This window comes from Martelella sp. HB161492 (genome assembly GCF_013184775.1).
Taxonomy (GTDB): Bacteria; Pseudomonadota; Alphaproteobacteria; order Rhizobiales; family Rhizobiaceae; genus Martelella.
In genome coordinates this window covers 377,923-434,646 of the sequence record NZ_JAATVV010000002.1, presented here as the reverse complement: position 1 = coordinate 434,646, position 56,724 = coordinate 377,923, and the positions used below count along the sequence as shown (strand labels likewise).

The 56,724-nt window shown below is 59.4% G+C and carries 53 protein-coding genes (2 of these 53 cut by a window edge); 26 read left to right on the top strand and 27 right to left on the bottom strand.

Annotated elements, in window-relative coordinates; translation table 11 throughout:
• Together HCK86_RS04890 and HCK86_RS04885 are read left to right on the top strand one after the other, a co-directional pair.
• Positions 1-399: the 3' end of an ABC transporter permease gene (locus tag HCK86_RS04890; protein ID WP_176083339.1), read on the top strand. 756 nt of this gene lie to the left of the window's left edge; 399 of the gene's 1,155 nt are visible here — the last part of the coding sequence; its start codon lies off the left edge, out of view; it ends in the stop codon at positions 397-399.
• Positions 396-1,109 carry an ABC transporter ATP-binding protein gene (locus HCK86_RS04885; protein ID WP_176083338.1) on the top strand — a complete coding sequence of 238 codons (714 nt, stop codon included), beginning with the start codon at positions 396-398 and terminating at the stop codon, positions 1,107-1,109. The genes HCK86_RS04890 and HCK86_RS04885 overlap by 4 nt, the downstream gene beginning before the upstream one ends.
• A 168-nt stretch (positions 1,110-1,277) precedes the next feature.
• On the opposite strand, the gene HCK86_RS04880 is transcribed toward HCK86_RS04885, so the two are convergent.
• The 4 genes from HCK86_RS04880 to HCK86_RS04865 all read right to left on the bottom strand — a co-directional run bounded on the left by HCK86_RS04880 (position 1,278) and on the right by HCK86_RS04865 (position 4,578).
• The gene (locus tag HCK86_RS04880) at positions 1,278-2,123 is read right to left on the bottom strand and encodes an SH3 domain-containing protein (protein ID WP_176083337.1); all 846 of its coding nucleotides are present in this window, start codon (positions 2,121-2,123) and stop codon (positions 1,278-1,280) included.
• A gap of 205 nt (positions 2,124-2,328) precedes the next feature.
• The gene (locus tag HCK86_RS04875; RefSeq protein WP_176083336.1) at positions 2,329-3,009 is read right to left on the bottom strand and encodes an SH3 domain-containing protein; all 681 of its coding nucleotides are present in this window, start codon (positions 3,007-3,009) and stop codon (positions 2,329-2,331) included.
• 111 nt (positions 3,010-3,120) lie between these two features.
• Positions 3,121-4,293: an FAD-dependent monooxygenase gene (locus tag HCK86_RS04870; RefSeq protein ID WP_176083335.1), complete on the bottom strand. Its 1,173-nt coding sequence runs from the start codon at positions 4,291-4,293 to the stop codon at positions 3,121-3,123.
• 39 nt (positions 4,294-4,332) lie between these two features.
• Positions 4,333-4,578 (bottom strand): zinc-finger domain-containing protein, encoded by a 246-nt coding sequence (locus HCK86_RS04865; protein WP_141149580.1) that lies wholly within the window; start codon positions 4,576-4,578, stop codon positions 4,333-4,335.
• Between the two features lie 143 nt (positions 4,579-4,721).
• Between HCK86_RS04865 and HCK86_RS04860 the strand changes: the two genes are divergently transcribed.
• From HCK86_RS04860 to HCK86_RS04845, 4 genes are all read left to right on the top strand, one after another.
• A complete protein-coding gene (locus HCK86_RS04860; RefSeq protein ID WP_176083334.1) occupies positions 4,722-5,504 on the top strand; it encodes an alpha/beta hydrolase in 783 nt (260 codons plus the stop codon).
• Positions 5,505-5,610: 106 nt separating this feature from the next.
• Positions 5,611-6,438 carry a serine O-acetyltransferase gene (gene cysE, locus HCK86_RS04855; RefSeq protein WP_246739470.1) on the top strand — a complete coding sequence of 276 codons (828 nt, stop codon included), beginning with the start codon at positions 5,611-5,613 and terminating at the stop codon, positions 6,436-6,438.
• A gap of 204 nt (positions 6,439-6,642) precedes the next feature.
• Positions 6,643-6,852 carry a DUF3126 family protein gene (locus tag HCK86_RS04850; RefSeq protein ID WP_141149578.1) on the top strand — a complete coding sequence of 70 codons (210 nt, stop codon included), beginning with the start codon at positions 6,643-6,645 and terminating at the stop codon, positions 6,850-6,852.
• 379 nt (positions 6,853-7,231) lie between these two features.
• Positions 7,232-8,053 (top strand): sulfite exporter TauE/SafE family protein, encoded by an 822-nt coding sequence (locus HCK86_RS04845; RefSeq protein WP_176083332.1) that lies wholly within the window; start codon positions 7,232-7,234, stop codon positions 8,051-8,053.
• Positions 8,054-8,098: 45 nt separating this feature from the next.
• Here the strand turns inward: HCK86_RS04845 and HCK86_RS04840 are convergent, their stop codons facing one another.
• From HCK86_RS04840 to HCK86_RS04830, 3 genes are all read right to left on the bottom strand, one after another.
• A complete protein-coding gene (locus tag HCK86_RS04840; RefSeq protein ID WP_176083331.1) occupies positions 8,099-8,722 on the bottom strand; it encodes a hypothetical protein in 624 nt (207 codons plus the stop codon).
• A 368-nt stretch (positions 8,723-9,090) separates the two neighbouring features.
• Positions 9,091-9,792, bottom strand: a complete 702-nt coding sequence (locus HCK86_RS04835; protein WP_176083330.1) for a TIGR02281 family clan AA aspartic protease — start codon at positions 9,790-9,792, stop codon at positions 9,091-9,093.
• Positions 9,793-9,836: 44 nt separating this feature from the next.
• Entirely contained in the window at positions 9,837-10,616 is a 780-nt protein-coding gene (locus tag HCK86_RS04830; RefSeq protein WP_176083329.1) for an adenosylcobinamide-GDP ribazoletransferase, read from the bottom strand.
• 125 nt (positions 10,617-10,741) lie between these two features.
• Between HCK86_RS04830 and cobT the strand changes: the two genes are divergently transcribed.
• Positions 10,742-11,758 (top strand): nicotinate-nucleotide--dimethylbenzimidazole phosphoribosyltransferase, encoded by a 1,017-nt coding sequence (cobT, locus tag HCK86_RS04825; RefSeq protein ID WP_176083328.1) that lies wholly within the window; start codon positions 10,742-10,744, stop codon positions 11,756-11,758.
• Positions 11,759-11,805: 47 nt separating this feature from the next.
• Positions 11,806-12,174, top strand: coding sequence for a diacylglycerol kinase (locus HCK86_RS04820; RefSeq protein WP_246739451.1), 369 nt, complete (start codon positions 11,806-11,808; stop codon positions 12,172-12,174).
• Between the two features lie 9 nt (positions 12,175-12,183).
• On the opposite strand, the gene HCK86_RS04815 is transcribed toward HCK86_RS04820, so the two are convergent.
• Complete coding sequence (locus HCK86_RS04815; RefSeq protein ID WP_176083326.1) at positions 12,184-13,911, bottom strand: HAMP domain-containing sensor histidine kinase; 1,728 nt, start codon at positions 13,909-13,911, stop codon at positions 12,184-12,186.
• A gap of 106 nt (positions 13,912-14,017) precedes the next feature.
• Here HCK86_RS04815 and HCK86_RS04810 point away from each other — a divergent pair, with 106 nt between their 5' ends.
• From HCK86_RS04810 to HCK86_RS04800, 3 genes are all read left to right on the top strand, one after another.
• The gene (locus tag HCK86_RS04810; protein WP_176083325.1) at positions 14,018-14,647 is read left to right on the top strand and encodes a uracil-DNA glycosylase family protein; all 630 of its coding nucleotides are present in this window, start codon (positions 14,018-14,020) and stop codon (positions 14,645-14,647) included.
• 66 nt (positions 14,648-14,713) lie between these two features.
• A complete protein-coding gene (locus HCK86_RS04805; RefSeq protein WP_176083324.1) occupies positions 14,714-15,202 on the top strand; it encodes an Lrp/AsnC family transcriptional regulator in 489 nt (162 codons plus the stop codon).
• A 177-nt stretch (positions 15,203-15,379) separates the two neighbouring features.
• A complete protein-coding gene (locus tag HCK86_RS04800; protein WP_176083323.1) occupies positions 15,380-16,054 on the top strand; it encodes an outer membrane protein in 675 nt (224 codons plus the stop codon).
• 455 nt (positions 16,055-16,509) lie between these two features.
• Here the strand turns inward: HCK86_RS04800 and HCK86_RS04795 are convergent, their stop codons facing one another.
• Positions 16,510-17,031 (bottom strand): hypothetical protein, encoded by a 522-nt coding sequence (locus HCK86_RS04795; RefSeq protein ID WP_176083322.1) that lies wholly within the window; start codon positions 17,029-17,031, stop codon positions 16,510-16,512.
• Positions 17,032-17,320: 289 nt separating this feature from the next.
• On the opposite strand from HCK86_RS04795, the gene thrS reads away from it, so the two are divergent.
• Complete coding sequence (gene thrS / locus HCK86_RS04790) at positions 17,321-19,300, top strand: threonine--tRNA ligase (RefSeq protein WP_176083321.1); 1,980 nt, start codon at positions 17,321-17,323, stop codon at positions 19,298-19,300.
• Positions 19,301-19,375: 75 nt separating this feature from the next.
• Here thrS and HCK86_RS04785 read toward each other — a convergent pair whose 3' ends face one another.
• Positions 19,376-20,311, bottom strand: coding sequence for a hypothetical protein (locus HCK86_RS04785; RefSeq protein WP_176083320.1), 936 nt, complete (start codon positions 20,309-20,311; stop codon positions 19,376-19,378).
• A 108-nt stretch (positions 20,312-20,419) separates the two neighbouring features.
• On the opposite strand from HCK86_RS04785, the gene HCK86_RS04780 reads away from it, so the two are divergent.
• On the top strand, positions 20,420-21,004 hold the full coding sequence (locus HCK86_RS04780; protein WP_176083319.1) for a nitroreductase: 585 nt from the start codon (positions 20,420-20,422) through the stop codon (positions 21,002-21,004).
• A 3-nt stretch (positions 21,005-21,007) separates the two neighbouring features.
• The gene (locus HCK86_RS04775; protein WP_176083318.1) at positions 21,008-21,619 is read left to right on the top strand and encodes a flavin reductase family protein; all 612 of its coding nucleotides are present in this window, start codon (positions 21,008-21,010) and stop codon (positions 21,617-21,619) included.
• 6 nt (positions 21,620-21,625) lie between these two features.
• Here the strand turns inward: HCK86_RS04775 and HCK86_RS04770 are convergent, their stop codons facing one another.
• Positions 21,626-22,318, bottom strand: coding sequence for a hypothetical protein (locus HCK86_RS04770; protein ID WP_176083317.1), 693 nt, complete (start codon positions 22,316-22,318; stop codon positions 21,626-21,628).
• Positions 22,319-22,558: 240 nt separating this feature from the next.
• Here HCK86_RS04770 and HCK86_RS04765 point away from each other — a divergent pair, with 240 nt between their 5' ends.
• A complete protein-coding gene (locus HCK86_RS04765) occupies positions 22,559-24,292 on the top strand; it encodes an ABC transporter ATP-binding protein (protein WP_176083316.1) in 1,734 nt (577 codons plus the stop codon).
• Positions 24,293-24,713: 421 nt separating this feature from the next.
• On the opposite strand, the gene HCK86_RS04760 is transcribed toward HCK86_RS04765, so the two are convergent.
• A complete protein-coding gene (locus tag HCK86_RS04760) occupies positions 24,714-25,178 on the bottom strand; it encodes a hypothetical protein (protein ID WP_176083315.1) in 465 nt (154 codons plus the stop codon).
• Positions 25,179-25,267: 89 nt separating this feature from the next.
• Entirely contained in the window at positions 25,268-25,855 is a 588-nt protein-coding gene (locus HCK86_RS04755) for an NAD(P)H-dependent oxidoreductase (RefSeq protein WP_210259812.1), read from the bottom strand.
• A gap of 166 nt (positions 25,856-26,021) precedes the next feature.
• On the opposite strand from HCK86_RS04755, the gene HCK86_RS04750 reads away from it, so the two are divergent.
• On the top strand, positions 26,022-26,396 hold the full coding sequence (locus tag HCK86_RS04750; RefSeq protein ID WP_176083314.1) for a helix-turn-helix domain-containing protein: 375 nt from the start codon (positions 26,022-26,024) through the stop codon (positions 26,394-26,396).
• A 102-nt stretch (positions 26,397-26,498) separates the two neighbouring features.
• Here the strand turns inward: HCK86_RS04750 and HCK86_RS04745 are convergent, their stop codons facing one another.
• The 4 genes from HCK86_RS04745 to parE form a co-directional block, all read right to left on the bottom strand.
• Positions 26,499-27,251 (bottom strand): L,D-transpeptidase, encoded by a 753-nt coding sequence (locus HCK86_RS04745; protein WP_176083313.1) that lies wholly within the window; start codon positions 27,249-27,251, stop codon positions 26,499-26,501.
• Between the two features lie 465 nt (positions 27,252-27,716).
• Positions 27,717-27,947, bottom strand: coding sequence for a 30S ribosomal protein S21 (rpsU, locus tag HCK86_RS04740; protein ID WP_141149540.1), 231 nt, complete (start codon positions 27,945-27,947; stop codon positions 27,717-27,719).
• 262 nt (positions 27,948-28,209) lie between these two features.
• Positions 28,210-28,419, bottom strand: coding sequence for a cold-shock protein (locus tag HCK86_RS04735; protein ID WP_176083312.1), 210 nt, complete (start codon positions 28,417-28,419; stop codon positions 28,210-28,212).
• A gap of 204 nt (positions 28,420-28,623) precedes the next feature.
• The gene (parE, locus tag HCK86_RS04730) at positions 28,624-30,687 is read right to left on the bottom strand and encodes a DNA topoisomerase IV subunit B (protein WP_176083311.1); all 2,064 of its coding nucleotides are present in this window, start codon (positions 30,685-30,687) and stop codon (positions 28,624-28,626) included.
• 448 nt (positions 30,688-31,135) lie between these two features.
• Between parE and tpiA the strand changes: the two genes are divergently transcribed.
• The 4 genes from tpiA to HCK86_RS04710 all read left to right on the top strand — a co-directional run bounded on the left by tpiA (position 31,136) and on the right by HCK86_RS04710 (position 36,379).
• Positions 31,136-31,909, top strand: coding sequence for a triose-phosphate isomerase (gene tpiA / locus HCK86_RS04725; protein ID WP_176083310.1), 774 nt, complete (start codon positions 31,136-31,138; stop codon positions 31,907-31,909).
• 220 nt (positions 31,910-32,129) lie between these two features.
• Complete coding sequence (gene secG, locus HCK86_RS04720) at positions 32,130-32,606, top strand: preprotein translocase subunit SecG (protein WP_176083309.1); 477 nt, start codon at positions 32,130-32,132, stop codon at positions 32,604-32,606.
• Positions 32,607-32,809: 203 nt separating this feature from the next.
• On the top strand, positions 32,810-34,441 hold the full coding sequence (locus HCK86_RS04715) for a CTP synthase (protein WP_176083308.1): 1,632 nt from the start codon (positions 32,810-32,812) through the stop codon (positions 34,439-34,441).
• A 477-nt stretch (positions 34,442-34,918) separates the two neighbouring features.
• Positions 34,919-36,379 (top strand): MFS transporter, encoded by a 1,461-nt coding sequence (locus HCK86_RS04710; RefSeq protein WP_176083307.1) that lies wholly within the window; start codon positions 34,919-34,921, stop codon positions 36,377-36,379.
• Here HCK86_RS04710 and HCK86_RS04705 read toward each other — a convergent pair.
• The 5 genes from HCK86_RS04705 to HCK86_RS04685 all read right to left on the bottom strand — a co-directional run bounded on the left by HCK86_RS04705 (position 36,345) and on the right by HCK86_RS04685 (position 43,105).
• A complete protein-coding gene (locus HCK86_RS04705; RefSeq protein ID WP_176083306.1) occupies positions 36,345-38,921 on the bottom strand; it encodes an EAL domain-containing protein in 2,577 nt (858 codons plus the stop codon). The genes HCK86_RS04710 and HCK86_RS04705 overlap by 35 nt on opposite strands.
• A gap of 248 nt (positions 38,922-39,169) precedes the next feature.
• Positions 39,170-39,724 carry an alpha/beta hydrolase gene (locus tag HCK86_RS04700; protein ID WP_176083305.1) on the bottom strand — a complete coding sequence of 185 codons (555 nt, stop codon included), beginning with the start codon at positions 39,722-39,724 and terminating at the stop codon, positions 39,170-39,172.
• Positions 39,725-39,811: 87 nt separating this feature from the next.
• The gene (purB, locus tag HCK86_RS04695) at positions 39,812-41,119 is read right to left on the bottom strand and encodes an adenylosuccinate lyase (RefSeq protein WP_176083304.1); all 1,308 of its coding nucleotides are present in this window, start codon (positions 41,117-41,119) and stop codon (positions 39,812-39,814) included.
• A 173-nt stretch (positions 41,120-41,292) separates the two neighbouring features.
• On the bottom strand, positions 41,293-41,958 hold the full coding sequence (gene rpe, locus HCK86_RS04690; RefSeq protein ID WP_176083303.1) for a ribulose-phosphate 3-epimerase: 666 nt from the start codon (positions 41,956-41,958) through the stop codon (positions 41,293-41,295).
• Positions 41,959-42,010: 52 nt separating this feature from the next.
• Positions 42,011-43,105, bottom strand: coding sequence for an ABC transporter substrate-binding protein (locus HCK86_RS04685; protein ID WP_176083302.1), 1,095 nt, complete (start codon positions 43,103-43,105; stop codon positions 42,011-42,013).
• Between the two features lie 216 nt (positions 43,106-43,321).
• Here HCK86_RS04685 and HCK86_RS04680 point away from each other — a divergent pair, with 216 nt between their 5' ends.
• On the top strand, positions 43,322-43,777 hold the full coding sequence (locus tag HCK86_RS04680) for a flavin reductase family protein (RefSeq protein ID WP_176083506.1): 456 nt from the start codon (positions 43,322-43,324) through the stop codon (positions 43,775-43,777).
• A 248-nt stretch (positions 43,778-44,025) separates the two neighbouring features.
• Here the strand turns inward: HCK86_RS04680 and HCK86_RS04675 are convergent, their stop codons facing one another.
• Entirely contained in the window at positions 44,026-45,465 is a 1,440-nt protein-coding gene (locus tag HCK86_RS04675; RefSeq protein WP_176083301.1) for a DEAD/DEAH box helicase, read from the bottom strand.
• A gap of 409 nt (positions 45,466-45,874) precedes the next feature.
• Positions 45,875-46,339: a thioredoxin-dependent thiol peroxidase gene (bcp, locus tag HCK86_RS04670; protein ID WP_176083300.1), complete on the bottom strand. Its 465-nt coding sequence runs from the start codon at positions 46,337-46,339 to the stop codon at positions 45,875-45,877.
• A 296-nt stretch (positions 46,340-46,635) separates the two neighbouring features.
• Here bcp and HCK86_RS04665 point away from each other — a divergent pair, with 296 nt between their 5' ends.
• Positions 46,636-50,040 (top strand): DUF3971 domain-containing protein, encoded by a 3,405-nt coding sequence (locus tag HCK86_RS04665; protein ID WP_176083299.1) that lies wholly within the window; start codon positions 46,636-46,638, stop codon positions 50,038-50,040.
• A 123-nt stretch (positions 50,041-50,163) separates the two neighbouring features.
• Here HCK86_RS04665 and tyrS read toward each other — a convergent pair whose 3' ends face one another.
• The 3 genes from tyrS to HCK86_RS04650 form a co-directional block, all read right to left on the bottom strand.
• On the bottom strand, positions 50,164-51,417 hold the full coding sequence (gene tyrS, locus HCK86_RS04660; protein WP_176083298.1) for a tyrosine--tRNA ligase: 1,254 nt from the start codon (positions 51,415-51,417) through the stop codon (positions 50,164-50,166).
• A gap of 105 nt (positions 51,418-51,522) precedes the next feature.
• Complete coding sequence (locus tag HCK86_RS04655) at positions 51,523-51,984, bottom strand: HXXEE domain-containing protein (protein ID WP_176083297.1); 462 nt, start codon at positions 51,982-51,984, stop codon at positions 51,523-51,525.
• A 138-nt stretch (positions 51,985-52,122) separates the two neighbouring features.
• Positions 52,123-52,800, bottom strand: coding sequence for an alpha/beta hydrolase (locus HCK86_RS04650; protein WP_176083296.1), 678 nt, complete (start codon positions 52,798-52,800; stop codon positions 52,123-52,125).
• 202 nt (positions 52,801-53,002) lie between these two features.
• Here HCK86_RS04650 and HCK86_RS04645 point away from each other — a divergent pair, with 202 nt between their 5' ends.
• The 4 genes from HCK86_RS04645 to sufC all read left to right on the top strand — a co-directional run.
• Positions 53,003-54,169, top strand: a complete 1,167-nt coding sequence (locus tag HCK86_RS04645) for a cysteine desulfurase family protein (protein WP_176083295.1) — start codon at positions 53,003-53,005, stop codon at positions 54,167-54,169.
• 243 nt (positions 54,170-54,412) lie between these two features.
• Positions 54,413-55,903, top strand: a complete 1,491-nt coding sequence (sufB, locus tag HCK86_RS04640; protein ID WP_176083294.1) for a Fe-S cluster assembly protein SufB — start codon at positions 54,413-54,415, stop codon at positions 55,901-55,903.
• Positions 55,903-56,385 (top strand): cupin domain-containing protein, encoded by a 483-nt coding sequence (locus HCK86_RS04635; protein ID WP_176083293.1) that lies wholly within the window; start codon positions 55,903-55,905, stop codon positions 56,383-56,385. The genes sufB and HCK86_RS04635 overlap by 1 nt, the downstream gene beginning before the upstream one ends.
• A gap of 13 nt (positions 56,386-56,398) precedes the next feature.
• A protein-coding gene (gene sufC, locus HCK86_RS04630; RefSeq protein WP_176083292.1) for a Fe-S cluster assembly ATPase SufC crosses the window boundary here: on the top strand, positions 56,399-56,724 show its 5' end (the start). Its footprint extends 430 nt past the window's final position; only the first 326 of its 756 coding nucleotides appear in the window; it begins with the start codon at positions 56,399-56,401; its stop codon lies off the right edge, out of view.

The following is a 56,724-nucleotide window of genomic DNA, read 5'->3' as shown; positions in this document are numbered from 1 at the left end:
CGCGACATGATCCTCAACAAGCGGCTCGGCAAGCTGCGCTTCCAGATCCTTGCCTTCACCATTCTCATCCTGGTGATCACCTTTCTGGTGGTGTCGCTGATCATCTACACGATGACACTGGAAAAGCTGCACGAGATCGCCATGCTGAAACTGATCGGCGCACGGAATTCCGTGATTGCCGGCATGATCGGCGGCGAGGCGGCGCTGATCGGTATCGTCGGTTATGGGCTGGCGATCTTCGGATCCTTGATGATCTTCCCGATGTTCCCGCGCCGGATTGTCATCGACGCGGACACGCTTGTTTCGCTCGCCGGGGCGCTGGTTGTCATCTGTGCGGCGGGGAGCTGGATCGGTATTGCCCGGGCGCTGAAAGTCTCGCCACAGGAGGTTCTGTCATGAGCGGAGAAACCGTGCTCAGCGTCGAGAATGCCACGCGGCATTATCGCAGCGGCGATAGCGTGGTGAAGGCGCTGGATGGCGTTTCGCTTTCCGTGCGCCGTGGTGAACTTGTCGGGATCGTCGGGCCGAGCGGTTCTGGCAAGAGCACCTTTCTGATGATCGCCGGACTTCTGGCGACGCCAAGCAGCGGTGCGGTCTGGCTTGCGGGTGAGCGGGTCAATGCGCCTGATGTCGACCTTGGACGTCTGAGGGATTTTCGCCGGCGCCATATTGGCTTCGTGTTTCAGAAAGCCAATCTCATTCCGTTTCTGACCGCAGCCGAAAATATCGCAATCGCGCTGGAGATCGATGATGTTCCGGCGGGGCCTGCGTTGGAATATGCGCATTATCTGCTGGAAGCGCTTGATCTCGGCCACCGGTCCGGAAACAAGCCCAGCCGGCTTTCGGGCGGCGAGCAGCAGCGCGTTGCGATTGCCCGGGCGCTTGCCAATGAGCCGTCGCTGATCCTCGCTGACGAGCCGACCGCTGCCCTTGATGGTACGCGCGGCCGCCAGGCGATGGCTCTTTTTCGCGATATTGCCGTCAAGCGCGACACGGCGGTCGTTGTCGTCACCCATGATCCGCGCGCTTTTGATCTGTTCGACAGGATCTTGACCTTCGAGGATGGCAGGATCGTTTCGGAAAAGCAGCGCGACACGCGCTCGGCCTAGAGCGCCGTGCGTCCTTTTGGACGCAACAGGACGCTCTATCTTATTGAATCTACGCATCGTTCCTTTCGAAAATCGATTCCGATTTTCGAGCCGACGCGCTAGCGCAGGACAAGGAAAAACCGGCGATCAGGAGGATCGCCGGTCTGAACCTGCATAATTGCGCCGTGCCTATCGCCGCTCGATCGGACGGCGGTCTTCCATGCGGTCACCGTCACGCTCGGGCATGCAGCGCCGCGGATCCGGTCCGCAGGCTTCGCCACCGGCGCGCGGCTGGCCATCCTGGCGCATTTGGGGACGCTGGCCGCCCTGTGGCATCGGACGCGGCTGCTGGCGCTGGGCATCGTTTTGCGGCGGCGGTCCGTTGTGACTATCGCGCGGCGGCGGGTTGCCGCCGCCCTGCTGCGGCGGCGGTCCACCGTGATTGCCGTTCTGTGGCGGCGGTCCCCCGTGATTTCCGTTTTGCGGCGGTGGTCCGCCATGGGGATCGTTGCGCGGTGGTTCATTCCAGCCGGGTTGATAGCCGGGCGGGGCATTCCAGCCCGGCGGCTGGTGCCATCCAGGTGGCTGATGCCATCCGGGCGGCGGCGCATAAGGGCGCGGCGGCGGCGGCGGCGGATAGCGGTTCCAGCTGTTGTACCAGGGGTAGCCGCGATAATAGTCGTTCCAGTAGGACATGCTGAAGGCGGTGATTGCAACGCCGGTGGTAAAGGCAATTGCCGGCGTCAGGGTCGACTTCGTGCCCTGATAGGGGACCTGAATATATTGCGCAGCCATCCAGCCGCGATAATTGGCAAAGGAAATGTCGCACCAGCTGTAATCGGCAAGGCAGCCATTGTTGTAGACGCCCGCCCCGGCCGGAACCGTGGTGATGGCGGGGTAGGAGGTCGACGGTCCCGCCCTGAGATTGACATTTGTGGTTGCATAAGCGTTAGCGCCTGCAGCATGCGCTTGAAAGGCGAGCAGGCTGGTGGCAAACGCAATGCCGGTTGGCTTCAGCAAGTTTCTGTATTTCATCGTGATCCGTTCGCTTGGTCAGAACTGGCCATTCCAGATAACGACGAGGAAGATGGCATAAACAAGTTCACAGGTAATTTAAACGCGATCACTTTACGTTACGATCCGCAAGACAGATGACATTCTTGAGCGCAGCGATCTGTGCTTGTGGGCGCAAGCTGAGAACGTCGCTATCCTGCGGATGTGTTTGATCAGGACGGATCTTTCATCGGTGGAAAGACCGCGTGCCACTGCCGCCGTTGGGGCCGGTGCGGGTGACGGTGCAGCCCGGTTCTCCGGCGGTTGTGCAACTGCGCGTGCGTGTTGCCGTGCCGCCATAGGCGCCAGTCGTGCTGCGGGTTGCAGAGCAGCTGCCATCGGCGCAGTTGCGGGTCTGGCTGGTGGAGCCGCCATAGACACCGGTCGTCTGACGGGTGACCGAGCAGCCAGAATCAGTGCAATTGCCGCTTGCCGAATGCGATGTGACGCGGGGCGGCGGTGGCGCATAGGCGCGGGGTGGCGGATAGGCCGCCCAGCGGCCATACCAGGGATAGGCGACGTAGTAGCGATCCCAGTAGGCCCGCGAAAATGTGATCACCGCCACACCGCTCGCAACGGCGATGGCGGGCGTCAGGACCACGCTCTGTCCCTGATAGATGATCCGGATATAGCGGGCGGAGACCCAGCCCCGATAGCTGGCATAGGAAATATCGCACCAGCTGTAATCGGCCAGGCAGCCGTGGCTGACAAGGCCTGCACCGGCAGGCACAACGGTAATCGCCGGGTAGCTGGTGGCTGGCCCGGCCCGCAGGTTGACATGGCTGGTCGCGACCGCCGTGAGCGTTGCGGCCTGGGCCTGAAAGGCGAGGAATACGGCCACCGCCGCAAGGGATAAATGTCGAAACATGGGCACAAATCCTTGGTCGTATGCCAGGCCGCCCGGGCGGGCAGCCAGTGAGGGGATTGTGCCATCGCGCCCGCGTCGCAGAATGACGGGGCGTTTTCACTTTGTGTCGTTTTATTGCAGTTTCTCAAGTCCGTGAGCGTGGTAGCTGTAGATCCAGTCCATATCTGCGGCCAGTGAGGCCGGTGAGCGGAAGGCCAGCACCAGATCGCGGCCAAGACGCACCGGGCCGCTGGCATGATAGGCGAACTTGTTGAACTGGCCGCGCTTTTTCAGCTTGGCAAGCCGTGGACGCCGATGGGCGACAAAGGCTGCAAAAGCCTCGGCCGCGGGCAATTCCGCGAGGAATGTTGCGAGTTCGACGGCATCCTCGATCGCCATGGCTGCTCCCTGCGCCGAAAACGGCATCATCGCATGGGCCGCATCGCCGATGACGATCATGTCCTTGCTATTGTGCCAGCTGCCTTCCCCCACCTCGTAAAGCGGCCAGAAGGTCGGTGTGGCATGGGCAAAGAGTTGCTTCAGCTGCGGATTCCAGCCCGAAAAATGCCTTTCCAGCGCACTTTTCCACGAACTGTCGACTTCCGTGTGCCACGCTTCGCCAGCGCTCGCGCCGGCGGCGATGGCAACCAGATTGAAGCCGCCGACATCACGCAAGGGGTAGGCGATCAGATGTGCCTGGGTTCCCATATAGGCGGTGACCGCTTCACGATCGAGGAAAGACGGGGCATCTTCCGAGGAGAGCACGAAGCGCCAGGCGATATTGCCGGAAAAGCGTGCTTCCGGCGCGCCCTCCACCTGCCGGCGGGAATGTGACCAGACACCATCACAGCAAATGACGACATCGGGCGTTTTTTCGCAGATGGCAGAGACGGCGGCGTGGGACGCCCTGTCAATGCGGGCCCCAAGTTTCAGCATGCAAAGCGGATTGCTCTGCACCGCGCTTTTCAGTTCCGATTGCAGCGTTGCCCGGTGCAGGACCCCGTAGGGCGCACCCCAGCGCTCGCGTGCATTGTTGACCGGAACATAAGCGACCTGGCGCAGACTGGCGCCGGACGCAAGTGCTACCCGGCTTGGCTCACGCCATTGTGCGGTCAGCGGCGCCAGTACGTCCAGTGCATCGAGACAGCGCGCCGCATTGGGCGAGATCTGCAGACCGGCCCCGACTTCGACAAGCACTTCGGCCTGTTCGAAAATCTCAGACGATATCCCCTGACGCGCAAGCGCAAGCGCCGCCGTGAGACCTGCAATCCCGGCGCCGATGATGGCGGCATGTTGAACTGGCATTTCCTGTTATCCTCCCTTGCCCCCGGAGGAACGCCTTTGTCAGGCGGCCTCAATCTCGTAGGCGCAGCCGGGCGGATTGGTTTCCTTGCCGTGAAGCGCCGGTGAGTAACGGTAGAGCGTCGAGCAATAGGAACAGACGGCTTCACTCTCGTCGCCCATATCGATGAAGATATGCGGATGGTCGAAAGGTGCTGACGCACCGACGCACATGAATTCCTTGACACCGATCTCGATGACACGATGACCTTCGTCGTTTTTGAAATGGGCAATCGGATGGCCTGCCATTATCGTCTCCCGTTCCTTGAGCTTTCGGCGCGGACACTATAACTCTTCGAAACAAATGTGTAGTACCCCCGCGCCATCGATGCCAACGCTTTTGATCCGTTGGTCACCGGTTTGTTGCCCTGCGGGAAAAATCGGATCTGGATATGAACCTCAATCTTCCTGAATTCTCCTTCTTTGAACATGATGGTCTGCAATTGGCCTATTTTGACGAGGGGCCGCGCGATGCAACGCCTGTCCTTCTGATTCACGGATTCGCCTCCACAGCTGCCGTCAACTGGGTTCATCCGGGCTGGCTGAGAACGCTCGGCGAGGCGGGGTACCGCGTCATCGCGCTCGACAACCGCGGACATGGGCAGAGCGACAAGCCGCATGATTCGGAATACTATTTTCCGGCGCTGATGGCGGGCGATGCCGCCGCCCTTCTTGATCATCTGGAGATCGGGGCGGCGCATGTGATGGGGTATTCCATGGGCGCGCGCAATTCAGCCTTTCTGGCGCTCGATCATCCGGATCGCGTGCGCTCGCTGGTCTTTGGCGGGCTTGGAATCGGTCTTTGCGATGGCGTGGGCGACTGGGACCCGATCGCCGATGCGCTGCGTGCGCCGTCACTCGACGATGTCAGCGACGAGCGCGGGCGGATGTTCCGGACCTTCGCCGAACAGACCCGCAGCGACCGGATCGCGCTTGCCGCCTGTATCGAGACGTCGCGGCAGAGCGTGCCGCGCAGCGACATTGCCAAAATCACCCAGCCGACCCTCATTGCCGTTGGCACAAAGGATGATCTGGCCGGTTCGCCGCAGACGCTTGCCGCCCAGATGCAGCATGCCATGGCGCTCGACATCCCCAATCGCGATCACATGCTGGCCGTCGGCGACAAGGTGTTCAAGTCAGCCGTGCTCGACTTTCTGAAGTCTGCCGAAGACTGAAGCGGTGGCCGCTGCGTGAGAAAGTCACCACGGCGTCATTGGTATTCGCGCCATCATGGCCTATATTCGCCCGAAATTCTTTTTCGAGGACAGGAAGGAGGCCATGATGGCCGCAAGCCCTGAAAAGAACTCTGATGACCGCAATCTGCAGAGCCTTGATCCGATCTGGGCCAGCCTGAAGGCGGAAGCGCAGCAGGCGCTGGAGCGAGACCCGATCCTGGCGGCCTTTCTCTATTCGACCATTCTGAACCATCGCTCGCTCGAGGATTGCGTGATCTACCGGATCTGCGAACGTCTCGATCATCCCGACGTTCAGGCCATTCTGCTGCGCCAGACCTTTGACGAGATGCGCGCGGACTGGCCGGAATGGGGCGAGATCCTGCGGGTCGATATCCAGGCCGTCTATGATCGCGATCCGGCCTGCACACGCTTCATGGAGCCGGTTCTCTATTTCAAGGGCTTCCATGCCATTCAGACCCACCGTCTGGCGCACTGGCTGTGGAACAATGGCCGCAAGGATTTCGCGCTCTATCTGCAAAGCCGGTCCTCCAGCGTGTTCCAGTGTGACATCAATCCCGCTGCGAAGATGGGCAAGGGGATCTTCCTCGATCACGCCACGGGCGTTGTTGTCGGCATGACGGCGGTGATCGGCGATGATGTCTCGATCCTGCAGGGCGTGACGCTTGGCGGAACCGGCAAGGAAACCGGCGACCGCCATCCCAAGATTGGCCACAGCGTGCTGATCGGGGCAGGGGCCAAGGTGCTTGGCAATATCGAGGTTGGCGATTGCTCGCGCATTGCAGCCGGTTCAGTGGTGCTGAAGCCGGTGCCGCGCTGCTCGACCGTGGCAGGGGTGCCCGCGCGGGTGGTCGGCACGGCGGGCTGTGCCGATCCGGCACGCTCGATGGATCAGCTTCTGGCGTCAGACGACTGAGGCTCCGTTCGTGCGGGCGGATGCTCCAATGCGGTTTTCGTCTGGGTATTGATGCAGCGGGCGCTGTGAAATCAGACTTCGATTTCTGGCCCGGCGCATCGCGTGGAAAGTGGGTGTAAGCGAAACTTTCCGCAGCAAGGGTTTACACATGTGCAGGGCCCGTGTCACAAGCGCGGCCGCGTCCAAGGAAAACGGAGTTTTGTGGTGAAGGCAGACGAAATCAAGCAGCTCGACGCCTATTTCAAGCGTATGTTCGGCCCCCAGTTTTCGGTGAAGGCTCGTCCGCGAAAGGACGATTCCTGCGAGGCCTTCCGCGGAGATGAATTCATCGGCGTCATCTATCTCGATGACGAGGATGGCGACCGGTCCTATAATTTTTCGATGGCGATCCTCGACGTCGATCTGGAAGGCTGATCAGGCCTTTCAGGCGCGCTCGGATCTGACAAAGGACCGCCCCGGAGAGCCGGGGCGGTCCTTTTTGCATGGTGCCCCTTGCAAAAAAAAACCGGCCCGCAAAGGGGCCGGCAACATCAAATTCAGGGATAAAATAGAACTAGGTCATTCGAATAGTTTGTCGAAATTGACGCATTACTGAAACATGGCCTTGCTGAAACAGTCATTTTGAGCCAATCCGAACATTGCTGGCTGACGCCGTTTGATTGCCGCAGCCGCCGATCGCTTGCCCGTGTCATCAGATAGTGTATGAAGATCACGATTTGATGACGTGATAGCTTCAAATTGCGTCAATTGACTGTTTCAACCGTATGTTACTTGTATTTACCGGGGTTTTTCGATGCCACCTGTTTCCGATATTATCGAGTTAGTTGTGCTTTTGCTGGTTGCAGGTGGCGTAGCCGGTCTGCTCGCTGGCCTCTTTGGCATTGGCGGCGGCGCCGTTCTCGTGCCGGTATTCTATCAGGCCTTCGCGATGGCGGGTGTTGATGAGAGCGTGCGCATGCAGCTCTGCGTCGGTACCTCGCTCGCCATCATTATTCCGACCTCGCTGCGCTCGTTTCAGGCGCATTACAAGCGCGGTTCCGTGGATATGTCGCTGTTGAGACGTTGGGTGATTGCGGTGCCCGTCGGGGCGCTGATGTCGACGCTGGTGCTGGCCTACGCGCCGCCTGCCGTCGTCAAATCGGCCTTTGCGGTGATCACGCTGCTGATCGCGGCAAAGATGCTGTTTCGCCGTCTGGCAGAACTCAAGCTCGGTGAAGACCTTCCCAGGCCGCCGGCACTTTATGGCTTCGGCTGGGCGATCGGCATGCTGTCGGGCCTGATCGGCATTGGTGGCGGTACGCTCAACAACACCTTCATGACCTTCTATAACCGGCCGATGCTGCAGGCGGTTGCGACCTCTTCCGGTGTGGGTGTTCTGATTGCCGTGCCAAGCTTCTTCGGCAATGTTTATGGCGGCTGGGGGCGTGAGGGCCTGCCGATCTTCTCCACCGGTTTCGTCAACTGGATCGCGGTGATCCTGATCATCCCGATCACCATGTATGTCGCACCGATCGGGGCGAAGCTGGCCCACAGGCTATCCAAGCGCCAGCTGGAAATCAGCTTTGGCATCTTCCTGCTGATCATTTCGGCCCGCTTCTTCATCACGCTGATCTGACATTTCCGGCCGGTGCGCTGTCCGCGCGCCGGCCAGGTCCGCATGTCAGCCCGCCGGGGCGGGCTGTTCTTCTATGAGCACCCAGTCCATCAACACGAACTCGGCTTCTTGCGGAATGGGCGGCGGTCCAGGCGGCGGCGGCGCTTCTGCGGGATGTGGCGGTTCCATCGGAACCAGATCCGGCTCGTTGGCGGCGAACACATAGCCATTGGCAATGTCGATCATGTTGTCACGGAGCTCTGATCCATCTTCCTGGATGACTTCTTTATAGTGTCTCTGCGGCAGAAGGGTCTGAACATACGGCTGGAAAGACGCTGCTATTGATTTGGTCATCGGACGGTAATGGCCGCAGCGATTTGTCCAGCTGGAGAGCTGGCCGTTCGCGAACAGCACTTCACCGGCAAAAAGGATGTCTTCGCCCTTGGTGATGGAGGTGTGACCGGCAATTTCAAGCCCGGCCTCCGCCTCCCGTCGTGAATCAGGCGTGTTGAGACGTCCGATCAGGACATCGTTCGGGGCCGTGGACTTGATCACGAAGATATAGGCGCCTTCAGCCTGGCGCGTTATCGTCCTGTCTTCTTCCTGGTAATCCAGCAGATATTGCGTCCCATCCTTGCGCAGCTGTGCGATTTGTTCGGGCTTGGCTTCTGCCTGCAGGCTCATGGGCATGCAGTTTTTCGCGCTTGCAATCGTGCGGGCCTGGAGATCGATAAGCCCGCTCAGCGATAATAGGTTGGGCCTGTGACTGTCATTGCCACGGGATGGCTCAGGGCAGCTGATCGAATGTCTTCGGGCTGGTCCGGTCTGTTGCGCCGGTGTCTGCGAGGGCTCGGGTGTCCTGTGGCAATGTGTGGAGACGGACTGTGATCTCATAATGATACCCTTCAAAGAATAACGGTTTTCTTTTTGGGATTTCAATTTACACGTTTGTCAGAATTTAAGAAATATTTTTTGATTTAAAAGATTATTTCAGGTTTTCTATTGTAATTTGATATAATCAATACGTTGATTTTAGGTTTTGTTCGGTGCAGCGACGCTCAATCGGTGAGGTAAAGCTGATCGGCGCGCATGTTGACCGATGAGAGTGTCGACAGAAAGCTCATGCCGAGCAGGCTCTGTGACAGCTTGCCTTTGGCGACGACCATGGCCGGGACATTGCTGCGGCTGATCGGGCCGATACCGATCTGATCGAGTGTGACGGGTGCTGCAAGGGCGGAGCCGTTGGCTGTCTGCACCATCATCGAGAAATTGAGCGTATCGGTGTCGAGGCCGATGCGCCGGGCGTCGGCGTCCGTGAGGGTCACCCGGCTGGCGCCGGTATCGACAAGCATGTCGAGTGGATGATCATTGACGGTAACGCGGGCGGCGAAATGGCCGTCCTGCTGTTTGCCGAGCACGACTTCGTCGCGGCCATCGGCACTGGTGGTTACGATGGCGCGGCCAGGCAGAAAGGCGCTCATCAGCCGGTCGCCGGCATTGCTGAAATCATTGCGGAAAACATAGGCGGCGGCAATCACGACAAGAATGACAGCCCAGATCAGAAGGTTGCGGATCATCGGGCCGATCTTTCGGCCTGAATGCAGAAAACCTGATGCAAACATGGTCAGCAGCGATACAAGGATCACTGTCCGGGCGAAGGCTTCGTTGTCGATGCCGAATGTCGTGCCGCCGCTTCCAACAGTCATCAGTGCCACCATGCCGGCGACAACGATTGCGATCAGAACCCAGAACAGACGCATGCAGTTTTCCTTCCGGCAGCTTTCGGTCTTCTAGATATTGGCCTTCAGGCGAAAAGCGCAAGGCCGGCAAGCAGCGCGATCTCGGCGATCTGCTGGCTGGCGCCGATGGTGTCGCCGGTATGGCCATCGATCTGATGATGACAGCGCAGCGTGAAGCAAAAGACGCCAAGCAGGGCGATGGCGATACCACCGAGCGCTCCCGGCATGGCACCGGCAAAGGCGCAGGTCAGGAGAAAGACTGCAAGGCCGATCAGCAGGCTGGCAACCATCGTGGCAAAGCCCGGCCGGCCCAGGCTTGCTGCGGCACCATTGCGCCGCGCTGCATGAAGGATATGCCAGTGGCAGACCATGGCCGACCGCGAAAGCGCTGCGGTCGCCAGCAGCAGAAGCGCCGCCGCAAGTGCCGAGACGCTTGCCGCAAGACTGGCCAGCGCCGTGGCGCGAAGGGCAACCGAGAGCACAAGCGCCAGCGTGGCGAAGGTGCCGTTGGCGCTGTCCTTCATGATGGCGAGCGTCTTGTCACGCTCCCGCCGGATCATCAGTCCGTCGGCGCTGTCTGCCAGGCCGTCCTCGTGCAGGGCGCCGGTGACGAGGATCGAAAGGCCGATCGCAGCGAAGCCTGCAAGATAGGGATTCGCCCCGAGCGGCAGGATGATGATCAGAAGAAGCGCTGCCGGCAGTGTTGCGATGATGCCTGAAAGTGGGAAGGCCCAGGCGGCTCTCGCGCCCGCTGGCTTGTCAGGGAAGATGCCGGACGGGAGCGGCAGGCGGGTCAGGAAGGCGGTTGCCTCGGCCAGATCTGAGATCAGACGATGTAATTTCATTCTGCGGGGACCCGATTCTCATTGATCGCGGTGTTGTCGCTGGCGTTATTGCCGATTAAGAAGCAGGCATAAAGTGATTTTCGGTGCGCCGCCACGGGCTGCACCATTGCAGCATTCAAGGACAGATGCCCATGACTGGCCAGCCTTTCGACGATTTTCGCGATCTCATTGAGAACCTGCCGGGTGCCGATACGCCCGCGCTGTCGGCGGCGCGCAAGCGCAATGCCCAGCTGACCAAACCCGAGGGCTCGCTCGGCCGTCTTGAAGAGATCGCCATGTGGCTTGCCGCCTGGTCGGGGCGGACCCCGGCGGTCAACCGGCCCATGGTTGCCGTCTTCGCCGGTAATCACGGTGTCGCCGCTCAAGGGGTTTCGCCCTATCCGGCGACGGTGACGAAGCAGATGGTCGACAATTTTGCCGCTGGCGGCGCCGCGATCAACCAGATCTGTGCCACCGTTGATCTGAGCCTGAAGATATTCGATCTGGCGCTCGACTATCCGACCGGTGATATCACCAAAGAGGCCGCCCTTTCCGAGCGCGATTGCGCCGCCACCATGGCCTATGGCATGGAAGCGGTAGCGGGCGGTGTTGATCTGCTCTGCCTTGGTGAGATGGGCATTGCCAATACGACGATTGCCGCAGCCGTCTCGATGGGGCTCTTTGGCGGCAAGGCGGAAGACTGGGTTGGTCCGGGGACCGGCGCTGAAGGCGAGGTGCTGGCGCGCAAGATCCGCGCTGTCGATGAGGCTGTGACGCTTCACAAGGATCACCTCGACGATCCGCTGGAAGTGCTGCGTCGTCTTGGCGGTCGCGAGCTTGCAGCCATGGCGGGCGCCATTCTGGCGGCACGGATGCAGAAAGTGCCGGTTCTGCTGGATGGCTTCGTTGTCACCGCCGCCGCCGCCGTATTGAAGGCCGCCAATCCGCACGCGCTCGATCACTGCCTCATCGGTCATGTCTCCGGCGAGCCTGGTCATCTGCGTCTGATCCAGAAGCTCGGCAAGACGCCGCTTCTGGCGCTCGGCATGCGGCTGGGCGAGGGCACGGGCGCGGCACTGGCCGCTTCTTTGGTCAAGTCAGCGGCTGCCTGTCACACTGGTATGGCAACATTTGCCGAAGCAGGGGTTTCGAACCGCGACTGATGGCCGCACAATCCCTGTCAGCCAAAGCCTTTGACAGGGAGATGCGTATGGCCGGAGGTCCGGTGGCAAAGGAAAAGGGTTTTCGCCATCTCCTGGCGGCAACCCGCTATTCACTGGCGGGCGCGGCCCGGCTCCTGGATGAGGAGGCGTTCCGGCACGAACTGCTCGCCTTCATCGCCGGCCTCATCCTGTTTCTGCTGGTCGGTGCGCAGCTGATGCAGTTTCTGGTCTTTACCGTGCTGATGCTGGTTCTGTTTGCCGTCGAGGCTCTCAATACGGCGATCGAGGAGCTGGTGGACAGGGTTTCACCGGAACATTCGCTGTCCGGCAAGCATGCCAAGGATCTGGGATCCTTTGCGACCTTCTGTCTGCTCGTGGCCAATGGGCTCTACGCGGCCTATGTGGTGTTTTTCTGAGCTGCCCGCTCAGGCCGCGTGGGTTTCGCGGTGGTTCTCCAAGGCGTTAATGATGCCTTCCTCAAGCAGGAGGTCGAGGCCCGTGTCATCTGCCGTTCCGGCAGGTTCGGCGATCTCGGCGGGCTGGCGGGTGGCAAGGCGGGCAAGGGCGGCGTTGAGACGCGCCTTGGCACCTCTGGTGTCGGCATTGGCCGATGCCTCCAGCGCGATGCTGGACGGATCGAAAGGCATATGCAATTCGGATGACAGCGGCACGTCCAGGGTCTGCGTCGCAGCCGCTGACATGGCCAGTTTCAGATGCGCAACGCGTTCCATGGGCAGTTCCAGCACGGCTTCGGTGCCTGCACCGGGGGCTGAGTTCAGCGTGATCGATGCCTGATGGGCTTCAGCAAGCTCGCGGACGATCGACAGGCCGAGACCAAAGCCCTGTGTGCTGGCGGCCACCTTGCCGCGCACGAAGGGTTCGGTGACGCGGGCCAGTTCATCCTCGCTCATGCCGTCGCCCTGATCCTTGACCGAGAGAAACTGGCCGCCATTCTTGCTCCAGCCTGCACGGATGAGGATTTCGCTGCCCTTCGGCGAGAATTTGATGGCGTTGGAAAGCAGGTTCAGCAGGATCTGGCGCAATGCGCGCTCATCGGCATTGACCGGTACGAGCCCCTCTTCGACCTCGGCCCGAATGGAAATGGAACGCTGCGAAGCCTCGATCGCGGCGATCGTCATGGCGATATCGATGATGCCGGAAAGGCGGATGTTGCGTTCTTCAAGCCTGTAGTTGCCAGCCTCAAGCCGGGACATGTCGAGAACGCCATCGATCATCGAGAGAAGATGACGGCCGGACTTGTGGATATCGCTGACATATTCGCGATAGACCGGGTTGCCGACCGGACCCATCACCCCATCCTTCATGATTTCGGAAAACCCGATAATGGCGTTGAGCGGGGTTCTCAGATCATGTGACATGGCGGCCAGAAAAGCGGCCTTGGTGCGGCTCGCCTGCTCGGCATTGGCAAGCGCTTCGGCATTGGCCGTGCGGCTTGTCGCGAGATCCCGCGCCAGTGCTTCGGCTTCGATTCGGCTCTGATCGAGATCGCTGTCGGCCTGATCGAGAATGCCATTGAAATAGGCCATGAACAGCATGACGACGGCGGTGATAACGGCGGTCAGCATGTCAGCCGGCAGCCGCGCGGCGAAGGCGACAAAGGCAAAGGCCAAGACGGCCGGCAGGAAGGTGTGAAACGCTGCCAGCTTCAGCCCCTTGGCCGAGATGGTCAGAACCACAAGCGCAATCAGCAGAACCGTGGCCTTGAGGAAGGGAAAGGTGAGGGGGCCGCATGTCGGGCAGTCAAACCAGGCAAGGAGAGCCCAGGCGCTGCCGGCGAGCCACAGGGCGCCGATGATGCGCGCGTGCCAGACCGTCGCCTGTTCGCCTTTGGCAAGCGCGTCTTTGGCATTGCGCAGCAGGATGAAGGCCGTAAGGCCAAGTGCAAGAGCAAGCCCCGCCCAGAGCGTGATGGAAAGCTCGTGCCCGAGATAGAGGGCTACGCCTGCCAGTGTGGCAATCAGGGTGAGGGCTACGGGGCTCTGGCCAAGAATGCGGCCAACGGCGGCGGCCGTCTTGCCAATATCGGGCGATCTGGCAAAGGGCCTCGATGTTTCGACCGCAGACATGATATCGCCATCATCGATCTGTGCTGTAAGCGCTGCAGGCGCGCGTGATTTGACGTGTTTGAGCATGGTCGACCCCATCATTGCCGATGGTGAGGATAGGAGCGATTTGTTAAGAAAAACTTCACGTAAAGAATTCGTTAGTGCTGTTTCTTAAGGATGGGCGCGGGAAAAGATGACGGCAGAACCGATCAGCCAGCTTTCACAACGGATTGCCGCCTGCAGGATTTGTCGGGATCAGCCATCTTACGGGATGGACAAGGCCTTGCCGCACGAGCCTCGGCCGGTCTGTATTCTCTCGGCAAACGCGAAAATCCTGATCGCCGGGCAGGCGCCCGGGCTGCGCGTGCATGAAACGGGCCTGCCTTTCAATGACGCCTCGGGTGACAGGCTCAGGGACTGGCTCGGCATCGGCCGCGACCTCTTCTATGACCCTGATCGCTTTGCCATCGTGCCGATGGGCTTCTGTTTTCCGGGCTATGACGCCAAGGGTCACGACCTGCCGCCCCGGCGGGAATGTGCGCCGGTCTGGCGCGCCGAGGCCATGGCTGCCATGCCGCAGCTGAAGCTGCTGCTGACCATCGGCCATTATGCGATGAAATGGCATATGGGCGCGATATGCCGCAAGACGATGACAGATACGGTGGCAGCCTGGCGCGACGGCTTCATGGTGAATTCCGAGCCGCGGATCTTGCCATTGCCACATCCCAGCTGGCGCAATTCGGGCTGGCTGAAGCGGAATCCCTGGTTTGAGGCCGAGGTTCTGCCGGTGCTGCGGCAGGCTGTGCGAGACCTCGCCATTTGATAAGAAATTCCTTCCAGTTGCATGAAAATCTGCTATATGCAGAAAAATATTTTACGGAGGACAGAAATGGATCGTCTGGATAGGAAAATTTTGCGCCTTCTTCAGGAGGATACCACGCTGGCGGTTGCGGATATCGGCAAGAAAGTCGGTCTGTCGACGACGCCGTGCTGGCGGCGCATTCAGAAGATGGAAGAAGAAGGCGTGATCAAGCGCCGTGTCGCACTGCTCGATCCTGAAAAGATCAATGCCAATGTGACCGTTTTCGTGTCCATCCGCACCAACAGCCACTCGGTTGAATGGCTGAAGCGCTTTGCAGAGGTTATTTCCGGCTTTCCGGAAGTGCTGGAATTCTACCGCATGAGCGGCGACGTTGATTATCTGCTGCGCGTCGTGGTGCCCGATATTGCGGCCTATGACGCATTCTACAAGCGGCTGATCGCCAAGATCGAGATCCGCGATGTTTCCTCGTCATTCGCCATGGAACAGATCAAGTTCTCGACCGAATTGCCGCTCGACTACATGGTTCTGGAACCCAGCAAGGGATCTGGCGAATAGGCCGAACAGTGGCGGTGTCTTCTTCTGGCTTGCCTATTACCGTTTAGCGGGTAATCATGATGAAATGTGCGCCGGCGCATTCATGTGCTGCGCGCATTTTGTTTTATGATGATTGTTAAGTTCCGGTTCCGGCGGTTAAAATGCTGTGCCTGATCGGTGTAAATGGGGAATGCACTCTTGAAGACGTCACTTACTATTGCCCTTGCCTGCGCAGGCTTGGCGATGCCGGCCTTTGCTGCCGATATCGTTGCCGCGCCTTCTGACGACAGCGCTGCCATTGCGGCACCTGCCACCATGGACTGGACCGGCTTTTATCTCGGTGCCGGCGGTGGCTATTCCTGGCTCAATGCCAAATCGACTTTTTCGGGCGGCGGTTCGGTTTCCGATGATTTCAATGGTGGCATGGCCTCGGCCTTTGCCGGATATGACTATCAGTTCGACAACAGCCTGGTGGTTGGCATCGAAGGCGATGTGACCCGGCAATGGAATGAGAAGAGCTATGCCGTTCCCTATGTCGGAACCGAGAAGATTGGCGCTGAATGGGGTGGCTCGCTGCGCGGACGTCTTGGCTATGCGCTTGGCAATGCACTGCTCTATTCAACCGGCGGACTTGCTGTCCAGAGCGTCCATGATCAGATCGGCACGGATGACGGCACATCGACCGTTTACGGCTATACCTTTGGCGCCGGTGTGGACTATGCCTTCACCAGCAAGCTTTTTGGCCGTGTTGAATATCGCTATACGGGCTTTCCGACGGCGGCGATCAGCGGCGGGCTTCTTTCCGGCTATGGCAAGGCCGATCTCGATGTGCACACCAACACGCTGACAGCGTCGATCGGTCTGCATTTCTGAGCTGCAGCTGCGTCGCGACGGGCTGTCCGCGTGATAGCCGGCAGAATGTGATCCGTGCCGGTCTCGCTCTGAAGTTCGAGATCATTGCGGGGTATGCCGGGCGCACGGGACGTGCATTGGCGCGGTCGTTTCAATCCCCGGCCTCAAAGCGAAAACGCCATCGGTTTCCCGATGGCGTCCAGACTTTTGATAAAGCTTTCAAACCCCGCTGGCGTCATATCTGTGCCTGACACAGATATCCAGCAGCCGTGCGTCTGCGCGGCGAAAGACCCTTTTGGTCCAATGCCATGAAGTGTCTGGATCGCCGTGACAAGCAAGGGGGATGATGACGGAGGGGGCGGCTGTTCGGCCCGAAACAGGCAATATGAACGACTTTGTCATCAGACTGAACGCCATCGGTTTCCCGATGGCGCCGATGATGTGCCATGCCTTCTGGGCCGCTTGGCGGCATCCGCTTATTGGATTGGCGGATTGCCTTTCTGGAAAAGCGCGCAGAAATGGATGTTCGAGTTCCCGTTATAGGCAACCTCGAAATACTTGCCCTGACAGCCGGTCAGGCTTGACGTAAGGTCGTCAATATACGTGCCTTCTCGCCCGTCGCCATATTGCATGCAATAGTGGATATGAGCCTGGGCGTCCCAGCCGAACTGTTCCCAGCCCTTTCCGAACGTGCCCGAACAGGACGCGTCCGTGCCCGCCACGCCGCGAATATTCACGATGACGTATTTGCGCGGATTGGTGTTGAGCTTCGGTTCGAACGGATCTGACGCGACAAGATCGGCCTTGGTCTGGTCCTCCCAGCAAAACACGATATTCGACTTTCCGTCATATGCGAATTTTTGTTGTCCTTTCGGGCATTCGGTTGCCAGGTAGGTATTGAGACCCGTGACGTATTTCTCCCCGTCGTCAATGGCCGCTGCAACCGATGGCAGAATAAGCGCGCAGATGAAGAGCGCGATGATCTGGTGAAATTTCATTGCTTTCGTTCTCCCGTTTGAAAGCCCATGTGATGAATGAAAAGATTTGGTAACACTCCCCCTAGGTAGATATACCGAACTAAATACAATCTATGATGGTCTTGGTGTCAAGGGCTTTCACGTTGTCCCGTTTCTGATTTCAGGATCGCGCCGTTCCAGGTCATCGCCGTTCGGCACTGCTGCTTTACGCAGAGTATTTTTTCCAATAAGAAGCAGCCTCAATGAAATGACTGCGCCAAGCGGTCTTCACCACCCGCATTCGTTGGCGGGACTGGCTTAGGAGAAGACAATGACCGAACAGATTTCCCTTGTTTTTCCAGATGGTTCCAAGCGTGACTACGCCGTCGGCACGACCGGCCGCGATGTTGCGGAATCGATTTCCAAGTCGCTGGCCAAGAAGGCCGTAGCGATTGCCCTTGACGGTGAATTGCGTGATCTTGCCGATCCCGTCACCAACGGCCATGTTGAGATCGTCACCCGCACCGATGATCGCGCGCTGGAGCTGATCCGGCATGATGCAGCCCATGTCATGGCTGAAGCGGTACAGGAGTTGTGGCCCGGCACCCAGGTGACGATCGGTCCGGTCATCGAAAACGGCTTCTATTACGATTTCGCCCGTGAAGTTCCCTTCACGCCGGAAGATCTGCCGCGCATCGAAAAGAAGATGAAGGAGATCATTGCCCGCAATGCGCCCTTCACCAAGGATGTCTGGTCGCGCGACAAGGCCAAGCAGGTCTTTGCCGACAAGGGCGAGGCCTACAAGGTCGAGCTTGTCGATGCCATTCCGGAAGATCAGGACGTCAAGATCTATCATCAGGGCGACTGGTTCGACCTTTGCCGTGGACCGCACATGACCTCGACGGGCCAGATCGGTACCGCGTTCAAGCTGATGAAGGTGGCTGGTGCCTATTGGCGCGGCGACAGCAATAATCCGATGCTGACCCGCATCTATGGCACGGCCTGGGCCGACCAGAAGCAGCTCGATGCCTATCTGACCTTCCTTGAGGAAGCCGAGAAGCGCGACCATCGCCGTCTCGGCCGCGAGATGGATCTGTTCCATTTCCAGGAAGAAGGTCCGGGCGTCGTGTTCTGGCACTCGAAGGGCTGGCGAATGTTCCAGTCGCTGACCGCCTATATGCGTCGCCGGCTTGCTGGCGATTATGAGGAGGTCAATGCGCCGCAGGTGCTCGACACGTCCTTGTGGAAGACGTCCGGCCACTGGGAGTGGTACCGTGAAAACATGTTCGCGGTCGCCTGTGCCGATGAGGAAGCGGAAGACAAGCGTGTCTTCGCGCTGAAGCCGATGAACTGCCCCGGCCACGTTCAGCTGTTCAAGCATGGTCTGAAGTCTTATCGCGAACTGCCCATCCGTTATGCGGAATTTGGTGTTGTCCATCGCTATGAGCCGTCGGGCGCCATGCATGGGCTGATGCGCGTGCGCGGCTTCACCCAGGATGATGCCCACATCTTCTGCACCGAGGAGCAGCTGGCCGAGGAATGCCTGAAGATCAACGATCTGATCCTCTCGGTCTACAAGGATTTCGGTTTCGAGGAAGTCGTGGTCAAGCTGTCGACCCGTCCGGAAAAGCGTGTCGGCTCCGATGATCTGTGGGATCACGCCGAAGAGATCATGACCGGCGTTCTGAAGACGATCGAAGAGCAGTCGGGCGGCCGCATCAAGACCGGCATCCTGCCGGGCGAGGGCGCGTTTTACGGTCCGAAATTCGAATATACGCTGAAGGATGCGATCGGCCGCGAATGGCAGTGCGGCACGACCCAGGTCGATTTCAACCTGCCGGAACGTTTCGGTGCCTTCTACATCGATTCGAGCTCGGAAAAGCGCCAGCCAGTCATGGTTCACCGCGCCATCTGCGGTTCGCTGGAACGTTTCCTCGGGATCCTGATCGAGAACCATGCCGGCCATATGCCGCTGTGGTTCGCGCCGATGCAGGTCGTGGTCGCGACGATCACGTCGGAGGCTGATGATTACGGCCGCAAGGTCGCCGAACGTCTGCGCGCTGCCGGTCTTTCCGTTGCAACCGATTTCCGCAACGAGAAGATCAACTACAAGGTCCGCGAACATTCGGTGGCCAAGGTCCCGGTGATCCTGGTTTGCGGCATGCGCGAAGCGGAAGAAGAGACGGTGAATATCCGCCGGATCGGCTCGCGCGATCAGGCATCGATGACGCTTGCCGATGCGCTGGCCATGCTGGTCGAGGAAGCAACGCCGCCCGATCAGGTCCGGCTGAAGGCATTGCTGGCGTCCTGATCGCGGTCGCCGTGAATGTCAAACGCCGCCCCGGTTACCGGGGCGGCGTTTTGTGTCTGCCCTGCCTGTTTCGCGTCAATCGACGGTTTCACCGGACAGGTCGTCATTGTTGATATCCGCCTTGTCGTCGGTCGTCAGCAATTCGACGATGGCATTCTGACCCGATGAGACGGTGAAATTCTTCTCGAAAACGTCCTGCTTGTTGCGTGCGACGGCGGTATAGCTGCCCTCGGCAAGCACCAGCGAGGGATAGGCGCTGTTGCTTTCCGTCAAGACGTCACCCGACGCGCCGAGCACCGTCCAGGCGGTGTCGGCCAGTGCTTCGCCATTATGGGTGGTTGCAAGCCGCAGGCTGACTTCGGCGGCCTGTTGCTTCAGTGTCGCCTCGGTCAGTTTGCCGGCATCGACATGCAGCTTGGCGCTCGTCTGGGCGTTGAGATCGCCATAATTGGACACGACCTCGTAATCACCTTCCGGCAGTCGGATGATGGTTTCGGGCTTGATCGCGTCGATGATCAGGTTCCGTTTGCCGTTGCTGTTCTGATAGATCTTGAACGACAGCAGGCTGGCCTTGGCTGGCACTGCCTCACCGAGAACAGCATTCAGCACCAGGCCACCGGCATTGAGAACAAGGGTTTGCGTGTCCTTCATGCCGCCGTCGGGGATGACGACCTTGCGGGTGACGGTGGCGTGGCCAAAGGCACAATTGATGTAATATTCACCAGGCGGAATGGACAGCGTCGCCGAGCCGCCGTCTGCGGTCGCAACCAGATCGAGTTTGCCGTTTCTGGCGGCGGTCCGGAAGATCCGCCATGTGATGCCGGTCGTGATCGGCGCGCCGTCATCCGTCAGCCGCGCCTCGAGCTTCAGCGGTTCGGCGCTGACGCCCGGCTGGCTGGAAAACGGGTTCTTGGCTAAGGCCGGGCCTGCAACTGCCAGCGACAGCACGATGAATGAAAGCGCGATGGCGGCCGCACCAAGGGTCTGAATATGTCGAATAAGCCGCTGCATCCTGTCCGCCGGTTGACTCTGTTCCTGTGGAAGTCCACTTGAAAAGCAAGTTCAAGGCCTTTTCAAGAAGTTCTCGTCCGTTTTGCCTAATCCCGTGAGGTATTCCCCTTGTCCGATCGAAATGAAGCCGTCATTGCCTTTCTCGCCGCCCGTCGTTCAACGCCTGTCCTGCAGCTGGCCGCCCCGGGGCCGTCGCGTGAGGAGCTTGATACGATTTTGAAGCTCGCCGCACGCGTCCCCGATCACGGCAAGCTTGCCCCCTGGCGGTTTGTCGTTTTTGCCGGTGCGGCCCGCGAAGAGGTCGGCAATGGGCTTTCAGCACTCGTTCAGGCTGAAGATCCTGCGGCCAGCGAGGAAAGACTGGCGCTGGAGCGCAGCCGCTTCACCCGTGCGCCACTTGTCGTTGGTGTTATCAGCCGCGCGGCGGTTCATCCGAAAATTCCGGTCTGGGAGCAGGTCATGTCCGCCGGTGCCACCTGCTACAACATGGTTCTGGCTGCCAATGCGCTTGGCTATGGCGCAACCTGGCTCAGCGAATGGTATGCCTTTGATGAGCGTGCTTTCCCGCTTCTGGGGGTGGAAGCGGAGGAAAAGGTCGCGGGCTTCATTCATATCGGTACCCGCACCGAGCCGCCGTTCGAGCGCGTTCGTCCCGATATGGACGCAATCGTGACCTGGCGCGGGGAGGTCTAGGCCTTGTTCTATCAGACTGACACGAATGATCATGGCCTGCCGCATGATCCCTTCAAGGCCATTGTCTCGCCGCGCCCGATCGCCTGGGTCGGCACGCGCGATCTTCAGGGGCGGGCCAATCTCGGGCCCTATTCCTTTTTCAATGCCGTGGCTGATCAGCCCAAGCTGGTGATGTTTTCCTCAAGCGGCATGAAGCACTCCCATGACAATATCGCTGCGACAGGCGTCTTCACGCTGAGCCTTGTCGGCCGTGATCTTGCTGAAGCCATGAACATGACCTCGGCGCCGCTGAAAACCGGCATGAGCGAATTCGACTTCGCCGGGCTGACGGCTGTGGACGGGCGGCTGGTCGACGCACCCTTTGTCGGCGAAGCCTATGCGGCGCTTGAATGCAGGCTGACGGAGATCATCACGCCGAAAACGCTCGATGATCAGCCGACGCCGAACCGGATCATCTTCGGGCAGGTGGTCGCCATCCACATCCGTGAAGAGGGCCTGACGGATGGCCTGCTTGATATGGCCAAAGTGCGTCCGCTGGCACGGATGGGCTATCTCGATTACTGCGATGGCGGCGAAACCTTTCAGATGCGCCGGCCAACGGTTACGGGAGACTGATTGCTTTCAAGGGGCGGCAAAGGCCGCCTTGATGGCGCCGATATGGGCGCTGCTTTCGGCGAGCTTGCCGGAAAATCCGGTATTGGCGGCGAAGCGGCAGGCATCGTCAAAGGCTTCGGCGATGCCGTTGTCGCGGGTAAAGTCAATCGCCGGTATCCCGAGCGTGCGGGCGGCCATCATGGTGGCGACAGCGCCGTGGCGGCCGATTTCGCCCGGCGCGGGCAGGTCGGAACAGAGATTGGCGGCATCATAGCCGAGTGCGATCACCCGGCCGGGGCGGCGGACGAAATGACCGGCATTGAGAAGGCCTGCGCCATTGTCGCCGATCATCGCGATCAGGGCGATGGCACCTTCGCTGCGATCAGCGCGCGCCTCGGCGAGCCGGAGCAGTGTTTCGGCCATCTGGATCTGTGCGACATTTTCAACGCCGCGCAGGATGATCCCGTCGGGACCGGCTCCTGCCGCTTCGGAAAATTGTGCAATATTGTAGGCCCGCGAGATCGGCTCGCAGATCAGGAAAACGGGAAGATTTGAGAAACGCTCCCGCGCCGCTCGGACAAGGGCCGGCAGGGTATCGGCATTGTCTTCTGCCATGGCGGGAATGCAGATGCAGTCTGGCAGTGCGTCGATGGCGAGTGCTGTGGCTGTGCCGTTCGTCAGCCTGCTCTTGAGCCAGACTTTCATGCCTCGGATGTCCATGCCGATGCTCCAATCCCGCTTTGCTGCCGGTGCGACTGAGAATGCCTGAATGTAAGCACGGTTCAACCGCGCGCGCCGACTTTCCACTGCTATATGACAGTTTTGCGGCACCGAGCGTCCGAAATTGCCTTTTCGGCATGTTTGGGCTAGAGAGCTGCTGCGGAGCCGGTCAAGACATGAGAGGCGACGACGTTTCACCGTCGTTCGTCACCCCTTATTGCGTTCCTGGATATTTCCCTGATGCTTCGCCGCTTCTTTTCCTATTATCGTCCCTATCGGGCCCTGTTCATTCTTGATTTCGGCAGCGCCATCCTTTCCGGGCTGCTGGAGCTCGGCTTTCCGATCGCGATCCAGATCTTCATCGACCGGCTTTTGCCCTCGCGCGACTGGGGCCTGGTCGTCATCGCCGCCTGCGTGCTGCTGGCAATCTACATCTTCAATACCGGCCTGATGGCGGTGGTGACCTATTTCGGTCATCGCCTTGGCATCAATATTGAAACCGATATGCGGCGCGCTGCCTTTGCCCATGTGCAGAAGATGTCGTTCCGCTTTTTTGACAACAACAAGACCGGGCATCTGGTTGGCCGCCTGACCAAGGATCTCGAAGATATTGGCGAGATCGCCCATCATGGGCCGGAAGATGCTTTTCTGGCGGTGATGACCTTTACCGGCGCCTTTGCGCTGATGGCGCTGACCAACTGGCAGCTGGCGCTGATGACGGCTCTGGTCGGGCCGGTGATCGGCTGGATCATTACCCATTACGGCATGCGCATGACCCGCAATTCCTCGGAAATTTTCCAGCGGGTGCGCGGGTTCAATACGCGGATCGAGGAAAATGTCGGCGGCATGCGTGTGGTTCAGGCCTTTGGCAATGAGAACCACGAAGAGCAGCTGTTTGATCGCGACAATCGCAATTATCGCTTCACCAAGCTGAAAGGCTACTGGTTCATGTCGGCGGGCATGTCGCTCTCTTATATGGGGACACGTCTGGTGCAGATGATGGTGATGGTTGCTGGTGCATGGTTCGTGATCACGGGGCAGCTGTCGGAAGGCGGTTTTGTCTCCTTCATGCTGCTGGTCAATGTGTTCATGCGGCCGATCGACAAGATCAATGCCATGCTTGAGCTCTATCCGAAGGGTGTCGCAGGCTTCAGAAGTTTCACCGAACTCATTGATATGGAACCAGATATCGCCGATGCCCCGGATGCCGTTGCTGTCGCAGGGCTTGAAGGCGCCATCCGGTATGACCGGGTCGGGTTTTCCTATTCGGTCGATGGAAGGTCGGCGCTCGTCGATGTCAATCTCGATATCAGCCCCGGGGAGACTGTTGCCTTTGTCGGCCCGTCAGGTGCTGGCAAGACGACGATCTGCTCGCTTCTGCCCCGTTTCTATGAGGCCACGGACGGCGTCATCAGCATTGATGGAACCGATATCCGCGCCATGACGCTCGCTTCACTCAGAGCCTCGATTGGCATTGTCCAGCAGGATGTTTTCCTGTTCGGCGGCACTGTGCGGGAGAATATCGCCTATGGCCGGCTTGGTGCCAGCGATGCCGAGATCATGGAGGCCGCGCGGATGGCGCGCCTCGATATGGTGATTGCCGCCATGCCGGATGGTCTCGATACGGTGATTGGCGAGCGTGGCGTGAAGCTTTCCGGCGGTCAGAAGCAGCGTCTCTCGATTGCGCGGATCTTTCTCAAGAACCCGCCAATCCTGATTCTCGATGAGGCGACGTCAGCGCTGGACAGCGAGACAGAGCAGGCGATCCAGCGCTCGCTGGAGGCCCTGTCAGAGGGCCGCACCACTTTGGTGATTGCCCATCGACTGGCCACGATCCGCAATGCCGATCGCATTGTCGTTGTCGATGCCGGGCGGATCATCGAAAGCGGCAGCCATGATGTCCTGATCGCTGCCGGCGGCGCCTATCAGCGCCTGCATCAGGCACAGTTCGGCGCGCCGGGCGCCGATATCTGACACAGCAAGTCGCGGACGTTTACAGGTCATCTGGCTTTCGACGCCAGCGGACGCGGCAAGGTCGCGCCTGCAGGTCACTTCGTGTTCAGCCATAACGGACCTGATCATGCACACCGGCCGGTCTTGCATCGCCGGTCGTTGCGTCATCGCCATTCTGCAAATCGGGAACCAGAAACCAGCAATCCGGCGGGGTGGGCGATATCGCACCTCGTTCGAAACAAAACCCATTTATTACTTTTCTATAGTTCAGTTAAATATAATTGAATATATATAAACACATGGATATCACATTATACCTAAATGAAATCTTGTATAAACATAGATGATACAGATGGAAAGCAGAAATATGAACGGAATTAACTACACAAACATGTTTGACACCCAACGTCAGAGGGACGCGAGAAACAATGATGATCGTCCGTCAGGTGCAGGTGTTGACCGCCAGCAGCCGAGATTTCCGCACGCACAGACCGGATATGCGGCGAATGCACGGGATGCGGGCGGAGAGCGTTTGACGAGCCTGTACGCATCGGCTTTGCCGGGCCACTCGGTGGCGGCGGGTCGGGATGAGTCCGCGACAGGGCAGGCTGCAGCCGCACGGCACAATGCAGCTGGCAACGGAAATGCTGTCCACCCCACGACAACCGCTGGCGCCGGGGCCGCGGCCGATGCGGGGCAAGTTCAGGGCGTGGCCATGGCGCAGCAGCCCGAACCTGGCCAGGGCCCGCACTGGTTCGATGAGAACAATAATCACCTTCTGGAGGATGACCGAAATGCCTGACTTCCGCTCCGGAGCAACCTCCGGTCTGCGCGAAGCGAGGATCGGCAGGATAACGCCGACGAGACAACCGGACAGAGCTATGACCTGATCGTGTCCGAGCTCCATGGCCGAGTTTCAACGGCTCCTGAAGGAAGAAAAGGCGGGCAGCCGGCTTTTGACCGGTGACCCGCCTTCTTTTGGCGATGATGCGTGGCTCAGGCGGCCTGGGATGCCTTCTTTTCGTCTTCGCGCATGGCGGCCAGGGCCGGGGCCCACTTTGCCAGCTCGTCGAGCATGGCCTTGGCACCCTGTTCGGTCAGTTCATTCGGGGTGAATTCACCCTGATCATTGATGAACTGCGGGAAGAACGGGATCGGAACGCCCTGCGGAATGGCGTGGATGTTGAGAGCATTCAGCTGCAGGCGCAGCGGCATGGCAGCGCGCAGGCCAGCCGAAACAAAAGCGTAGCTCATGATGCCGGCAGGCTTGTAGGCCCATTCCTTCACCAGAGCCTGAAGCGCATTCAGAAGCGAAGCCGGGGGGAAGCTGTCATATTCCGGCGTCAGGAACACATAGGCATCAGCCGAAGCGACGCTGGCGCTCCATTTCTTGGTGTGCTCATGCTCATACTGCTGCATGACCGGGTGGTTGGCTTCGTCGAGCAGCGGCAGCTTGAAGGCGGCCAGATCAACCAGTTCAACTTCGAAATCGCTGTTTTCGCGGGCGAATTTCTCAAACCACTTGCCAATGGTGGGGCCAACGCGACCAGGTCGCGTGCTTCCGATGATAATGTTCAGTTTCAAAATCTTACTCCTTGGATCGTGTTCCGGCGCTGGGAGGCGGCACCGAGGACAGGCCCTGAGGCTGGGAGGTCCTTGGGGCGCATGGGGTGGTCAAAAAAAGTGACCTGGTGTAAGTAGGCGTAGTATGAATTATGCGCAAGAACGCAAAATTGAAGGACCAGGTCATATGGATTTGACTGTCCCCAGAACCACGCGCCTGACCGGCGCCTGCGGGCGAGTCGCTCCGGTGCTGCAGCGGGTCGGTGACAAATGGACCGTGCTCGTCATTGTGTCGCTCGATCATAACGGACCGATGCGTTTCAATGCTTTGAAGCGCAGTGTCGATGGGATCTCGCAGCAGATGCTGACGCGGGTGCTGAAGGCACTGGAGCGGGATGGCATGGTCAGCCGCACGACCTTTCCGACCTCCCCACCACAGGTGGAATATGAGCTGACCGAGCTTGGCCGTTCTCTCAGCATTCCCGTTCTGGCGCTCGGCGACTGGGTGCTCGATCATCTGAATGAAATCGATGCGGCGCGTCAGCGCTACGATCAGCGCTGAGTAACGGCGCAGGACCGCCGCGCTGAACAGCAAATCGCCGGCAGAGGCCGGCGATCTGAGTATCTGCAAAAATGTCTGCCCGGTTTCGGGCTTACAAAGCTGTCAGCCGCGGGTAATGCTGGCAATCGGCTGGTTCGCCGGTGCTTGCGGGACCGCGGGGGCTGAAACCTGCACCGCGCTTGCCGGCTGCTGCTTGACGATGATGCGGCTGCCTGCAGGAACACGATCGTAAAGATCGATGATGTCCTGGTTGAGCATGCGGATGCATCCGGACGAGACGGCCTTGCCGATGGAATTCCATTCCGGATTGCCATGGACGCGATAGAGCGTGTCCTTGCCGTTCTCATAAATATAGAGGGCACGGGCGCCGAGCGGGTTCATCAGGCCGGGTTCCATGCCGCCATTCTTGGCTGAATATTTCTTCAGGTCCGGATCGCGCTCGATCATTTCCTGCGGCGGGAACCACTTGGGCCATTCCTGCTTCCACTGGATCACGCCTTCGCCGCCCCATGAGAAGCCAGCGCGGCCAACGCCAACGCCGTAGCGCATCGCCGTGCCATTGTCTTCGACCAGATAGAGGAAGCGGTTCGCCGTATCGACCACGAGCGTGCCAGGTGCTTCGCCTGTCGGGTCCTGAACGCGCTGACGCAGATATTCAGGTCCGATCTGCTGCCACGGAACGGCCGGGATCTCGAAACCACCGTCGGTCTCCGGGCCATACATCAAAGCATAGTTCGTCTTGGGTTCTGGAGGGGCAACCGTGGTGCCGGTGCTTGCGCAGCCAGCGAGAGCAGTTGTGGTGACTAGTGCGCCGAGCAGGAAACCCCTGCGCGACATTTTCATATCGGACAGCATTCGCGCCTCTTGTTAGGATTGACTACAGACAGCCATTGCTTTCTGTCGGGCATCCGTCAACGCAAGAAACACTCACAATTACGCGAATGTGTTCGTTTTTTCTCAGGTGTTGCGAATGGGTCGCCAAATTCTTCCGGTTTATCGGCAGATATTGAACGGCACGAATATTTGTAAGGATTTCTGCGACCGGGAAGCCGTGAAAGCGGGCGCGAACGGCAACTGTGGTGACCTGCTGGAAATCGCTGGCAGCTGTGCTGAAAGGCCGTTTTGCCCTGCCATTGCCGGGGAGGGGAACCGGGGCGATTGCGGGCGGCAAGGCTGGCGCGTTCGGGTCGCGGTCCAGCGCATCGGTTCTGGGAAGGATCGGGGAACCTTGAGGAAGGAGGCGGGCTGAGCCTCCATCCTTCATGTCGCCCTGCGGCCTGCATCTCGCGCTCGGGCGAATGCGCCGCAAGGCTTTGCCCTTTAGCGGCTGCGCCGGCGGGCCGAGGGCAGGAGCCCTTCACGCTGTGCCAGCTTCTTCAGCATCTTGCGATGGCGACGCTGAGCCTCGGCAGCCTGGCGATTGCGCCGTTCCGAGGGTTTTTCATAGGAACGCCTTGCCCGCATTTCACGGAAAAGGCCCTCTCGCTGCATCTTCTTCTTCAGCACACGCAGTGCCTGGTCAACATTGTTGTCTCGTACAACGACTTGCAAAAGATACTCCTTTCTGGATTTTCCACGGAAACCGATCTGTTGAGAAGTTGCGCTCCAGGCGCTCTCAAAGCCCGAAAGCAGGGACGGGCGGGGGCGGATATCCGCGTTGGCCAAAAACAAAAAGGCCGGGTGAACCCCGACCTCTCATGCGCCGCAGCCAATAAATCCGTGGCCGGTCGAAACCGGCATGAACAACACGGCGCTTCCATCAATCCGGGGGATTGATGATCTCAAGTCCCGCCATCAGGCAGGAAAGGGCTGATTACTCAGCCTGAAGGTTGTCGGCCGAGCTCTTGCCCGAACGCTTGTCCTTAACGAGCTCGTAGCTCAGCTTCTGGCCGTCGGAGAGCGAACGCATGCCAGCGCGCTCAACAGCAGAAATATGGACGAATACGTCAGCACCACCATCATCAGGCTGAATGAAACCATAACCCTTGGTGGCGTTGAACCATTTAACGGTACCAGTCGACATAACGATTTCCTTTCAAGTAATCGTTTTGGGCTCCGCGGTACTTTGCGGCGTGGGATCGATCTTGAAGGAAATCTGGCGGCATCCCGAAGGACACACGAAGAAAGTCACTAGCAATAGTCGATGCGCTTCATATAAAGCTTGAGCCTCGTCAAGGCAATGGGCAGCGTATAAATTCGCCGCCGATTTGATTGACTTTAGAATAGGTCAAATGTCGAGATTCTCGGCAAAAGCGGCGTTCTCCTGAATGAAGCGGAAGCGAGCCTCGGCCTTGGTTCCCATCAGTTCCTCGACGGTTTCGCGCGTTCCCTCGAAATCGATTTCATCGATTTTGACCCGTAACAGCGTCCGCTTCGCCGGATCCATGGTGGTTTCCTTCAGCTGTGCCGGCAGCATTTCACCAAGGCCCTTGAAGCGACTGACCTCGACCTTGCCGCGCCCCTTGAACATGGTGTTCATCAGCTCTTCGCGGTGTCCGTCGTCGCGGGCATAGGCGGTTTTGCCGCCCTGGGAGAGCTTGTAGAGCGGCGGAACAGCGAGGAAAAGATGCCCCTGACGGATCAGTTCCGGCATTTCCTTGTAGAAAAAGGTGATCAGCAGCGAGGCAATATGGGCGCCGTCGACATCGGCATCGGTCATGACGATGATGCGCTCATAGCGCAGATCTTCCTCGCGATATTTGTTGCGCGTGCCGCAGCCGAGCGCCTGGATGAGATCGGCAAGCAACTGGTTGGATGAGAATTTTTCCCGCCCGGCCGAGGCAACATTGAGGATCTTGCCGCGCAGCGGCAGGATCGCCTGATTCGTGCGGTTGCGCGCCTGCTTGGCCGATCCACCGGCCGAATCGCCTTCGACGATGAAGATTTCCGCCCCGGCAGCGGAATTTTGCGAACAGTCGGCCAATTTGCCCGGCAGGCGCAGTTTCTTGACGGCGGTCTTGCGGTTGACCTCGCGCTCCTTGCGGCGGCGCAGGCGTTCTTCCGAGCGCTCGACCACCCAGTCGAGCAGCTTTTCCGCTTCGGCGGGATTGGCCGAAAGGTAGAGGTCGAAGGGATCGCGCAGGGTGTTTTCGACAATGCGCTGGGCTTCCACAGTCGCCAGCCTGTCCTTGGTCTGGCCAACGAATTCCGGTTCGCGGATGAAGACCGAAAGCATGCCGATGGCCGAGATCATCACGTCATCGGTGGTGATCTGCGCGCCGCGCTTGTTGCCGATCATTTCGGCATAATTCTTCAGCCCGCGCATCAGGGCCTGACGCAGTCCGGCCTCGTGCGTGCCGCCTTCCGGCGTTGGAACCGTATTACAATAGGAGTGGACATTGGGATCGCCGCCATACCAGGCAACGGCCCATTCGACGGCGCCGTGTCCGCCGGTCTTCTCCGTCCGGCCGGTGAAGATTTCCCTCGTGACGGTGAAATCCTTGCCGATGAGTTCGGCGAGATAATCCTTCAGACCGCCCGGGAAGTGGAACTCGGCCCTGTCTGGAAGATCTTCCTTGCCCTCGACCAGCGAAGGATCGCAGGACCAGCGGATCTTGACGCCACCGAACAGATAGGCCTTGGAACGGGCCATCCGGAAAATGCGCGCCGGGTCGAATTTCGCCCGCGGTCCGAAAATCTCGGCATCGGGGTGGAAGCGCACCCGGGTGCCGCGCCGGTTCTGGATCGGACCGAGATCCTCCAGCCCGCCCTGCGGAATGCCGCGTGAGAAGGTCTGTTTCCACAGCCGCCGGTCAAGGGCGACCTCGACCTCGAGCACATCAGACAGCGCATTGACCACCGAAACGCCGACACCATGAAGGCCGCCTGAGGTTTCGTAGGCCTTGCCGTCGAACTTGCCGCCGGCATGCAGCTTGGTCATGATGACTTCGAGCGTTGATTTTCCCGGCACCTGGGGATGATTTTCCACCGGGATGCCGCGACCATTATCGGTGACGGTCAGAAAGCCTTCCGCATCGAGATAGACATCGATCAGCGTGGCGTGGCCGGCGACCGCTTCGTCCATGGAGTTGTCGAGTACTTCGGCGAACAGGTGGTGCAGCGCCTTGTCATCCGTTCCGCCGATATACATGCCGGGACGCATGCGCACCGGTTCCAGTCCTTCCAGAACACGGATCGACGAAGCGCCGTAGCTGCCGTCACTTTGGGAAATGTCGCTCAGTCTGGTCGTCGCGGGCTCCGGCTCGGGCGCGGCAACCGGGGCCGGGTCCGGGCGCGGCGGCTTGCTATCCGTACCGGCAATATCAGCAAAGAGATCGTTCTTGTCATCCATGGGTCGCGGTTTTCCAGACTGTCAGCCAAACGGGTGTGAACGGCTTACCGCCGAATCACGCATCCATTTTGACAAATATTTGCTTGCGGAGCGAGCATGCGCCAAATTGTCGCAGTCAGGCTTGCATCCTGTTCCGATCCGGTCCGTTTCCGTGGCGTCGTCTGATGCGTCGCCGGGGCCTCGTTTTGCGGTCTTGGAACATTTCAATCGATCTCTAACCGATTTATCGGCGGGATTGCAAATGCGGCTTTTGGTTTGCGCCAGAACAAGGAAGCGGTCTGTGGCTTCTCCTAGAGGTCGGCGTCGGACAAAACCGTCGAATGAGCCAAGCTTGTTTGACCTCGTCCGGCTAAGATAGAACGACGATGGACTCCGCCGGACCGGCTGCGGGGGCTTTCAAAATTGATGGCTGCCAAAATAAGGCATGATGCCACGGGAGAATTCGGGAATGACATTTCAGCTCCGTCCAATGGTTGCAGGCAATTGGAAGATGAACGGCACACGCTCGTCTCTCGATCAGATCCGTGCCATTGCACATGGTGTGAGCGGCCCTCTTTCACGGAAGGTCGATGCTCTGATCTGCCCGCCATCGACACTTCTCTATGTTGCAACAACGCTGACGGTGGATACACGGTTGCTGATGGGCGCGCAGGATTGCCACCAGAAGGCCCGGACCGGTGCACATACCGGCGACATTTCAGCCGAGATGATCCGGGACTGCTTCGCCACCCATGTGATCGTCGGACATTCCGAGCGGCGTAACGAGCACGGCGAAGACAATGCACGTGTCTCCTCCAAGGCACGCGCTGCCTATGACCAGGGACTGACGGCGATCGTCTGCATCGGTGAGACCCGCGATGAGCATTCCGAGGGCAGGACGCTCGAGGTGCTGCACCAGCAGCTGTTCGAATCGATGCCCGACGATGCGTCGCCGGACAATACCGTGATTGCCTATGAGCCGGTCTGGGCGATCGGCACGGGGCAGACACCGGGGGCGGACGAGGTCGCCAAGGTCCATGCGGCCATGCGCAGTGATCTGATCAGCCGCTTCGGCGAGAAGGGGGGCCGCATCCGGCTGCTTTATGGCGGATCGGTCAAGCCGTCCAATGCGCCGGAGCTTCTGAGCGTGCCGGATGTGAATGGTGCGCTGATTGGTGGCGCCAGTCTCAAGGCGGCAGATTTCCTGGCGATCTATCAGGTCTATGATCGCCTGCTCTCCTGAAGTCTGGGGCTGCGGGTCTCAGCTGATCTATTGAAGGATAAGGGGGAAGCGCCTATCTTGCGTCACGTCATGATGGCCTTTGGCTCGCCTGACCGCCATATGCGGGCGCGAACCGCCGGCTTGATTGCAAAAAAGGGTTGGATTGCGGGCGCGCCTCATGTAGAGAGGCGCCAAAGAAAGTTGCAAAGCTCCGCCGATTGCGGAGCCGGATTGGACCTTCATGCAGACGGTATTGATTGTTATCCACCTGATCATTGTGCTGGCACTTGTCGGCGTGATCCTTATCCAGCGGTCCGAAGGCGGTGGTCTCGGCATCGGCGGCGGCTCCGGTTTCATGACCGCGCGCGGCACGGCCAATGCGCTGACCCGCACCACGGCCATCCTCGCCGCACTGTTCTTCATCACCTCGCTCGGTCTCAGCGTTCTGGCCCGTTATCAGGGCACGCCTTCCGATATTCTTGATCGGATCGAGCAGAGCACGCAGAGCGACAACGGTCAGGGTATCCTCAACCAGCTTGGCGGTTCGGCGACCGGTACGGACGCTGCTCCGGCAGCGGATGGTACGGCAGCGCCGGCTACCGATGGCACGGCTGCTCCGGCAGATGGCGCAACGGCTGCACCTGCCGACAGCGGACAGCCTGCCGTCAGCGTTCCGGCGCAGAATTCGAACGCGACCGGCGTTCCGACAGGCGACTGATCGCAACGCGATAAACGGATTTCCTCCGGCGGGTCCAAAGCCCGCCGGATTTTCTTTGGGCAAACTGGGGCGCCACGGGGTGCATCTTCCTTGGGGATGGTGCGCCGGCATGACGCCTGTTTGTCATTTGATGTGTGTAAGCCGGGCTGAAATGTTTTTTGGCCCTAGCGGAATCGGGATAAAAACGGTATCGGAATAAGCCCATGGCGCGATATATTTTCATCACCGGCGGCGTGGTTTCCTCTCTTGGAAAAGGCATAGCCGCAGCAGCACTGGGAGCATTGCTGCAGTCGAGAGGCTATAGAGTCCGGCTGCGCAAGCTTGACCCCTATCTCAACGTCGATCCGGGCACAATGAGCCCCACCCAGCATGGCGAGGTTTTCGTCACCGATGACGGTGCCGAGACGGATCTCGATCTTGGGCACTATGAACGCTTCACCGGGCGTTCGGCGACCAAGACCGACAACATCACCACCGGCAGGATCTACAAGAACATCCTCGATAAGGAACGGCGCGGCGACTATCTCGGCGCAACCGTTCAGGTCATTCCGCATGTCACCAACGAGATCAAGGATTTCGTGCTGGAGGGCAATGAGGATTTCGATTTCGTGCTTTGCGAAATCGGCGGGACCGTCGGTGATATCGAGGCCATGCCCTTCATGGAAGCGATCCGTCAGCTCGGCAATGATCTGCCGCGCGGCAATGCGATCTATATTCATCTGACGCTGATGCCCTATATTGCGGCCGCCGGCGAATTGAAGACCAAGCCGACCCAGCATTCGGTCAAGGAACTTCAGGCGCTTGGCATTCATCCCGATATTCTGCTGGTGCGTGCCGACCGGGAAATCCCGGAGGCCGAGCGCCGCAAGCTGTCGCTGTTCTGCAATGTGCGCGCGTCAGCCGTCATTCAGGCGCTCGATGTTTCCAACATCTATGATGCACCGCTGTCCTATCACCGCGAGGGGCTGGACGACGAGGTTCTGGCCGCTTTCGGCATCGACCCGGCGCCGGTGCCGCGCATGGAGGCCTGGCAGGAGGTTTCCAACCGCATCAAGACGCCCGAGGGCGAGGTTTCGATTGCCATTGTCGGCAAATATACCGGCCTGAAGGATGCCTATAAGTCGCTGATCGAGGCGCTGCATCACGGCGGTATCGCCAATCGCGTCAAGGTCAAGCTGGAATGGATCGAGTCGGAGATCTTCGAGAAGGAAGATCCCGCTCCCTATCTGGAAAAGGTCCACGGCATTCTGGTGCCGGGCGGTTTTGGCGAACGCGGTTCGGAAGGCAAGATCCGCGCGGCCCGTTTCGCCCGGACGCATAAGGTGCCTTATTTCGGTATCTGTTTCGGCATGCAGATGGCCGTCATTGAGGCGGCGCGCAATCTTGCCGGCATTACCGATGCATCCTCGACCGAATTTGACCGCAATGCTTCTGAACCCGTTGTCGGCCTGATGACGGAATGGGTCAAGGGCAACAGCCTCGAGAAGCGCACCGAAACCGATGATCTCGGTGGCACGATGCGTCTTGGTGCCTACAAGGCCCGGCTTGCACCGGAAACCAAGATTGCCGAGATTTACGGTTCGACGGAGATTTCCGAACGTCACCGTCATCGCTATGAGGTGAATTTCGGCTATCGTGAGAAACTGGAATCCTGCGGTCTGGTGTTTTCGGGCACGTCACCGGACGGCATTTTGCCGGAAACCATCGAATATGCGGATCATCCGTGGTTCATCGGTGTGCAGTATCACCCTGAACTGAAGAGCCGCCCGCTGGCGCCGCATCCGTTGTTTGCAAGCTTCATCGAAGCGGCACTGGAGCAAAGCCGTCTGGTTTGAGCCCTTGTGCACCGCTCGAAGCGCATGAAAGCCCGGCAGATATGCCGGGCTCATACTGTTGACAAAATCGTTCAGATTGCCTGCTTGAGGCGCAATGGCCGCGCCCTCCGTCATCCCCGTGCGCGTCACGGGGATCCAGGCGCTTCCTAGCATTGGATCATAAGGGGCGTTCGCCGCGCAGACGCGCGGTGGCTGGATGCCTGTGGACCAAGCACAGGCATGACGTCAGGAAAGGGCGACGCGGTTTGCCAGCACTCTGAGCTCGGCCCATACGCCTGGCTTTTTCATCTTCTGCGCGCAGTGATTTGATCTGGCCCCTTGTTTTTTCGCTTCTGCGATGGTGAATAGAGGGACGAGGCTATCAGTGCCTTCCTGCCTGACCCCTTATCTCCGGCCATTGCCACTCCCCTTGCCGGTGCGCCACGCGCGGGAAACGCTCCTCTCACGAGCGTTTGAGACATGATGGAAGACTGACACATGGTTGAGAGCGAAAGCGCTCGCTGGCTGGATCTTGCCCGCCCACCTTACCTGGCGGTCATGACGATGATTTCGCTTGGTATCGGCCTGCTGGCCTTCAATAGCTTCCTTGTATCGACGGCGTTACCGAGCGCGGTGGAGCAGGTCGGCGGCGCGGCACTGATGTCGTGGTCAATCACGCTCTACCTCGTGTTTTCGATTGTCGCCGGCGCCGGTTCTGCCCTGGTCAAGCGTCGTTTCGGCGCGCGGCGTTCGCTGGTTGCGGCTGCCTGCCTTTTCATCGTCGGCACTCTGCTTGCCGGTTTCGCGCCATCGATGGAGGTGATCCTTCTCGGCCGCGTGCTGCAGGGCGCGGGTGAGGGGATCATTGCCGGGATTTCCTATGCGCTGATCCCAGCCTATTTTCCCTCCCGGCTGATCCCGCGGGTTTTTGCCACGGAAGCCCTGGTCTGGGCCTTTTGCGGCTTTTCCGGTCCTTTCGTTGCCGGCGCGCTGACCGAATGGGTATCGTGGCGCTTCGCCTTTCTGATCAATGTACCGGCGGCGCTTTTTCTGATTGCCCTCGTTCTGATGGCGCCACGCCAGCCGGATGAAGAGGCTGGCGATCCGGTGCCGCCGCCCTTCTTGCGGCTCGGACTGCTCGGTGTCGGCATGCTGCTTGTCAGCCTGATCGGGCTCGACGGCAAGCCGGTTGTCAAGATCGGCCTGCTGGTCGCGGCGCTTGTGGTCATTGCGCTCGTCTTCGCGCTGGACCGGCGCGCGCGTTTTCCGGTGCTGCCGGATCAGGCATTCTTTCTGACGACGCCGCTCGGTCTCGGGCTTTGGACCGTGGTGCTGATGCCGCTCGCCCTGTCCGGCAACACCGTCTATGTCGTGTTCCTGCTGCAGGAGCTGAAGGGCATGAGCCCGCTCGGCGCAGGCGGGGTGAATGCGCTGATGTCGCTCTCATGGAGCCTTACCGCCATTCTGGTGTCCGGCATTGCCGACCGGAACTGGCAGCGCCGTCTGATTGCCATCGGGCCGCTGGTTCTGCTGGTCGGCAGCCTGCTCATGGTGGCCGCCTGGTGGCAGGCAAGTCTTCTGCTGATCGGGCTCGGGCAGATCCTGCTTGGCGGGGCTTTCGGTCTGAGCTGGGGCTATCTCAGCCAGGCGATGATGGATATTTCGCCCGAAGCATCGCGTGACCGGACATCGGTCTTCCTGCCGACATTGCAATCGGTCGGTTTCGCATTCGGAGCGGCCTTTGCCGGCATCGTCGTCAATGCGCTGGGTTTTGCCGCCGATGCCGATCATGCGACACTTCGGCACGCAGCTCTCGGGCTTTATGGTTTCGCGGCATTCCTGGCTGTACCGGGTGTTATCGCCGCCTTGCGGGTGATTGCGCTTCTCAATGCGCGGACGTCCCCGCCGGAGGAGGATGCGCTGGTCACGGCGCTGGCAAAACAGAAACCTCGTTTCTGAGCAGGGTTTCGAGTGTGTCTGCTGGAACCGGTCTGGCCAGCGCAAAGCCCTGCAGCGCATCACAGCCGAGCGAGCGGAGGATTTCGGCATGTTTCTCGGTTTCGACGCCTTCGGCGATGACACGGATGCCGAGGGCCTGGGCAATATCAACGATCGCCTTGACGATCTGCCGCTGATCGGGTTTTTCCACCAGCGGGAAAATCAGCTCGCGGGCGATCTTCAGCGCGGAAGGTGCGACCTTGAGAAGGCTGACGATCGACGTGTAGCCCGTGCCGAAATCGTCAACTTCAATGGCGATGCCAAGGTTGCCGAATTCTTTCAGGTTGAAGGCGCAGGTATCATCATAACGATCGAGGAATGTCGATTCCAGCAGCTCGAATGTGAGCATTCCGGGGGTGACGCCAAGTGCGATCAGCGAATCGATCAGTGCCGGATCACTCAGGCGCCGCGGGGTCAGATTGACCGAGATATGCGGTGGCTTCAGTCCTTCAGCAACAAATCGCTTGTGGTCCTTGACCGCCGTTTCGAGGATCCGGGCATCGATCATTCCCATCGCATTGAGCGCATCGGCCAGCGGGATGAAGCTGTCGGCGCTGGCAACTGTTCCATCGGGCTTGCGCCAGCGGGCCAGCACTTCGATGCCGCTGATACGGCCGGTGCTGGCGTCGAACTGCGGCTGATAGAAGGGAATGAACTCGTCGCGGTCAATGGCGCGAAGCAGGGCATCGGCCCGTGCCTTTTCCTGCGTGGCCCGCTGTCGCTCGATGCTGTCGAAAAGCGCAACGCAATTGCGCCCCATTGATTTTGCCCGCAAAAGAGCGATGTCGGCATTCTGCATCAGCTCCGTCGCGCTGAGTGCGACCGGCACCTCGCTGAGGGCAATGCCGATGCTGCCGCCCGGTCGCTCGTCACCGTCGCTCGTGCGCACGGGCTTGGACAGTTCAGCAATGATACGCCGCGCCAGAGCGACAAGCGCGGCGCTGTCGTCCTTGTAATTGGCAATCATGATGAATTCATCGCCGCTGACGCGGGCAACGAAATCATTGTGACGACAGAGAAACCGCAGCATGGATGCGGCACTGCGCAGAATATTGTCGCCAGTGACATGACCGTGGGTGTCATTGATCGACTTGAAACCGAAAATGTCGATGTGAAGCAGGGCGATGCCGGTGGTGTTGGCACTGGCGATTTCCAGCCTGCGCTGCAACTCCGCCTCGAGATAGTTGCGGTTGGGAAGGCCGGTGAGATAGTCATGCAAGACGGCATGTTCGACGTCTGAACGGGCGCGATCGAGCTCGAAATTGCGTGCTTCGGCCAGCTGCTTCGCTGTCAGCAGCTCCTGCCGCAGGCGTGCTTCCTCGGTCACGTCCCAATTGACGCCGATCACGCGTTCTTCGCCATCTTCGGTGCGGTAGCGCCGCATGCGTGAGTGAATGTGCCGCTGGGCCTTGTCATCCTCGCGATAGATCCTGTAGTCGTCGGTGACGGTCACATCAATCGGTTCGCCCTCATGGCCGTGACGGTTGATGCGGGCGACGTCCTCGGGAAAAGTCAGGTTGCGCCAGCGGTCATGACTGACCGTGTCAGGGTGATCGGCAATGCCGTAGATCTTCAGCATGCGCTCGTCCCAGACGCCGTCGCGGGTCGTCGCATCAATGTCGAAAACACCGATCTGTGAGGTCTCCAGTGCCAGTTCAAGCTTGCGTGTCGTGCTCTTCAGCAGCGCTTCGGCTTCCTTGCTCTCGGTGATGTCGCGATCCGTGCCGATGATCCGCGAGGGACGGCCATTATCATAGAATTCCACCGCATCGCCGCGGCACTCGATCCAGATGTAATGGCCGTTGGCATGTTTTTCACGGTACTCGAAATTCATGAAGGCCGGATTGCCGACCTGCTGCTGCTCGATCGCATAGCGAACGCGGAGCCTGTCATCCGGGTGAAGCTGGTTGAGCCAGTCCTCGGTTGAGGCATAGGGCATAGCACTCGATGAGGCCGAAAGGCCGCGCATCTGATGCCAGGTGGGGGAATAGAACTTCTCGCCGGTGCGGTAATTGTGATCCCAGACCCCGAGCCCTGAAGACATCAGCGCAAAGTTCCAGCGTTTGGCGCGCTTGATCGCATCCCGCTCCAGAATATCCTCCGCATCAAGCTCGCAGATATAGAGCAGGATAGAGCGTGGCGAGGGCGCACTTTCGGGAAAGCTGGCGCGTGCGGCGATCGCCAGCACCGAGCGGCTGTCCCGCTCGCGCCTGTCGAGACGCGTTACAATCGAGCAAGCCCTGTCGTCGCGATTGCTGGCCTTGCGCAGGAAACGCGTGAAGGCAATGCGGTCTTCCGGGTGGATTGCGGCCAGCAGCCCGCTTGTGTCATCGGCCAATTCCAGAAACAGCTTGTGAAAGCTTTTGTTCGCGCCGAGCACATCAAGCGACTCGCTGTCGACAAGGGCAAAACCGATCGGAGAGCGCTCAACGATAGGTGCTGCGAAACCGAGATTGTCGCGCAAAAGTCTCTTCAATGGATCGGTCATCGATGGCGTGATCACTGTTTCTCCGGTCCGGGCGCCCTTTTTTCTCCCCGTTGGAGGTAACGAATGCCCTCGACTATCGTTCCGGCGAGGACGAGCCGAAGTCATTCATCCTCCACGAAAGGATGATATTACTTGTACAAATTGGCAGGTTAAACCGCCGCCTCCGCCAACTGTGCGCAATATGTCAAAGTAATGGAACCGAATTGGCAGCGGAAGTCAATTGCGGGTGGCGGATCGGCTGATCTGGGCAGCAGGCTTGCGGGTCAGGCCTGCAGGCTGGAAAGAAAGCGGGCAAACATCAAAGTGCCCTCGGGCCAGGGACCGAAACCGGCCTGTTCGTTGACATGTCCGGCCTCGCCGACATCGTGGAATTTCGCGCCCCAGGCGTTGGCGAGATCGCCTGCATGATCGAAGGAGCCGAAGGGATCGTTGCGGCTGGCGATGAGAATGCTCGGGAACGGCAGGGGATCGCGCGGATAGGGGCCGAACGTCATCAGATGCTTCGGGCGGATTTTCGGATTGTCCGTTTCCGGCGGCGCCACGAGAAATGCACCGGCTACTTTTTTTTCGAAGGCGGGAATGGAATGAACCACAGTCGGGATTCCCAGGGAGTGGGCAATCAGCACGACAGGACGTTCGGCGCGATTGACCTCTTCTGTCAATTTGGCCGTCCAGTCCTCGAAGACGGGCTTCGACCAGGCTTCCTGCTCGACGCGGCGCGCCGTTGAAAGCTTGTTCTGCCACCGGGTCTGCCAGTGTCCGGGGCCGGAATTGGTGTAACCCGGGACGATGAGAATTTCCGCTTCTGAGACTTTCATGATGTCAAATGCTTCGGTCTTCTGTTGCTTTCCAGTGCGGGGCGGCGTGCCGTCCCGCACTGACTTTTGATCCGTCGGCTCAGCCTGTCACGCTTCGCCGAAAACACGACGGAAAATCGTGTCGACATGCTTGGTGTGATAGCCGAGATCGAATTTCTCGCGGATAACCTCTTCGCCGAGTGCCTTGCGCACGTCTTCATCTGCAAGCAGCTCTTCGAGAAAATCCTTGCCCTGTTCCCAGACCTTCATGGCGTTGCGCTGAACCAGACGATAGGCATCCTCGCGCGAGACGCCAGCCTGGGTGAGGGCGAGGAGAACGCGCTGGGAATGCACCAGGCCACGGAACTTGTTGAGGTTCTGCATCATGTGCTCGGGATATACCAGCAGCTTGTCGATGACGCCGGTCAGGCGAGCGAGTGCGAAATCAAGCGTGACCGTCGCGTCCGGGCCAATCATGCGTTCGACGGAAGAATGGGAAATATCGCGTTCGTGCCAGAGCGCAACATTCTCCATCGCGGGCAGCGCATAGCCACGCACCATGCGGGCAAGCCCGGTCAGGTTTTCGGTCAGCACCGGATTGCGCTTGTGCGGCATGGCCGATGAGCCCTTCTGGCCCGGCGAGAAATATTCTTCCGCTTCGAGCACTTCGGTGCGCTGCAGGTGGCGGATCTCGATGGAAAGCCGCTCAACCGACGATGCAATGACGCCGAGCGTTGCGAAGAACATCGCATGACGGTCGCGCGGAATGACCTGGGTGGAAACGGGCTCAGCCTTCAGCCCCATGGCTTCGGCCACATGTTCTTCAACGCGCGGGTCGATATTGGCAAATGTGCCGACAGCGCCAGAGATCGCGCAAGTGGCGATTTCCTCGCGGGCGGCGACAAGCCGGTCACGGCAGCGTGAGAATTCCGCATAGGCCTGGGCGAGTTTGACGCCGAAGGTGGTGGGCTCGGCATGGATGCCATGCGAACGGCCGATCGTGACGGTATCCTTGTGTTCAAACGCGCGGCGCTTGAGCGCTGCAAGCAGCCCGTCGAGATCTTCCAGCAGCAGATCGCTGGCGCGCACCAGCTGGACATTGAAACAGGTATCAAGAACATCGGAAGAGGTCATGCCCTGATGAACGAAGCGGGCATCGGGGCCGACAATTTCTGCCAGGTGGGTGAGGAAGGCGATGACGTCATGCTTGGTCACGGCCTCGATCTCATCGATGCGGGCAACATCAAAGGTTGCCGCATTTCCCTTCTCCCAGATCGTCCTGGCTGCGCTTTCGGGAATGACACCGATTTCGGCGAGCGCGGTGCAGGCATGTGCCTCGATCTCGAACCAGATCCGGAACTTGGTTTCCGGAGACCAGATCGCGGTCATTTGGGGGCGGGAATAGCGCGGGATCATGGGCCTTGTCCTTGTCAGCAGCTTCTTTGCGTTGCGCTTAGCAAAGTCGGACCATGCTTTCAACGCGAGAAGCAGCGCCTGCGGTTCAGAAGGCCGGAATCACATGCGATTCCGGCCCGCAGATGCGGTTTCGGTGCCTCTTTGCGCCCATGTGAAGGCGACAGGCGGTAAAATCAGCGGCAGGCCGCGCGGATTGCCTCAATGGCGGGGGCGTAGCTGCCATTCTCCGGCCGGCCGAAAATGGCCGAGCCGGCGACCAGTGCATTGGCGCCTGCTTCGGTGACGGCGCCGGCCGTATCGGGAGCAATGCCGCCATCGACTTCGAGATCGATCGGCCGGTCGCCGATCAGCGCATTGGCCTGGCGGATCTTTTCCAGCGTTGCCGGAATGAATTTCTGCCCGCCAAAGCCGGGATTGACGGTCATGATCAGGATCAGGTCGACATCGTCAATGACATTTTCGATTGCCGAAACCGGGGTTGCCGGATTGAGCGCAACGCCTGCCTTCTTGCCAAGCTGGCGAACGGTCTGCAGCGAACGGTGCAGATGCGGACCGGCTTCGGCGTGAACCGTGATGTAATCGCAGCCGGCCTTGGCGAAGGCCTCGATATAGGGGTCGGCGGGCGCGATCATCAAATGGCAGTCGAATACCGCATCTGTATAAGGTCGCAGCGCCTTGATCACCGAGGGTCCGAAGGTGATGTTGGGAACGAAATGGCCGTCCATGATATCGAGATGGACCCAGTCGGCGCCCTGATCGATGACAGTCTTCACCTCATCACCAAGGCGTGCGAAATCTGCCGAAAGGATCGACGGAGCAATATAGGTCGGGCGTTTCATCTAGGCACTCCAGAGGTAGACATGGCTTTTCCGGTCACGGACCGGCTGAGCCTTACTGCTGATTGCTGCCATTGGCAACGGGCACGAAATGGTCGTCCTGCCATTGCTGCAGCATGAAGGAATTTCGGTTGAGATCGCCATCCTGGCCAAACACAACATTGCCCATGGCCGTCTTGAACGTGCCCTTTTCAAGGGCTGCAATGAGGGCCTTGTCTTCCGCCGTGTCTGCGGCTTCGGCCGCAACCTCAACGGCTGCCGCTGCGGGTATGACATAGCCTTCGGGAATGACCTTTGCCTTGTCGGCAGCAGCAACGATCGCCTTTGCCGGCGCAAGTTGGGCATAGACCGGCAGCGCCAGTGCCTGAACACCGTTTTCAAGTGCGACAGGTTCGTTCTGGGCGCGCATGGAATCACCGCCCATGATGGTCAGGCCGACGCCGGCTTCGCTGGCATCGCGGGCAATGATCGCAATGTCGTTGCGGTCGCCGCCGATGTAGATATTGGTGGCGCCGGCCTGCGCCAGGCGTCTGACGAGCGAGCGCTGCTGCTCCTGCGCCGGACGGAACGTGTCAACCAGCACGGGTTTCAGCCCGGCGCTTTCCAGCGTGTTGCGAATGGTGTTGACGCTTTCGCGGTAGGAAATCGTGCCGTCATCAAGAAGCGCGACCGGCTTTCCCGCCCAGCGATCGAGAATGAGCTGGGCTGTCACAGCCGGCTGCTCCTGCTCGCCCGGGGCCAGACGAAAAAGCGGCCAGCCATTCTTGGCCGCATCCTCCATCAGCGGCATCGAACGCACCGAGACCGTGATCGCAGGGGTTTTATCCTTGCTCAGACCGGGCAGGGCCGCATCAAGCGTTTCAGAACAGAGGAAGCCGATAGCGATATCTGCACCCGCCTTCTTGAGGGCGGGGCTCACATCGGTGCCGCTGTTATCGCAGGGTTCATCTACGAAGGCGAGTTTGACGCCGGTTTCCGCGGCAGCCAGACGTGCGCCATCTTCAATCTGCTGTCCGAGAATGGCGTAAGGACCGGATTGCGGCGCAACAACGCCGATCACCGTCTTGTCCCGGGCTGCGGCCGAATGGACAGTCAGGACCGTCGCGGCGAGCAGCGAGCAGGTGTAAAACAGGGCGCGATTGGCTTTCATGAGGCGGACCGTCTTGCTCAAGCATGCTGTTCATCTTGCGGTTCGTCCTGTCATACCCCTTGCCATGGCCGGGAGCAACGCCGTAAGTAGGCCGGCAATGTCAAAGCGCCTGCCGAAAAAGCAAAGATCGACGGCAAGGCGCAGTTTTCGAGCTTCCAGCGGAGTGAAAATTTGACCAACGACACATTGTCGCTTTCCAGTCTTTATCGCGATGCGATGGCCCATTATGCCGGACATGTGCAGGTTGTCACCACAGCGTCCGGCGGTGTGCTGCGCGGGGTCACGGCAACGGCCTGCTGCTCGGTATCGGATGATCCGCCAACCGTGCTTGCCTGTGTAAACCGTCACAATGACCGCAATATCCTGTTTCAGGAGAGCGGCAATTTTGCCGTGAACACGCTATCGAGCGAACAGCAGCCCGTGGCCGATCTGTTCTCCGGCCGTACCGGCGTTGAAAATGACAAACGTTTTGATCACGCGGTCTGGGAATATGGCATTTCCGGTGCGCCGATCCTGGCCGATACGATGGCCTCATTCGACTGCAAACTGATCCAGATCCAGGAAATGGCGACCCATTTCGTGCTTTTTGGCACCGTGCTTGATGTTCGCATCGGTTCGGACCGCGATCCGCTGCTCTATTTCGGACGCGCTTATCGCCGGCTGGTGGTTTGACGATTGTCAGAAATTCGACTGAAATTGGTCAAAAAATGGGCTTGACCAAAATTGAGGCGGTGCCTTAGTATCAGACCATATTGGAACAGTAATGAATGTGTATCCCTGAAGTTCTTTTATGAAGCTCAGCTTATTTTAGGATTACTGCATTACCTGCACGATTTAGACAGTGAAATTAGAGCCGCTATTCACTCCCAGAATGGCGGCTCTTTCCGTTGTCGCTATCGCAGATAAGGCCAGGACCTGAATCAGGCCTTGGAACCGATCAGCATGAATGCAGGGATATCGTCGCCGAAGCCGACCGGTGTCGGTTCATCGTCGCGATCGCGGCGGCGCGAACGGTTGCGGTCATCATTGGCGGCGCGCGCCTTGCTGTTGCGCGTTTCAGACGATTTCTGCCGTGTCACGACTTTCTCCTCAGCGTCAGCCTTCTTGGCGGCGGGCTCGGCCTTGCTTGCCTTGGCCTCGTCGTTCACCGGTGCCTTGGCAGGCTTGTCAGCGTTCTTGCCGCGGCGGGTCCGGGGCTTGGGGGCTTCGTCCTCTTCGGCACCAAGTGTCGAAAGGTCGCCGTCCAGCCAGTCGATCTTGCGGTCGATCAGCTTTTCGATTGCGTCCAGCGGCTTCACATCCTTGCGGGTGACGATGGTGAACGCCGAGCCCTTGCGGCCGGCGCGTCCGGTCCGGCCAATCCGGTGCACATAGTCTTCGGCATGAATGGGGACATCGAAATTGAACACGTGGCTGACATCCGGGATGTCGAGGCCGCGGGCCGCAACGTCTGAGGCCACCAGCAGGGGCAGCTTTCCATCGCGGAAATTCTGCAGAATGGCTGTGCGCGAATGCTGATCCATGTCGCCATGGAGTGCGCCAGCCGAATAGCCATGGCGCTGCAGCGAACGCAAGAGATCGGCAACCGACTTCTTGCGATTGCAGAAGATGATGGCGTTCTTGAGCTCTTCCTGGGTGTCGATCAGCGAACGCAGCGTCGAGCGCTTCTCGAAATCCTTGACGCCGGAGGCCACGACCTTCTGCTCGACAGTTGCAGCTGTGGAGGAGGGCGGGGCGACTTCGATACGGGTCGGATTCTGCAGGAAGCGGTCCGCCAGTCCCTGAATCTCAGGCGGCATGGTTGCCGAGAAGAACAGTGTCTGGCGCGTGAACGGGATCATCTTGGCGATGCGTTCAATGTCGGGAATGAAACCCATGTCGAGCATGCGGTCAGCTTCGTCGATGACGAGAATCTCGACGCCCGTCATCAGCAGCTTGCCGCGCTCGGCGTGGTCAAGCAGGCGGCCTGGTGTGCAGATCAGCACGTCGGCGCCGCGCTCAAGCTTGCGATCCTGTTCGTCAAAGGAGACGCCGCCAATCAGCAGGGCGACATTCAGCTTGTGGTTCTTGCCGTATTTGTCGAAATTCTCGGCGACCTGAGCCGCCAGTTCGCGCGTCGGCTCAAGGATGAGCGTGCGCGGCATGCGCGCTCGGGCGCGACCGCGCTCGAGCAGCGTCAGCATCGGCAAAACGAAAGATGCGGTTTTGCCCGTTCCGGTCTGCGCAATGCCGCAGACATCACGGCGTTCAAGCGCAACAGGAATTGCGCCCGCCTGGATCGGCGTCGGATCGGTGTAGCCGGCATCGGCCACGGCAGACAATACTTTGGGGCTGAGCCCAAGTTCCGAAAATGAGGTCAAAGGGAAACGTGTTCCGTGCTGTTTGTCACAAACCTGACGGATAAGGACTACCGCCATGCGAATTCACCAGCGCGGCTTATTATCAAATCTCCGAAGAGTCAAGGAAAGTCAGCGCCATCGCTGTATCTGAGCGTTGCATGCGCGCCTGGGTGCGGCAGGCAGGTGACAGTGTGCTTCTGTCGCTGCCGACGGCACGCATTGACGCTGCTGTTGTGTCATGCCCTGCAGACACCAGGTTCTGATTTTTGCAAGGCACGATGCGCAGTTCAATGCGCGACCGTCTTCACTGCCGGTCTTGATGAATGCACTGGAGCGCCGTGCGTCCTTTTGGACGCACCGGGACGCTCGATATTATTGAATCGACGCATCGTTCTTTTCGAAAGTCGATTCCGATTTTCGAGCCGATGCGCTAGGCCTGAGCAATGGCGGCAAGAACCGCATCGGCGTGGCCAGCGACCTTTACCTTGGGGAATACCTTGAGGATCCGCCCGTCCGGCGAAATGATGAAGGTTGAGCGCTCTATGCCCATATAGGTCTTGCCATACATGCTTTTCTGCTTCCAGACGCCATAGGCTTCGGCAACGGCATGGTCCTCATCGGCGCCAAGCAGAACGGTGAGTGCGTGCTTGTCAGCGAAGCGGGCGTGACTCTTCGCGCTGTCCGGCGAAATGCCGAGAACCACCGCGTTGGCCTTGGCAAACGCATCGGCGCGGGCCGTGAAATCGATGGCCTCGACCGTGCAGCCTTTTGTGTTGTCCTTCGGATAGAAATAGAGCACCAGATATTTGCCTGTAGCATCCTTGAGGCTGAAGCGTCCTTCGGCAAGAGGCAGGGAAAAGTCGGGGGCAACATCGTTCGGCTTCAATTCTGTCATAAAATCTCTCCTGTTCAGGCTGCATTCAACTCGAATGTACGAAAAGCGTTACGCTGAGAGGCGCGTTTCGGTTTATCCTTTGTGACCTGAATCACGTATCGGACGCAAATCCGGTCATTTATATTTTGCATCTTCAGGGGCGTGCTCTAGGGGTGACTCGGGCGGGGCGTGGAAACGGTTTTCGGCGGCGACTGATGAGAACAGATTCTGGAATATGAGTTTTGGGCAGTAAACGGGGCGACAAGACATTTATTCGCGGGGAGAAAACGCATTTTTCGCGTCGTGAACGGCGTGCCTTGCATCATTTTCCCTCCGCCCGAGCGGAAAAGCCGCTGATTGTCCGCTCACGCCCGCGTCGCGGTCTTGCGCATTCCTGCGCCCGTTATACCGCGCATATCGCGCTCGTACTGGTTATTCTGATTGCCGCGGTTGTTTATGTGATCGAGAGCGGCAGCGTCGACCGCTATCTCACCGAGAAGGCACGTCAGCAGATCGGCCGCGCAATCACGCCGGCCTATCAGGCGCAGATCGAGGCCTCGACGCTACGGCTTGGTGATGGCCTGAGGCTGGAGCTCACGGTCAATGGTGTCTCAATCCGCTCCGAAGCGCATCAACGCGTTGCCGATGTTCAGGAAATCGCGCTGGCAATCAATCCGCTGCGCCTCCTGATCGGTCAACTTTCAATCAATTCCGTTTCTGTCAAAGGCGTGCGCTTCGATCCGTCCGCCCTGCCTGCCGCCGGACCCTTCCGCCTGACCGACCACCGGGTCGATGGTTTTCCGGTGCTGGTCGAGCAGATATTCGATCAGACGGATCTGATCCGCGGTGTCCTTGAAACCGCCGAAACCCAGGAAATCACCGTCAGTGATCTGCGTTTTCCGCTGCCAAGCGCAACGCCTGATCAGAGTGTTGATATCAATCTTCGCCAGGTTCAGGTGCAACTGATGGCTGGCGACGTGCTGCGTGTTGACGGGCAGATCGCGCTCGACGGCACGGTGTCCGCCATCACTGCCGAGGCCGTTGCCAGGGCTGGCCGCACCGAAACGCTGCAGGCCGAAGTGACCAATCTTCTGATCACACCCTTCCTGCTGCGGAAGAACAACGAGGGCGAGCCGGATATCGGCGTGGAGGCGACCACGGATGTGGCGGTGCAGCTCAAGCGCGCCGCCGACGACAAGGATTCCGCTGCTCTGGTCGATCTGCATGTCAATAGCGGGCGTTTCGTCGCCGATCGGATTGCCCGTCCTTTCACCGACGCGCAGCTCAATCTGAGTTTCGACAGCAACAAGAAATCGTTTGAACTCACTGATTCTTCGATCAATTTTGACGGAAGCTTTTTCCCATTTTCCGGCGGCATCATCGATCTTGACCGGATCAAACCCGGCGCCACCGGCGCTTTCGGTGTGGATTTCCTGGTCAGTGGCGGTCAGTTCAAGTCGCGTGAGCCGGGCCTTCCGCCTTTGCTTTTCGATGCGCAGGTCAGCGGCGCCTATCATGCCGGCGATAAGGCGCTGGACCTCGACCGCATCATGGTCACCAGCCCGCAGGGCAATATGGACGGTGCCTTCACTGCGGTGTTTGGCGATGCCAGTCCGGCCCTGACCTTCAATGCCTCCATCGACGCCATGGATGCCGAGGCGGTAAAGCAGATGTGGCCGTTCTGGATTGCCCGCAAGCCGCGTGAATGGGTGACGGCCAATATCAGTGGCGGGCGGGTTTCCAACGGCACGATCATGGTCAACATTCCGGCCGGCCGGATCGAGGGCGAGGGGATTCCGCTCAACCTCGACAGCGACGAGCTGAAGATCGATTTCGATATCGACAAGTCACGTCTGACGATCAAGCCGACCTTTCCCGATGTCAGCGGTGCGTCGGCGCATGTGCTGATCAACGGCGAAAGGCTGAATGTTGCCATCCGCTCCGGTCATTTCGACCTGGCCAATCAGGGATCGGTGGCGATCAGTGACGGCACGTTCGAGATCGCGGATACGTCACAGCATCCGCCGATCGGCAGGATTGATGCGCTGTTGAGCGGTCAGGCGCAGGCAATCGTGCAACTGGCAGCCGATCCGCCGATCAATGCGCTGGACAGGACAGACTTCGTGCCATCCGATTTTACCGGAAAGGGCAGCGCGCGGCTCAGCGCCGAATTGCCGATCAGCATTGATGGCGACACCGAGGACGAGGACAATGACTCGCTTCCGCAATCGTGGAGCGTCGATGCCGACCTTTCAGGCGTCGGTGTCGCAAAGCCGATTGATGGCCATACGGTGAGCAATATTGACGGCAAGCTCTCGATCGTCCCGGGCAAGCTGGCCCTGAAGGGCCGGGCGACGGTGGACGGCGTTCCGATTGATATCGACTGGAGCCTGCCGCTGAACAGCGAGGCCGGCGGGGCGTCGCTGAATATCGGCGGAACGCTGAGCGAAGCCCAGCGCGAAGCGATGTATCCCGGCCTGTCGACGATCCTGAAAGGTCCTGTGTCGATTGAAGCGAAGAGCAATGGCAGCAACGGCCAGACCATTTCGCTTGATCTGACCCAGTCGAAACTGGTTCTGCCCTGGATCGGCTGGCAGAAGCCGGCCGGGCGGAGCGCCAGACTGCGCTTCACGCTCAAGACCGGCGAAGACGGTGTCAACGAATTGAGCGACCTTGTGCTGTCGGGCAGTGGTCTTGCCGCCTCCGGTTCGATCACTCTGGACAAGGCTGGCCTCAGGTCACTCAATCTGTCGCATGTCAGCCTTTCGGACAATGATGATTTCGATGTCAGCATCAAGCGCGTGAAGACCAATCTGGTGGTGAATGTGTCCGGCAAACGGTTTTCCGCGGAGCCGTTGCTGTCGGCAATCAAGAAGGATGGGCGGCTCCCGGTTGGCAGCAGCGGTGCTGCCAGTGGCAAGCCCGGTGCTGCAGGCTCTGCTGGCTCCGACAATGTGACGGTTTCGATCGCGCTCAACCGGATCATGGGGCTTGGCGGACGCTATATCGATCAGTCAAAGGGGACGCTTGCCGTTGTCAATGGTGATGTCGACACCGCGACGCTGGGCGCTCTGACCGCGACCGGCAAGTCTGTGGCCTTGCAGGTTTCGCCGACGGGCGACGGCGGGCATGCGGTCAGGGTCAACACCGACGGTGCCGGTTCCCTGCTGCGTTTTCTCGGGGTCTATCCCAAGATGAGTGGTGGGAAGCTCTCGCTGAATCTGCTTGAGTTCGGCGGCGACTGGAGCGGCAATGTGGAAGTCGAGGATTTTCGAATCATCGATGATGACCAGTTGAAAACCTTCCTGTCCGCCCCGTCAGGCCGCAATGGTCAGAGCCTGAATGCGCGCTTCAACAATCAGATCAACAGCAGCAACCAGCATTTCCAACGTGCATCGATTGATCTGCTCTATGCGCAGGGCGTGCTGCAGATCAGCAATGGTGTCCTGCGCGGTGAGCAGGTCGGTGCGACCTTCAAGGGCGTGGCGCGCGATGCTGCCGGCAATATCGACATGACCGGAACCTTCATGCCGGCCTATGGGCTGAACCGGATCTTTGCCGAAATTCCGATCATCGGACCGCTCCTCGGAAATGGCAATGACAAGGGCCTGTTCGGTATCACCTTCAAGCTGACAGGCAAGAGCGAGAAGCCGCAGCTGGTGATCAACCCGCTCTCGGCAATCGCACCCGGTGTGTTCCGCAAGATATTCGAGTTTCAATAGGGGCTGGCCCGTGTGCGGTCGCGAAAAAGGGGCGCTTGCGGCGCCCCTTGCGTGTTGATCTGTCCGATGCGCAGATCCAATAAGATCGAGCGTCCTGGTGCGTCCAAAAGGACGCACGGCGCTCTAGACGGGCTTGACCAGCACATGCTTCTTTTTGCCAAGCGAGATCTTGATCACGCCTTCGCCGGTTACTTCGCCCGTGCCGACCATCAGGCGGTCGTCGGAGACAGCCTTGTCGTTGAGCTTGACCGCGCCGCCCTTGATATGGCGGCGGGCCTCGCCGTTGGAGGCGGCAAGTTCGGCCTGAACCAGAAGGGTCAGAATGCCGAGACCGCTTTCAAGCTCGCCTGCCGCAACCTCGATTGTCGGCAGGTTGTCGTCATGCGCGCCTTCCTCGAAGGTCTTGCGTGCGGTTTCGGCAGCCTGTTCGGCGGCCTCGCGGCCATGCAGCATCGCAGTGACTTCCGTGGCCAGGATCTTCTTGACCTCGTTGATCTCCGCGCCGCCAAGCGCTGAAAGACGGGCGATCTCATCCATCGGCAGCGTCGTGTAGAGCTTCAGGAAGCGCGACACATCGGCGTCTTCGGTGTTGCGCCAGAACTGCCAGAAATCGTAAGGCCCGAGCATATCCGGGTTGAGCCAGACAGCACCGGTGGCCGACTTGCCCATCTTGGCGCCCGATGACGTTGTCAGAAGCGGCGCCGTCAGCGCGTAAAGCTGCGGCGTTTCCATGCGGTGACCGAGATCGATACCGTTGACGATATTGCCCCACTGGTCGGAGCCGCCCATCTGCAGGCGGCAGCCGGTGCGCTTGTAAAGCTCGACGAAGTCATAGGCCTGGAGGATCATGTAATTGAATTCCAGGAAGGACAGCGACTGTTCGCGGTCAAGACGCGTCTTGACGCTGTCGAAGGACAGCATCCGGTTGACCGAGAAATGCCGGCCGACATCGCGCAGGAATTCGAGGTAGTTGATCTCGCGCAGCCAGTCGGCATTGTTGATCATCAGCGCCGGGCTGTCGGTGCGGTCATAGTCAAGGTAATTGGCGAAGACCCGTTTGATCGAGGCGATGTTGTCCTCGATCATGTCGACCGTCATCAGCTTGCGCGCCTCGTCCTTGAACGAGGGATCGCCGACCATGCCGGTGCCGCCGCCCATCAGCGAGATCGGCCGGTGGCCGCTCTTCTGGAACCAGTGCAGCAGCATGATCTGGATCAGCGACCCGGCATGCAGGCTTGGCGCCGTCGGGTCGAAGCCGATATAGGCCGTGACCTGCTCCTTCGCCAGAAGGTCATCAAGGCCGCTTTCATCGGAGATCTGATGAACGAAGCCGCGCTCTGATAGCGTGTGCAGGAATTCGGATTTAAACGTCGACATGGCCTAATCTTTTCGTTGATGTGTCCTGTTTGAAGCGGAACCGCCGCGCTTTAGCATGGTTTGCCGGCGCTTCCCACCTCTTTTGCGCGGGGTGCCTGCCCGTCGTCACTTCGCCTGTCGCCGCAGCGAATTGGCGTGATAGGCAGCAGCCAGGGCTGCAAACAGGAATGGCTCCCAATTGGCGGCAAGCCCGCTTTTCATCACGGTGAAAAGACCGACCCCATAAAGCGGCAGGAACAGGACGACGGCGGTGACAACACCCGGCGAATATTTCTTCAGCTTCACTACACCAGAGATGTGGAACAGCGCATTGAAGGCCATGGCCGTCGAGAGCGCGAGAAAGATCGAGGCACCAGTGGCGCCGTCACCATAGAAGAGCGCCAGCGCCGCAAGGAACATCACGGCGGTATTGATGAAGACGAGATAGCCGAAGCGGATGCCCGTGGTCTTCGGCGGCACCAGTTCGCGATACCATTCAATGAAGCCGCCGGGAAAATAGAATTCCTCGGTCACGTGCAGCATCAGGGCTATGGCCAGGAAAAGCGAAAGATGCGAAGGGCTGAGCAAGGCGGTTCTCCGGTCGAAAACACTCGATGAACGCCAGATTGCCGAGCTTTGGCCGATCCGCAATGGGTCTTTCGTAGAAATTGCGACAATGACAGGAATACGACCGGGAGTGGCCCGGTCGATCCTGCTGTCTGCGTCTCAGCGAATCCGCTTTGGCGCGGGCTCGGGGGTCAGTTCGCCCTCAAGCCGGCGGTCGAGATAGTCTTCGCATTCCGAAAGCAGCTCATCGCTCTTGCCGGCGAAAAAGTGGTTGGCGCCGGAGATCACCTTCTGGGTGATGAGAATGCCCTTCTGCGCCTTCAGCTTTTCCACAAGCCCGTTGACATCACGCTGCGGCGCCACCTTGTCGGCATCGCCATGGATGATCAGGCCCGAAGACGGGCAGGGCGCCAGGAAGGAGAAGTCATAGATATTGGGCTGCGGCGCAATCGACATGAAGCCTTCGATTTCCGGACGGCGCATCAGAAGCTGCATGCCGATCCAGGAACCAAAGGAATAGCCGGCAACCCAGCAGGTCTTCGAATCAGGATGCAGGCTCTGCACCCAGTCGAGCGCGGCGGCGGCATCCGACAATTCGCCGAGGCCGTGGTCGAATTCGCCCTGGCTGCGGCCGATGCCACGGAAATTGAAGCGCAGCGTGGTGAAACCGCGCTTCTGGAACATGTAGAAGAGCTCGTAGACGATCGGATTGTTCATCGTACCGCCAAACCGCGGATGCGGGTGCAGGACGATGGCAATCGGCGCGTTCTTCTCTTTGGACGGCTGGTAGCGGCCCTCGAGGCGACCGGCCGGACCGTTGAAAATCACTTCAGGCATTGGCTCTCCGGAAAAGGTTCTCTTGTTTCGAGCCGATCAGCAGTAAAGTTGACTTGACTGTTATGGTCATCTTTTCTACAAATCAGTTTAGAACAATTCAAAAAGTCTGGCGCACGCGCCATGGCTCACATAGGACAGGCGGCATGGTAATATCAAGAAAAATGCGCCATATCCTCTTTTTGAAGACTGGAAATCGGACAAAATGAGCAAGTTCCGAACCTATCTCGACTGGAATGCAACGGCGATGCTTTTACCGGAAGCGCGCGCGGCTGCCATTGAAGGTCTTGATCTTGCCGGCAATGCGTCCTCGGTTCATCGCGAGGGGCGTGCTGTTCGCGCGCGGGTCGAGAAAGCTCGCCATGCGGTCGCTGACCTTGTCGGAGCTGAAGCGGCACATGTTATTTTCACCGCTGGTGCCACGGAAGCTTCGAACCTTGTTTTGACACCTGATTTTCGCATGGGGCGCTCGCCGGTCCGCCTTGGCGGACTTTATGTTTCCGCAATCGAGCATCCGGCGATCTTTGAGGGCGGGCGTTTTGCCGCCGGCGACCGGCACGAGATTGCAGTTCTGCCCGATGGCCGTGTCGACCTTGAAGCCCTGAAGGCCCTGCTTGCAGCCCATGACAAGGCGAAGGGCCCGGCTTTGGTGGCGATCATGCTGGTCTCCAACGAAACCGGCGTGATCCAGCCGGTGGAAGACGCAGCCCGGATCGTTCATGCCCATGGCGGCATTCTGGTCGTCGATGCGGTTCAGGCGGTCGGGCGTATTCCGGTCTCAATAGAAGCCATCGGTGCCGATTTCCTGATCCTGTCGAGCCACAAGATCGGTGGTCCCAAGGGGATCGGCGCTCTGGTCAGTCGTGGCGAGACGCTGATGCCCGCACCGCTGGTGCGTGGCGGCGGACAGGAAAAGGGCCATCATTCCGGCACGGAAAATGTGCCGGCGATATGCGGTTTCGGTGCCGCTGCGGCGTTTTCGGCAGCGGGGCTTGATGCGCGCAATCAGCGCATCGAAGGCCTGCGAAACCGGCTTGAAGCGGCCATGCGTGACCTGGTGCCGGATCTGGTGATCCATGGCTCGGCAAGTCCGCGCGTGGCCAATACCAGCTATTTCACCCTGCCGGGACTGAAGGCCGAGACGGGGCAGATTGCCTTTGATCTCGAAGGCATTGCGCTTTCGGCAGGCTCGGCCTGCTCATCCGGCAAGGTTGGCGAGAGCCATGTTCTGAAGGCCATGGGCGAGGATGCGCGCCAGGGCGCGCTTCGGATCTCGCTCGGCTGGGAGACTGGCGATGACGATGTTGATGCGGCGATTGCGGCTTTCATGCGCATTGCCGGGCGGCTGAAACCGTCCGGGAAGGCAGCCTGAGTGCCAAAACGTCTGATCGGTATGCGACAAGGGGTTAACAATTATCACTTGTCTCATTAAATGAAGCGGTAGGCACCGCTTTGAGCACCGCATGGCTTTGCCGATAATGCGGACAGACGCTCAGAGAGTTTAGACTTTGCGCATGTTTCCGGGGTGGGCGGACGATCGTGTCCGGCCGGAAGATGATGCAAGAGACACGAGAAGCCGCCGGACCTTGAATCCGGTATAAAGTGGAGTGATGACATGGCTGCCGTGAAGGAGACCGTCGATCAGGTCAAACAGATCGACGTTGATCAGTATAAGTATGGTTTTGAGACCATGATCGAGGTGGACAAGGCCCCGAAGGGCCTGTCCGAAGACATTATCCGCTTCATCTCGCACAAGAAGGGCGAGCCGGACTGGATGCTGGAATGGCGGCTGGAAGCCTATCAGCGCTGGCTGTCGATGGAAGAGCCCAGCTGGGCGCGCGTCGATTATCCGAAGATCGATTTCAACGACTATTACTACTATGCCGCGCCGAAATCCGTGACCGGGCCGAAGACGCTGGATGAAGTCGATCCGGAGCTTCTCGCGACCTACGAGAAACTCGGTATCCCGCTGAAGGAGCAGGAGATCCTGGCCGGCGTGCAGCAGCCGCAGCATCAGTCCACATCGGGCAGGGTTGCAGTCGATGCGGTGTTCGATTCGGTCTCCGTCGTCACCACCTTCAAGAAGGAACTCGCCAAGGCCGGCGTGATCTTCATGTCGATTTCCGAAGCGATCCGGGAATATCCCGATCTGGTGAAGAAATATCTCGGCTCCGTCGTTCCGCAGAGCGACAATTTCTATGCGACGCTGAATTCGGCCGTCTTTACCGATGGGTCCTTCGTCTTCGTGCCCAAGGGCGTGCGCTGCCCGATGGAGCTGTCGACCTATTTCCGCATCAATGAGAAGAACACCGGCCAGTTCGAGCGCACGCTGATCATTGCCGAGGAGGGGGCCTATGTCTCCTATCTCGAGGGCTGCACGGCGCCGCAGCGCGACGAGAACCAGCTTCATGCCGCCGTGGTCGAGCTGATCGCGCTTGATGACGCCGAGATCAAGTATTCCACCGTGCAGAACTGGTATCCGGGCGACAAGGACGGCAAGGGCGGCATCTATAATTTCGTCACCAAGCGTGGTGATTGCCGCGGCAAGAACTCCAAGATTTCCTGGACCCAGGTCGAAACCGGTTCGGCGATTACCTGGAAATACCCGTCCTGCATCCTGCGCGGCGACAATTCGCGCGGCGAATTCTACTCGATTGCCGTTTCAAACGGCCATCAGCAGATCGACAGCGGCACCAAGATGATCCATCTCGGCAAGAACACGTCGAGCCGCATCATCTCCAAGGGGATTTCGGCGGGTTTTTCCAACAATACCTATCGCGGTCAGGTTTCGGCCCACCGCCGGGCGGAAAATGCCCGCAATTTCACCCAGTGCGACAGCCTGCTGATCGGTGACAAATGCGGCGCGCATACGGTTCCCTATATCGAGGCCGGCAATGCATCCGCGCGCTTCGAGCATGAGGCGACGACGTCGAAGATTTCCGAGGATCAGCTGTTTTACTGCATGCAGCGCGGCATTCCCGAAGAAGAGGCGATCGCGCTGATCGTCAACGGCTTCGTCCGCGAGGTCATTCAGGAGCTGCCGATGGAATTCGCCGTCGAAGCGCAGAAGCTGATTGGCATCTCGCTGGAAGGGAGTGTCGGCTGATGAGGCCGGTCGTCAATATCGATGAGGTTCCGCTCATCGAGGCTTCAGCCGGTACGTTGTTTGCCGAGCGATACGCGCCTCTCGGCAGTGTCATCGGCGCAAGGAAGCTGGGCTATAACCTGACGATCGTTCCCCCGGGAAAGCGCTGCTGCCCGTTTCATAACCACCACACCCGGGAAGAGATGTTTTTCATCCTCTCCGGTGAGGGGTCCTATCGCTATGGCGGTGAACATTTCCCGGTTCGCGCCGGTGATATTCTTGCTGCCCCGGCCGGTGGCCGCGAAACGGCGCACCATCTGATCAATACCGGAACACAGGACCTGAAATATCTTTGTGTTTCGACGATGCAAGAACCCGACCTCTGCGAGTACCCGGACTCTGACAAGTTTCTGGTGAGCACGCGTCAGGACGGTTCAGACGAACCCTTTAGATTCATCGGCCGCAAGGCCGCCAGCCTCGATTATTTCGACGGCGAGATTTGACAGGAATTTAATCATGCTTGAGATCAAGAACCTGCATGCCCGTATTGCCGATGAAGGCACCGAAATCATCCGTGGCCTGAGCCTCACCATTCAGGACGGCGAAGTGGCTGCCATCATGGGGCCGAACGGCTCCGGCAAGTCGACGCTGTCCTATATCCTCTCCGGTCGCGAAGACTATGAAGTGACCGAGGGCGAGATCCTGTTCAACGGTGAGAACATCCTTGAGCTGGACGCTGCCGAGCGCGCTGCCAAGGGCATTTTCCTGGCCTTCCAGTATCCGGTCGAGATCCCGGGTGTTGCCACCATGCAGTTCCTGAAGGTGGCGATCAACGAACAGCG

What these genes read in the sequence shown, in the direction of transcription:
- sufB (WP_176083294.1), top strand. Translation starts at nt 54,413, where the DNA reads ATGGCTGCCGTGAAGGAGACCGTCGATCAGGTCAAACAGATCGACGTT.
- HCK86_RS04860 (WP_176083334.1), top strand. Translation starts at nt 4,722, where the DNA reads ATGAACCTCAATCTTCCTGAATTCTCCTTCTTTGAACATGATGGTCTG.
- HCK86_RS04680 (WP_176083506.1), top strand. Translation starts at nt 43,322, where the DNA reads ATGGCCCATTATGCCGGACATGTGCAGGTTGTCACCACAGCGTCCGGC.
- HCK86_RS04805 (WP_176083324.1), top strand. Translation starts at nt 14,714, where the DNA reads ATGGATCGTCTGGATAGGAAAATTTTGCGCCTTCTTCAGGAGGATACC.
- HCK86_RS04765 (WP_176083316.1), top strand. Translation starts at nt 22,559, where the DNA reads ATGCTTCGCCGCTTCTTTTCCTATTATCGTCCCTATCGGGCCCTGTTC.
- parE (WP_176083311.1), bottom strand. Translation starts at nt 30,687, where the DNA reads ATGGATGACAAGAACGATCTCTTTGCTGATATTGCCGGTACGGATAGC.
- purB (WP_176083304.1), bottom strand. Translation starts at nt 41,119, where the DNA reads ATGATCCCGCGCTATTCCCGCCCCCAAATGACCGCGATCTGGTCTCCG.
- thrS (WP_176083321.1), top strand. Translation starts at nt 17,321, where the DNA reads ATGACCGAACAGATTTCCCTTGTTTTTCCAGATGGTTCCAAGCGTGAC.
- HCK86_RS04810 (WP_176083325.1), top strand. Translation starts at nt 14,018, where the DNA reads ATGACGGCAGAACCGATCAGCCAGCTTTCACAACGGATTGCCGCCTGC.
- HCK86_RS04835 (WP_176083330.1), bottom strand. Translation starts at nt 9,792, where the DNA reads ATGCGTCTGTTCTGGGTTCTGATCGCAATCGTTGTCGCCGGCATGGTG.
- HCK86_RS04865 (WP_141149580.1), bottom strand. Translation starts at nt 4,578, where the DNA reads ATGGCAGGCCATCCGATTGCCCATTTCAAAAACGACGAAGGTCATCGT.
- HCK86_RS04750 (WP_176083314.1), top strand. Translation starts at nt 26,022, where the DNA reads ATGGATTTGACTGTCCCCAGAACCACGCGCCTGACCGGCGCCTGCGGG.
- HCK86_RS04760 (WP_176083315.1), bottom strand. Translation starts at nt 25,178, where the DNA reads ATGGAGCTCGGACACGATCAGGTCATAGCTCTGTCCGGTTGTCTCGTC.
- HCK86_RS04710 (WP_176083307.1), top strand. Translation starts at nt 34,919, where the DNA reads ATGGTTGAGAGCGAAAGCGCTCGCTGGCTGGATCTTGCCCGCCCACCT.
- cysE (WP_246739470.1), top strand. Translation starts at nt 5,611, where the DNA reads ATGGCCGCAAGCCCTGAAAAGAACTCTGATGACCGCAATCTGCAGAGC.
- HCK86_RS04870 (WP_176083335.1), bottom strand. Translation starts at nt 4,293, where the DNA reads ATGCCAGTTCAACATGCCGCCATCATCGGCGCCGGGATTGCAGGTCTC.
- HCK86_RS04645 (WP_176083295.1), top strand. Translation starts at nt 53,003, where the DNA reads ATGAGCAAGTTCCGAACCTATCTCGACTGGAATGCAACGGCGATGCTT.
- HCK86_RS04650 (WP_176083296.1), bottom strand. Translation starts at nt 52,800, where the DNA reads ATGCCTGAAGTGATTTTCAACGGTCCGGCCGGTCGCCTCGAGGGCCGC.
- HCK86_RS04885 (WP_176083338.1), top strand. Translation starts at nt 396, where the DNA reads ATGAGCGGAGAAACCGTGCTCAGCGTCGAGAATGCCACGCGGCATTAT.
- HCK86_RS04685 (WP_176083302.1), bottom strand. Translation starts at nt 43,105, where the DNA reads ATGAAAGCCAATCGCGCCCTGTTTTACACCTGCTCGCTGCTCGCCGCG.
- HCK86_RS04785 (WP_176083320.1), bottom strand. Translation starts at nt 20,311, where the DNA reads ATGCAGCGGCTTATTCGACATATTCAGACCCTTGGTGCGGCCGCCATC.
- HCK86_RS04770 (WP_176083317.1), bottom strand. Translation starts at nt 22,318, where the DNA reads ATGGACATCCGAGGCATGAAAGTCTGGCTCAAGAGCAGGCTGACGAAC.
- HCK86_RS04700 (WP_176083305.1), bottom strand. Translation starts at nt 39,724, where the DNA reads ATGAAAGTCTCAGAAGCGGAAATTCTCATCGTCCCGGGTTACACCAAT.
- tpiA (WP_176083310.1), top strand. Translation starts at nt 31,136, where the DNA reads ATGACATTTCAGCTCCGTCCAATGGTTGCAGGCAATTGGAAGATGAAC.
- bcp (WP_176083300.1), bottom strand. Translation starts at nt 46,339, where the DNA reads ATGACAGAATTGAAGCCGAACGATGTTGCCCCCGACTTTTCCCTGCCT.
- HCK86_RS04795 (WP_176083322.1), bottom strand. Translation starts at nt 17,031, where the DNA reads ATGAAATTTCACCAGATCATCGCGCTCTTCATCTGCGCGCTTATTCTG.
- HCK86_RS04875 (WP_176083336.1), bottom strand. Translation starts at nt 3,009, where the DNA reads ATGTTTCGACATTTATCCCTTGCGGCGGTGGCCGTATTCCTCGCCTTT.
- HCK86_RS04735 (WP_176083312.1), bottom strand. Translation starts at nt 28,419, where the DNA reads ATGTCGACTGGTACCGTTAAATGGTTCAACGCCACCAAGGGTTATGGT.
- HCK86_RS04745 (WP_176083313.1), bottom strand. Translation starts at nt 27,251, where the DNA reads ATGCTGTCCGATATGAAAATGTCGCGCAGGGGTTTCCTGCTCGGCGCA.
- cobT (WP_176083328.1), top strand. Translation starts at nt 10,742, where the DNA reads ATGCCCATGACTGGCCAGCCTTTCGACGATTTTCGCGATCTCATTGAG.
- tyrS (WP_176083298.1), bottom strand. Translation starts at nt 51,417, where the DNA reads ATGTCGACGTTTAAATCCGAATTCCTGCACACGCTATCAGAGCGCGGC.
- HCK86_RS04840 (WP_176083331.1), bottom strand. Translation starts at nt 8,722, where the DNA reads ATGCCCATGAGCCTGCAGGCAGAAGCCAAGCCCGAACAAATCGCACAG.
- HCK86_RS04830 (WP_176083329.1), bottom strand. Translation starts at nt 10,616, where the DNA reads ATGAAATTACATCGTCTGATCTCAGATCTGGCCGAGGCAACCGCCTTC.
- HCK86_RS04715 (WP_176083308.1), top strand. Translation starts at nt 32,810, where the DNA reads ATGGCGCGATATATTTTCATCACCGGCGGCGTGGTTTCCTCTCTTGGA.
- secG (WP_176083309.1), top strand. Translation starts at nt 32,130, where the DNA reads ATGCAGACGGTATTGATTGTTATCCACCTGATCATTGTGCTGGCACTT.
- HCK86_RS04635 (WP_176083293.1), top strand. Translation starts at nt 55,903, where the DNA reads ATGAGGCCGGTCGTCAATATCGATGAGGTTCCGCTCATCGAGGCTTCA.
- HCK86_RS04845 (WP_176083332.1), top strand. Translation starts at nt 7,232, where the DNA reads ATGCCACCTGTTTCCGATATTATCGAGTTAGTTGTGCTTTTGCTGGTT.
- HCK86_RS04880 (WP_176083337.1), bottom strand. Translation starts at nt 2,123, where the DNA reads ATGAAATACAGAAACTTGCTGAAGCCAACCGGCATTGCGTTTGCCACC.
- HCK86_RS04820 (WP_246739451.1), top strand. Translation starts at nt 11,806, where the DNA reads ATGGCCGGAGGTCCGGTGGCAAAGGAAAAGGGTTTTCGCCATCTCCTG.
- HCK86_RS04815 (WP_176083326.1), bottom strand. Translation starts at nt 13,911, where the DNA reads ATGCTCAAACACGTCAAATCACGCGCGCCTGCAGCGCTTACAGCACAG.
- rpe (WP_176083303.1), bottom strand. Translation starts at nt 41,958, where the DNA reads ATGAAACGCCCGACCTATATTGCTCCGTCGATCCTTTCGGCAGATTTC.